Source organism: Stenotrophomonas sp. SMYL86, assembly GCF_036320025.1.
Taxonomy (GTDB): Bacteria; Pseudomonadota; Gammaproteobacteria; order Xanthomonadales; family Xanthomonadaceae; genus Stenotrophomonas; species Stenotrophomonas maltophilia_A.
Genome location: NZ_JAWIRU010000017.1, coordinates 54,018 through 107,462, shown reverse-complemented (window position 1 = coordinate 107,462; position 53,445 = coordinate 54,018). Strand labels below are relative to the sequence as shown.

Genomic DNA, 53,445 nt, shown 5'->3' with positions numbered 1-53,445 from the left:
CGGGCGGGTGGGCTGCGCAGGGGCGTGAGCCGCATGGATGCGGCGACCGAGCTTACACGGACGTACTTGCAGCGCCCCCTGCGCAGCTCACCCGCCCGGCCCACCTCGCCGACCCGCAGTCGAGCAAACTCGACTCTACGCAGTATGCCCAGCCACGAGGGGCTGCGCCGTTGGCCGGAAACTCAGTACCGCTTGATCCCCGGCACCGTGCAACCTTCAATCTGCGCATGCGCGGACACCGCGTTCTCCTTCTCGTCGCGCGCCAGACGCGACTGCTCGATCGTCGCCCAGTGCCGGCGGCACAGCGGCCCGGTCTTCGAGCCCAGATCCACCGCCTTGCGCGCGAACGTCTCAGCCTGTGCCCATTGGCCCTGCAACAGCGCCAGCTCGGCACGCTCCTGCAACACCGCCGGGTCACCGGCCACGATTTCCAGCGCGTGGTCCAGGCTGCTGGCGGCGCCGGCCAGGTCGTTGGCCTGACGCTGCGTCTGTGCAGTCACCCGCAGGTCTTCCACCTGCGAATCACGCAGAGGCTGCACCGACAGCTCCTTGTCGTCCGGACCTGCGGCCGCATCCACCGCAGCCAGGCGCTGTGCCGGCGTGGTGGTATCAACCGGCGGCTTGGCCACCGGCGGTGCGCTGCTGACGCAGGCGGCCAGGGCCAGGCTGAGGCCGGTCAGGGCCAGGGGCTGCAGCAGGGATCGCATGTTCATCGGCATCATCGGCTCGGGGGAGGAGTGGCGGCGGCGGGCGCCGCGGCAGGTTCAGCAGGCGGCTCAGGCTTGCGGTCCAGGCCGAACCAGCTACGCCAGCCACCGCCCTCGCCTTCGGCACCCTGCCCGTCCGGCGACACCGCCGGCGCACACGGTGCATAGGCCGGCGCGTAGCCCACCACGAACGGGAAACGACGCGCGCCCGGACAGCCTTCATCCGTGCTGTTGAGTCCGGTCGGCGCCACCGACTGCCAGTCCAGGCCCTTGTTGCTGACCCGCAGCGGCGCACTCGGCAGGCGCTGGAAGATGCCCGACCAGACCCGCATCGCGCCGGTGGCACCGTACAGGCCGGCCTGCTCGTTCTGGTCGTTGCCGATCCAGATCACCGCCAGATGATCGCCGGTGTAACCGGCGTACCAGCTGTCGCGGCCATCGTTGGTGGTACCGGTCTTGCCGGCCGGCTGCAGGCGGCCGAGGCCATCGGCGTTGAGCCGCTGCGCGGTGCCGCTGGCAACCACCTGCTGCAGGCCGACACTGATCAGGTTGGCGGCAATCGAGTCGCCTTCCTGGGCCGGTGCCGGGGTCTTGTCGTAACGCTTGAGCAGCTTGCCCTGCGGATCGAGCACGCCACGCACCGCATGCAGCGGCTGGATTTCGCCACCGGACGCGAGGAACTGGTACAGCTGGGCCATCGCGTACGGGCTCTGGTCGGTCGAACCGAGAATCACCGCCGGATTCGCCTCGGCCTTGATGCCGGCCAGCACGTGGATCAGCTGGGTCACGCGCTCGGGGCCGACCTGCATGCCCACGCGCACCGTGGCCTGGTTGTAGGAATGCGCCAGCGCGTCGATCAGGCGCACGGTGCCGTGGCTGCGGTTGTCGGCATTGCCGGGATTCCAGTTGCGGCCGCGGCCGAGCTGCACGGTCACCGGTGAATCGTCGACCCAGCTGGCCAGCGAGTAGCGGTCCGGCTGCGCCAACGCGAGCAGGTACACGAACGGCTTCAGCAACGAGCCGACCGGGCGCTGTGCTTCGATCGCACGGTTGAAGCCGACCTCGGACACTTCACGGCTGCCGATCACCGCCAGCACGTCACCGTTGTGCACGTCGGTCAGCACCATGCCGGCCTGCAGTTCGGGGCGACGCTTGCTCTCCAGCGACTTGATGGTGCGGGTCACCGCGCCTTCGGCATAGGCCTGCGCGGACGGCGACATACCGGTCATCACGCTCAGGCCGGCGCCCTGCAGGGCAGATTCCGGATAGTCGTGACCCAGTTGGCGGCGGACCAGATCGACATAGGCGGGGAAGCGGTTGGCGGCAACCAGGCCCGGCGTCTTGGGCACGCCCAGCGGGGCCTTCAACGCACGCTGGTACTCGGCGTCATCGATCAGCGTGGCTTCGTGCAGTTTGCCCAGCACGAAGTTGCGGCGATCCAGCGCGCGTTCCGGATTGCGCCGCGGGTCGTAGAAGGACGGGCCCTTGACCAGGCCGATCAGCAGCGCGATCTGCTCGGTCTCCAGCGACTGCAGGTCGCGACCGAACCAGAACTCGGCGCCAGAGGACATGCCATGGATGGCCTGGCTGCCACGCTGGCCCAGGTACACCTGGTTGAGGTAGGCCTCGAAGATGGTGCGCTTGTCGTAGCGCGCTTCCATGATCAGCGCGTAGAGCACTTCGTTGAATTTGCGGGTAACCGTCTGCTCCTTGCCGATGCCGAGCAGGCCGCTGCGGGCCAGCTGCTGGGTCAGCGTAGAGGCGCCCTGGCGGCTCTGGCCACCGGAGCGGATGGTTACCCACACCGCGCGCGCGATGCCGGACAGGTCGATGCCGTGGTGGCGGTTGAAGTCCTTGTCCTCCACCGCCTGCAGGCCGGTCACCAGCAGGTCCGGCGCCTCGTCCATGCGGATCAGGCGGCGTTCTTCCTGCTTCTGGCCGTACAGGGTGGCGATGCGGGCCGGGTCCAACCGCGCGGCCTTCAAGGCCTTGCGGTTGTCGGCGTCGCGCAGCGAGGCGACCGCACCATCGGCCAGTGACAACTCGAGCCGGCGCGGGGCAACCCGGCCATCGACGTCGTTGTAGCCGCGGCTGGAGATGACGAAGCGCCCGCCGTTCACCGCATAGGTGGCCGGCTCCTTGCCCTGGCCGTCATCGCGGTAGGCGGAGGCGGCCAGCTCGGTCTTCAGCGTGGACGCATCCATCGCCTTGCCGGGGGTGAGCACCAGCGGGCGCGCGTAGACGCGCGTCGGGATCTGCCAGCGCAGCTCGCCGAAACGCTGGGTCACCTGCTGGTTCAGGTACAGCGTATAGGGAATGAGGAAACCCAATCCCAACGCGACCGCAGCCATGCTCCAGGTGATCAGCCGGCGCCGCCACAGCGGGCCGTTGTCCTGCTGGTCGTCGTCGTCGAAATCGTCGATGTCGTCGGAATCGTAGCGTCGGGGCACGGGAATGCGAGAATGTAGGGTCTGGCGAGTCTACCCCAGCCGCTGCGGCTGGCGAATTCTCCCGGGTTCCCCTGCTTAAGCTGGAGTTGCAACCGGATGGCGATGTCCCTGGCCGAGATCCGATACCTGATCAACCGCCTCACGGGCCTGGCCCGCCGGAGCCTGGCCAGCCTGCGTACCCGTGGGTGGCGGGCGACCTGGCAGCGCATCCGCGTGCATACCCAGCGCGCCGTTCCCGCGCCGCGAACGCCGCTGTTCCTGCCGCCGGCACAGGATTTCGCCCCCTTCACGGTGCCGTTCAGCGAAACGCCGGAAGTGAGTATCGTCATCCCGGTCTACAACCACGTCGGCCATACCCTGGCCTGCCTGCGCGCCCTGGCGGCACATCCGCCGCTGGCGGCGTGCGAGATCCTGGTCGTGGATGACGGCAGCAGCGACGCCACCGTGCAGTGGATGCCGCAGGTCGCCGGACTGCGCTATGAGGTGCGCGAGCACAACGGCGGCTTCATCGAGGCCTGCAACGATGGCGTGTCGCGCGCACGCGGCCGCTATGTGGTGCTGCTCAACAACGATACGGTGCCACAGCCGGGCTGGCTGGATGCCCTGCTGGACACGTTCGCCAGCACACCCGACGCCGGCCTGGTCGGCAGCCAGCTGCTGTACCCGGATGGCCGCCTGCAGGAATCAGGGGGTGTGATCTTCGCCAACGGCAGCGGCTGGAGCTACGGCCGTTTCGAGGCGGCGGACGACCCACGCTTTGCCAGCCTGCGCGACGTCGACTACTGCTCCGGCGCGGCGCTGATGCTGCCGCGCGCCCTCTGGCAGCAGCTGGGCGGCTTCGATACCCGTTACAAGCCGGCGTACTACGAGGACACCGACCTGGCCTTCCGCGTTCGCGCCCAGGGCCTGCGTGTGCTGGTGCAACCAGCCAGCCGGGTGATCCACGATGAAGGCACCAGCAACGGCACCGATACCGGCAGCGGTGTGAAGGCCTACCAGGTGCGCAACCAGGCCATCTTCGCCGCCCGCTGGGCCACCGAGCTGGCCCGCCATCCGGCGGTGGGCGAAGTGCCGTCACCCGCGCTGCTGCTGCGTGGCCGACGCCAGGTGTTGATCCTGGACGAGGAAGTACCCCAACCGGATCGCGATTCGGCGTCACTGCGCCAGGTGAACCTGATCCGCCTGCTGCTGCAGGGCGGCGCTCATGTGGTGTTTGTTCCCACCCGCCGCGAACATGGCGGTGCCGCCACCGAAGCACTGCAGCGGATGGGCGTGGAAGTCTGGTATGCGCCGTTCCTCGATGGCGTCGCCAGCTGGCTGCGAACGCACGGTGCGCGTTTCCACGTGGCGCTGCTGGTCCGCCACCATGTCGCCCACGAGTGCCTGCCGCTGCTGAAGCGCTATGCGCCGCAGGCCCGCACCGTGTTCGACACCGTGGACCTGCACTACCTGCGCGAACGTCGTGGTGCCGAAGTCGCCGGTGATGCCGGGTTGCTGCGCGCCGCCGAGCGCACCCGCGCCAGCGAGCTGGCGGTGATGGAGCAGTGCGACGTCACCGTGCTGGTCAGTGCCGCCGAGCGCGAGCAGCTGCAGGCCGACGCCCCTTCCGTGCAGGTGGAGCTGATCTCCAACCTGCACGACGTCGCCGGCGCCGGCAAACCGTTCGAACAGCGCCATGATCTGGTGTTTGTCGGCGGCTTCCGCCATCCGCCGAACCTGGATGCCATGGAGTGGTTCATCGGCGAAGTCTTTGCCGGCATCCGCGCCCGCCTGCCCGAGGTACACCTGCACTGCATCGGTGCCGCCACACCGGAATCGCTGCTGGCATTGGCCGCACGCCAGCCCGGCGTGCAGATGCACGGTTTCGTCGAGGACATCACGCCCTACATGGACGGCGCACGCATTTCCATCGCGCCGCTGCGCTTCGGCGCCGGCGTGAAAGGCAAGATCAACCTGAGCATGGCCCATGGCCAGCCGGTGGTGGGTACCACCTGCGCCGTGGAAGGAATGCACCTGCACCCGGGCCAGGACGTGCTGGTGGCAGATGATGCGGCGGGCTTCGCCGATGCGGTGGTCCGCCTGTACCAGGATCCGCAGCTGTGGCAGCAGTTGTCCGACGCCGGCCTGGCCAACATCGCAGAGCACTTCTCCCTCGACGCTGCCCGCGCGACCGTGCAGCGGGTGTTCTTCACCTAATCCGGGCGACCGCCGGCGCGGCGCAGGCGGTCTTCGAACGCCGGCAGCTCGGCCAGGTCCGGTTGCAGCAACCGGGCCTGTTCGGCGGCGTGTGCGGCAAACGCCAGGTCTCCATTGCCGAGCCGTTCGCTGCCGATCGCCAGCCAGCGCTGGGCCAGGCGCAGGCGTGCCGAGGGAAGTCCAACCGCGGTCGGCGACAGGGTCTGCCACGCCTGCAGGCAGGCACCTGCGGCCTGCACGCGGTTCTGCCGCAGGTTGTCGTCGAAGCAGCGGCGACTGGCAGGCAGCAGCCGCGCTGCGGCAGCCTTCACCCGTGCATCGCGTGGCGCCAGTGACTGCGCTTCGCGCAACGCGTCGAACGCACTGTGCCCGGGGGGGCTGATCCATTGCCCGGCACGTTCGGCGCGCTCGATCCTGCGCAGGTGGTCGCGCAGTTGGCGCTCGCGCTGCGTGTTGCTGACCGCCGGCTGCTGCAGCGCCTTCTGCGCCTGTTGGGCGCGTTGCAGGCGTTGCGCGAGCTGCTGTTGCGCCGCCGGCGAAGCACCCAGTTCCGCTGCCAGTGCGGCATCGGCCTGCGCCGCTTCGAACTGGAAATCGTCGGCCTGCTTCTGGCTGCGTGCCAGCACCGCCTGCAAGGTCTGTTCGCGGCCGCGCTGGGCACTGGAATCATCAACCGCCACTGCCAGCACGGCGAGGAATCCCTTCGCTGCGGATTCCAGCTGCCGACGCTGCAAGGCGCGCTGGGCCTGGCGCAGGCGCTGGTCGACGGCCTGTGCCAATGCTTCCTGGCTGGCGGGCAGATCGGCGTGGCCGGCATCGAACTGGCGCGCACGCTGCAGTATCGCGGCTGCCTCGGCCAGCTCGCCGCGCCCGGCCAGGATGCGGGCCTGCTGCAGCAGATCGCTCAGTGCGTCCTCGCGACCTTCCAGCGCCGGCAGATTGTCCGGCTGCAGTACCAGGATGCGCTGGAACAGGGGCAGCGCGCTGCTGTCACCGTCGTCCAGCCGGCCCGCTGCAAAGGCGTTGCGCGCCTGCGCCAGCAGTGCACCGATGCCGGCGCCTGCGCTGCGCCGGGCCTGCAGCTGGCGTGCCACGGCATCCGCATCGCCCTGCGGCACCTGCAGTTCCCGGGCCAGTGCCAGCGCCTGCGCGCTGCCTTCGAGGTCGTTGGCCTGTAGTTTTTCGCTGGCCTGCTGCAGGGCCGCGGCGCCGGTACGGGCCAGCCCCTCACGGGCCTGCGGACGATCACCATCCAGCGCCAGCACGGCCTGGTAGCGCTCACGCGCACCACTGCCATCGGCGGCACTCAGTCGCCCGGCCGCCAGTGCGCGATCGCCTTCGGCCAGCAACTGTTCAATCTGAGGCTCATCCCAGAACCAGTCGGCCAGCGGCTTGCGCAGCAGCACCAGCAGCACGAACACCGCCAGCGCCGCGATCAGCGCCCAGCGCCACACCCGGCGCGCGTGACGTGCCTGCAGCCACCACCAACGGCCTTCGCGGCGGACGCGGTCCAGCGCAGGATGTTCAGCGCCATGCGGGCGATGCGGAGGCTCGCGTTCCATGCGTGCAGGGTAGCCGGGGCAGCGTGAAGCTCAGCCGAGGCGACGCGCCTCGCTCACGCCGGGCAGCGCATCCAGCTTTCCCAGCAGGGTCGACAGCTGGCCGTAGTCGCTCACCTTCAGGCGCAGGCGCAGGTGGGCACGGCCACTGTTGCGCACGTTGTCACTGTGGATGTCGAGCACGTAGGCGTCTTCCTGGGCGATCAGGTTGGTGATGTCCTTCAGCAGCCAGCGGCGGTCGACCGCAGTGACCACCACGTCCACTTCGTAGCCGCCACCGGCCTGGCCCCACTCCACCGGCAGGATGCGCTGCGGGCTGGTGGCTGCCAGCCGGGCCAGCGCGGCACAGTCTGCACGATGCACGGTGACACCCCGGCTACGGGTCAGGTAGCCGACGATCGGCTCGCCCGCCACCGGCTGGCAGCAACGCGCCAGCTGCACCAGCAGGTTGCCCACGCCCTGCACGGTGAACTTGGACTTGCCCAGGTTCTCGCGGCGCGCGGTCGGCCGCGGCAGGGCTGGCGCGGGCGCCGGCTGGCTCGCTGCACGTTCGGCTTCCAGCAGGGTACGACTGACCTGGTTCGGGCCGGTGTCACCCAGCGCCACCTGGATGTAGAGGTCGTCAACGCTGTCGGCATGGAACTTCTTCGCCGCCACCGCCAGATCAGAATGCTGCAGGCCCAGACGCTTCAGCTCGCGCTCGAGCAGTTCGCGCCCGGCCTGCACGTTGCGCGCGCGGTCCAGCTTGTGGAACCAGCTGCGTACTTTTTCGCGCGAGCGGTTGCTGGCCAGGAAGCCGTTGGCCGGCATCAGCCAGTCGCGGCGCGGATCGGCCTCCTTGCCGGTCAGGATCTCGACGCGGTCGCCGCTGCGCAGGCGGTAGGTCAGCGGCACGATACGGCCATTGACCTTCGCACCACGGCAGCGGTGACCCACCATCGTGTGCACCTGGTAGGCGAAATCGAGCGGCGTGGCCCCCTGCGGCAGGTCCAGCACCTCGTCCTTCGGGCTCAGTGCATAGACCCGGTCCTCGGTCAGCTCGGCATCGAGCGCCCCGGCCAGTTCATTGCCCTGCCCATCCTGCGCCTGCTCCAGCAGCTGGCGCATCCAGGTGATCTTGCGGTCGAAGGACTTCTCCGCGCCCTTGCCGCCTTCCTTGTACTTCCAGTGCGCGGCCACGCCCAGCTCGGCCTGCGAATGCATCTCGTGGGTACGGATCTGCACTTCGATGGTGCGCCCTTCCGGGCCGACCACGGCGGTATGCAGCGAGCGATAGTCGTTGGCCTTGGGCCGGGCGATGTAGTCGTCGAACTCGCTGGGCACCGGCGCCCACAGTGCATGCACCACGCCCAGCGCGGCGTAGCAGGCGGCGACATCGTCGACCATGACGCGCACCGCACGGATGTCGTACAGCTGGTCGAACGCCAGCCGCTTCTTCTGCATCTTCCGCCAGATGCTGTAGATGTGCTTCGGGCGGCCACTGACCTCGGCCTTGATGCCCTGCGCGACCAGTTCGCGCGACAGCACCTTCTTGACGTTCTCGACGTAACGCTCGCGGGCGATGCGGGTTTCGTCCACCTCCCGCGCAATGCGCCGGTAGGTCTCCGGTTCCAGGTGGCGGAACGCCAGGTCCTCCAGCTCCCACTTCAGCTGCCAGATGCCCAGACGGTTGGCCAACGGCGCATGGATGTCGCGGGTCAGCTGCGCCAGCGCGCGGCGCTGCTCGTCGTCCAGCTTGTCGGCCGCGCGCATGCGCGCCAGCTGCCGCGCCAGCAGGATGGGCACCACGCGCAGGTCGCGGATGATCGCCAGCAGCAGGCGGCGCAGGCCTTCGCTGTTGCGCCCGGCCTCGCGGCCGGCGTGCAGCGCCCACACCGGATCGGCCGCATCCTGGCCATCCAGCAGGCCGATCACCGCGGCCTTGTGGTTGCCCAGCGGCAGTTGCTCCAGGCTGGCGCGCAGGCCGGGCAGATCGAACAGCAGGGCCGCGACCACCGCGCCTTCGTCGGCTGAGAGCATCGCCAGTGCGTCGAGGGTGTCGCCCAGCACCGACCAGCTGGCGCGCATCTGATGGTCGCAGTCCGGCGCTTCCCAGTGCCCGCGCAGGGCCTGGCGCAGCGGAGCAGGCAGCACGGCTGCCGAGGGGCGGTTCAACAAGGCATCCAGGCCGGGGACGGAAGCGCGGTTCACAGCATCGAGCAGGCAAGACAGAGGCCCCTACACTAGCGCCGGCGCCGTTCAGGGACAATCACCGCGGCCACCATCACCCGGCATGAAGACATGCCGCTACACTCGCGGGCAAACCCAGGAGAGTCCCGACATGTCCTCGATCGTCCCGCGTTTCCGCCTACGGCTGCTGGCCTGTGCCGCACTGTTGCTGTCCCTGTCGGCGCCTGCGCTGGCCCAGCGCGTGGTGGAGGGTGACCTGCAGCAGCAGATGTCACCGGCTGAGTTCAAGGCGGCCGGCCTGGACAAGCTCAACGCGCAGGAACTGGCCACGCTGAACCGCTGGCTGCAGGGCAAGGTCGAAGCGGCCACCACCCAGGCGGTTGCGGCCGTACGGGAAACGGCGCGCGAGGAAGGCCGTCAGGAAGTGATCGTGAAGAATCGCGGCTTCTTCGATTTCGGCAGCAGCGAGCCGATCACCGGCGTGCTGCAGGGCGAGTTCCGCGGCTTCGGCAAGGGCCGCGTCTACGTGCTGGACAACGGCCAGGAATGGGAGCAGACCGATGCAAGCACCCTGGCCGGTGTGCGCAAGCAGTCCCCCGCCGTCAGCATCAAGCCCGGTGTGATGGGCGTGTGGTACCTGAAGGTCGACGGCGTGAACACCCAGCCGAAGGTGCGCCGAACCAAGTAACGCCGTGACGTTGCTGCAGAGCCGAGCGTGGGCTCGGCTCTGCAGCAACGACGTCACGCCTGGCGCAATGCGGTCACCCGCTGCGCCAGCTTCTTCGCCGAGATGCCGGTGCGCGCACCCAGCTCCTGCGCGAACAGTGACACCCGCAGCTCTTCCAGATCCCAGCGCAGCGCCTGCCATTGCGGGCGCTCGCGCAGTCCCTGCTGCTCCCCCGCTTCCAGCGCTTCCAGGAACGGATGCAGTTCCAGCATGCGTGCCTGGTCACGTGGCGGATCACGCTTGGCACGCTCGGTGCGCAGGATCATCGCCTTCAGATAGCGCGGGTACTGCGCCAGCGCGTCGGCCGGCGTGTCGCGCAGGAAGCCGGGATGGATCAGCCCGACCAGCTGCGCTTCCATGTCGTCCAGATTGCCGCGCGCCCAACCCATCAACGGTGCTTCCAGCATCGGCTTCAGTTCCGCCACCAGCGCCAGGATGGTTTCGGCCAGCTTCAGCCGCGACATGGCCTCGCCGAACAGCGCCTTGGCCGCATGCTCACGACGCTGCTCGAAGGCTGCCGCATCGCGGATGTCTTCCAGCCCCTCGGCCAGCACCGCGTTCATCGCCGCATCGACCAGGTCACCACGCAGGCGCTCCTGCGACTCGATCGCCGCATACAACAGGCCGGTCTTGGCACCGACCGGCAGCTGCTTGCGTGCCTGCTTCACCTTCTCGGCCAGGGCAATCTCCAGCAGACGGCGCACGCCCAGCGGATGGGCCTCCAGCGCCTGCTGGCGATCGGCGAAGATGCGCAGCGCCACGCTGTCGCCCTCGTCCAGCAGCGCCGGATAAGCCGGCACGCCCGCTTCACCGGGTACCTGCAGCGGAATCGGCGTGGCCGGGAACGTGCGCAGGCCATCGGCGGCCATCTCGCGCCCAGCGCGTGCAGCGAACGCATCGCCGGCACGACCACCGAATTTCGCGCGCAGTGCGTCCAGATCGCGCGAGGTCGCCAGCACCTTGCCCTGCTCGTCGCGCAGCCGCAGGTTCATGTGCAGGTGCGGCTCGATCGAGCCGGGCTCGAAATCGAGCGCCGTCACCGTTGCGCCGGTCGCACGTGACAGGAAGCGCGCCAGCTCGCCGGTGATGGCATCGGCGCTGGGCTGCGGGAACGCCTCGTAGAACGCGCGACCGAAGTCCGGTGCCGGCACGTAGTTGCGGCGCATCGCCTTGGGCAGGCTGCGGATCAGTGCCGAGGCCTTGTCGGCGACGAAACCCGGCGCCAGCCAGCCCAGTTGCACCGGGTCCAGCGCGTTGAGCAGATGCAGCGGCACATCCAGGGTGACGCCGTCGTCGTCGGCTCCCGGCTCGAAGCGGTAATGCAGTGGCAGGCGCGCCTGGCCCAGCGGCAGGTACTTCGGATAGCGCTCCTGTTCGCTGCCCTCACCCGGCAACAGATCGACCAGGGACCAGTGCAGGGTCTTGCGCTGTTCCGGCGCCAGCCCCTTCCACCAGGTGTCCAGACCCGCCGCCGAATGGATCTGCGGCGGCACCCGGTCCAGATACCAGCGCGCCTGCCAGTCCTCGTCGGCGACGATGCCAGCACGGCGCAGCTTGGCTTCTTCCTCGCGGGCGATCTCCAGCACTTTCTGGTTGTCGGCCACGAAGCTGGCGCGGGTGTTGATCTCACCGGTCACCAGTGCCTGGCGCACGAAGATGTCGTGCGCTTCGCCCGGCGCGATGCGACCGTAGTGCACCGGCTTCTTCGGCGCCAGCACCAGGCCGAACAGGCTGATCTGCTCGGAGGCCAGCACCTGGCCCTGCGCGCGCGACCAGTGCGGATCGAAGTGCTTGCGCAGCAGCAGGTGCGGCAGTTCGGCGATGACCCAGTCCGGCTCGATCGCCGCCAGGGTCATGCCCCACACCTTCTGCGTATCCAGCAGGTTGGCCACCAGCAGCCACGGCGGCGGCCGCTTGGACAGCGCCGAACCCGGGAACGGCAGGAAGCGGCGCTGGCGTGGCGCCTGGAAATCTCCCTTCTCGGTGCGGTGGCCGATCTGCGTCGGCAGGCCCGCCACCAGCGCGCGATGCAGGGTCTGGTAGGCAGCGGCACGCACGCGTTCGCTGAAACCGCCGCCCACCGGTGCCTGTTCCTTCTGCGCACGCACGGGCACTGGCGCCGGGGCCGCCTCGGCCTTGCCTTCGCGGGCCAGGCGCGCGGCACGATGCAGCTGGCCACGGGTGGCCTTCACTGCAGCGGCGTCATCGCGCGCCGGAGCCGGTGCACTGCTGCCAGCCAGCAACGGCGCCATCGAGGCCTCGTTGGCCTCTTCCTTCCAGCCCAGTTCCTCGCACAGCAGGCGCAGCTGTCGATGCAGCTCGCGCCACTCGCGCATGCGCAGGAAGCCAAGGAAGTGGCGGCCGCACCAGTCACGCAGCTTCGATTGGGTCAGGTCTTCGTGGGCCTGCCGGTAGGCATCCCACAGGCGCAGTACACCGACGAACTCTGACCGCCCATCGGCGAACTGCGCATGCGCGCTGTCGGCCGCGCCACGCGCTTCGGGTGGGCGTTCGCGCGGGTCCTGGATGCCCAGGAACGAGGCGATCACCAGCATCGGCCGCAGGCAGCCGGCAGCCTGCGCGGCCACCAGCATGCGCGCCAGCTTCACGTCCACCGGCAGGCGTGCCATCTGCTTGCCGATGGTGGTCATGCGCCGCTCGGCGTCGATCGCGCCCAGTTCGGTCAGTTGCTGCCAGCCGTCGGCCACCGCGCGCTCATCCGGCGCTTCCAGGAACGGGAACTCCTCGATGCGGCCCAGGCCCAGCTGCAGCATGCGCAGGATCACCCCGGCCAGGCTGGAGCGGCGGATTTCCGGATCGGTGAACTCGGGCCGCGCCTGGAAATCGGCCTCGGCATACAGGCGGTAGCAGATGCCCTCGGCGATACGGCCGCAGCGGCCCTTGCGCTGGTTGGCGCTGGCCTGCGAGATCGGCTCGATGTGCAGGCGGTCCAGCTTGTTCCGCGGGCTGTAGCGCTTGACGCGGGCAAAGCCCGGATCGACCACGTAGCGGATGCGCGGCACCGTCAGCGAGGTTTCCGCCACGTTGGTGGCCAGCACGATGCGCCGGTTCGACCCGGGGTTGAACACCCGGTCCTGGTCCTGGTTGGACAGGCGCGCGTACAGCGGCAGCACCTCGGTATTGCGGTACTTGCGCCGTTCCAGCGACTGGTGCGCATCGCGGATCTCGCGCTCGCCCGGCAGGAAGATCAGCACGTCGCCGCGCGCATCCAGGCGGGTGATTTCGTCGATGGCCGACACGATGGCGTCATTGACGGTACGTTCGCCCTGGTCTTCGCCCTCGCCTTCCAGCGCGCGGTAGCGCACTTCCACCGGGTAGGTGCGGCCTTCAACGCTGATCACCGGCGCATTGTCGAAATGCTGGGCGAAGCGTTCGGTGTCGATGGTGGCCGAGGTGACGATCAGCTTCAGGTCCGGGCGCTTGCGCAGCAGCTGCTTCAGGTAGCCCAGCAGGAAGTCGATGTTGAGGCTGCGTTCGTGCGCCTCGTCGACGATGATCGTGTCGTAGTTCGACAACCAGCGGTCACTGGCAATTTCCGCCAGCAGGATGCCGTCGGTCATGAACTTGATGCGGCTGTCTTCGCTGACCTTGTCGTTGAAGCGCACCTGGTAGCCGACCAGCTGGCCCAGTTCGCTCTGCAGTTCCTGCGCCACGCGGCTGGCCACCGCACGTGCGGCAATCCGTCGCGGCTGGGTGCAGCCGATCATGCCGGCCTGGCCACGGCCTGCGGCCAGGCACAGTTTCGGCAGCTGGGTGGTCTTGCCCGAGCCGGTTTCACCAGCGATCACCACGACCTGGTGGTCGCGGATCAGCCCGATGATGGCGTCGGCTTCACGCGCAATCGGCAGCTGCGGGTCCAGAGTAATGGACGGCTGCTGCTGCGCCCGTGTCATCCGGCGCTGCACCGACGCCTGCAAGGCCTGCTCGAAGGTGGCGGCCAGTGCCGCATCCTGTGGCTTGGCCTGGCAACGCGAGAGCATCCCCAGCAAACGGCCCCGGTCGCGGCTCATGGCGCCGTCGATGGCGGCGCGCTGTTGGCGCAGGCGGGGCGATGGATTTTTATCGATAGAGTTCATCAATCGGTTCGTTCAAAACTTTGAAAGCGACCAGTCATCACGACCGGTTTATTGTGAAGGCCAACGATTCCACAAGGAGGAACCCCATGGCGAAGACCAAGAGCACGACCAAGGCCAAGACCGGCAAGCAGAAGCTTGCAGCGGCGGCACCGTCGGCGCCGAACATCGATATCGGGATCACCCAGGGCGACCGCAAGAAGATTGCCGACGGTCTGTCGCGCTTCCAGGCCGATGCGTTCACGCTCTACCTGAAGACGCACAACTTCCACTGGAATGTGACCGGGTCGATGTTCAACTCGCTGCACACCATGTTCGAGACGCAGTACACCGAGCAGTGGGCGGCACTGGACGACGTGGCCGAGCGCATCCGCGCGCTGGGCTTCAATGCCCCGGGCTCCTACCGGGAATTCGCTGCGCTGACCTCGATCGCCGAGGAACCGGGCCTGACCGACAGTGCGGACTGGCGTGAAATGGTACGCCAGTTGGTGGTCGCCAACGAAGCGGTCTGCCGTACGGCACGTGAAGTGCTGGACGTGGCGGCCAAGGGTGACGACGCCCCGACCGAGGATCTGATGACCCAGCGCCTGCAGACCCACGAGAAGTACGCCTGGATGCTGCGCTCGCTCCTCCAGTAAGAGTTTGGGGGCCCGGCAGGGCTGCGCCCTGCACCCGCAGAGGCCTTGAAGCCAGGGCCAGAGCCAGAGCAGACGCTGGCTGTCCGTGGGTTGGCGGGGTGGGGTCCGCTCTGGTAGGTGTCGACCTTGGTCGACGCGGATGAATTCATTCGATATCTGACAGATGTGTCGACCAAGGTCGACACCTACCAACAGCCGCGTGAACCTGTCGAAGGCGGGGCGGTGTCGGATTGCGGGGTGTCAGCCGCATGGATGCGGCTGCCAAGCCTACACGGACGTACTTGCGGCGTCCCCGCAATCCGACACCGCCCCGCCAACCCACGGATCACCCCAGAGACGGCTGTTGCCTTTGAGGTTGCTCTGGCTTGTAGCAGGTGCAGGGCGCAGCCCTGCCGAGACACCCCCGCCGGGGTAAACTAGCCTGATGGCTTCCCGTCCCGCGCACGACCTGCTTCAACGCGTCTTTGGTTACGACGATTTCCGTGGTCCCCAGCAGGACATCGTGGAGCATGTGGCTGCCGGTCATGATGCCTTGGTGCTGATGCCCACCGGCGGCGGCAAGTCGCTCTGCTACCAGGTGCCGGCCCTGCTGCGTGACGGTTGTGGCATCGTCATCTCGCCGCTGATCGCGCTGATGCAGGACCAGGTCGAAGCCCTGCGCCAGCTCGGCGTGCGTGCCGAGTACCTGAATTCCACCCTGGACGCCGAGACCGCCGGCCGCGTCGAGCGCGAACTGCTCGCGGGCGAGCTGGACATGCTCTATGTCGCCCCCGAGCGCCTGCTGACCGGCCGCTTCCTGTCGCTGCTGTCGCGCAGCCGCATCGCCCTGTTCGCCATCGACGAAGCACACTGCGTGTCGCAGTGGGGCCATGATTTCCGCCCCGAATACCGCCAGCTGACCGTGCTGCACGAGCGTTGGCCACAGATCCCGCGGATCGCGCTCACCGCCACCGCCGATCCGCCGACCCAGCGCGAGATCGCCGAGCGCCTCGATCTGCAGGAAGCACGCCACTTCGTCAGCTCCTTCGACCGCCCCAACATCCGCTATACCGTGGTGCAGAAGGACAACGCCCGCAAGCAGCTGACCGATTTCCTGCGCGGCCACCGCGGCGAGGCCGGCATCGTCTACTGCATGTCGCGGCGCAAGGTCGAAGAGACCGCCGAATTCCTCTGCGGCCAGGGCTTCAACGCCCTGCCCTACCATGCCGGCCTGCCACCGGAAGTACGCGCCAGCAACCAGCGCCGCTTCCTGCGCGAGGATGGCATCGTGATGTGCGCCACCATCGCCTTCGGAATGGGCATCGACAAGCCGGACGTGCGCTTCGTCGCGCATACCGACCTGCCCAAGTCGATGGAAGGCTACTACCAGGAAACCGGTCGCGCCGGCCGCGATGGCGAGGCCGCCGAGGCCTGGCTGTGCTACGGCCTGGGTGACGTGGTGCTGCTCAAGCAGATGATCGAGCAGTCCGAAGCCGGCGAAGAGCGCAAGCAGCTGGAGCGGTCCAAGCTGGACCACCTGTTGGGCTACTGCGAATCCATGCAGTGCCGCCGCCAGGTGCTGCTGGCCGGTTTCGGCGAGACCTATCCCCAGCCCTGCGGCAACTGCGACAACTGCCTGACGCCGCCGGCCTCGTGGGACGCGACCATTCCGGCGCAGAAGGCGCTGAGCTGTGTCTATCGCAGCGGCCAGCGCTTCGGCGTCGGTCACCTGATCGATGTCCTGCGCGGCAGCGAGAACGAAAAGGTCAAGCAGCAGGGCCACGACAAGCTCAGCACCTACGCGATCGGCCGCGACCTCGACGCGCGCACCTGGCGCAGCGTGTTCCGCCAGCTGGTCGCCGCCAGCCTGCTGGAAGTGGACAGCGAGGGCCACGGTGGCCTGCGCCTGACCGATGCAAGCCGCGACGTGCTGACCGGCCGCCGCCAGATCAGCATGCGCCGCGACCCGGCCAGCAGCACCAGCGGGCGCGAGCGCAGCGCGCAGCGCACCGGCCTGTCGGTGCTGCCGCAGGATCTGGCGCTGTTCAACGCGCTGCGCGGCCTGCGTGCCGAACTGGCCCGCGAACAGAACGTGCCGGCCTTCGTGATCTTCCACGACAGCACTCTGCGCAACATCGCCGAACAGCGCCCGACCAGCCTGGACGAACTGGCCCGGGTCGGCGGCATCGGCGGCACCAAGCTGAGCCGCTACGGCCCGCGCCTGGTCGAGATCGTGCGCGAAGAAGGGTAGCGGCTCTACATTGGTGCTGGTCCAACCTTGAACCGGCCATTCAGCCGGAAGTGCATCCGCAGCCAGTTGCAGCTAGATTAGCGCCATGTCCCTGGCCTCGACCCTGCTCCGTGTCGTGCTCATGCTCAGCCTGTTGCTCAACGGGCTGAACGCGGCCATGGCCAGCGGTCACGAGGAAATGGGCCGGATGGCCCACGCCGCAGCCGCTGCCGTTGATGGCGGCACCGCCGACTGCCACCACCACGCCGGCATGCAGGCCGACCCGGCCCCACAGGCCAAGGCCCCGCCCCACGACGCCCACTGCCAGATCAAGGACTGCGTGCGCAGCTGCGCCCAGCACCCGCTGCTGGTGGTGCAGCCGTTGCCGTTCATGGCCGGTCCGACGTTATCGCTGGCCCCGCAGCCGATGCCGGCCACTGGCCGTCCGGCGCCGCCGCTGCCGCCGATTTCGCGTCCTCCCATCGGCTGATTCCACACGCATCGTGCGCCCTGCGCACCGCAGCCGGCCGCCTGCCGGCGTCTTTACGTGTCTGGAGTCACCACCATGAATACCCGCATTCCCCCCGGCCCGGGCGCTGTGCCCATGCCGTCGCGCCGCCTGTTCGTACAGGGCCTCGCCGCAGGTGGCGTGGTTGCCGGCATCGCCGCTGTCGGCGTGCCGCAGCGCGCGCTTGCTGCTGCCAGCGCCGCCCCCCGCCTGGCCGGCGCCCCTGCCGTGCTCAGCGATACCCGCGTTGAACTGGCCATCGGCGAATCGCTCGCCAATTTCACCGGCCGCACCCGCCCGGCGATCACCGTCAACGGCTCGCTGCCGGCACCGATCCTGCGCTGGCGCGAAGGCCAGACCGTCGACCTGTTCGTGCGCAACACGCTGGAACGCCACCCGACCTCGATCCACTGGCACGGCATCCTGCTGCCCGCCAACATGGACGGCGTGCCCGGCCTGAGCTTCAACGGCATCGGCCCTGGTGAGACCTACCACTACCACTTCGAGCTGAAGCAGTCGGGCACCTACTGGTACCACAGCCACTCCATGTTCCAGGAGCAGGCTGGTCTGTACGGCGCGCTGATCATCGACCCGGCCGAACCGGCGCCGTACCACCACGACCGCGAGCACGTGATCATGCTGTCGGACTGGACCGACATGGACCCGGGCGCGCTGTTCCGCCGCATGAAGAAGCTGGCCGAGCACGACAACTACTACAAGCGCACCCTGCCCGACTTCCTGCGCGACGCGAAACGCGACGGCTGGTCGGCGGCGCTGTCCGACCGTGGCATGTGGGGCCGGATGCGGATGACGCCCACCGATATCTCCGACATCAACGCGCACACCTATACCTACCTGATGAACGGCACCGCCCCGGCCGGCAACTGGACCGGGCTGTTCCGCAGCGGCGAGAAGGTGCTGCTGCGCTTCATCAATGGCGGGTCGATGACCTACTTCGACGTACGCATTCCTGGCCTGAAGATGACCGTGGTCGCTGCCGACGGCCAGTACATCCACCCGGTGAGCATCGATGAGTTCCGCATCGCCCCGGCCGAAACCTACGATGTGATCGTCGAACCGAGCGGCCAGGACGCCTTCACCATCTTCTGCCAGGACATGGGCCGCACCGGCTACGCCGCCGGCACGCTGGCGGTTCGCCATGGCCTGCAGGCACCGATTCCCGCGCGCGACCCACGTCCGTTGCTGACGATGAGCGACATGGGTCACGACATGGGCAGTGGTGGCCACGGCGGTCACGACATGGCCGCGATGAAAAGCATGGAAGGTGGCTGCGGCGCCAGCATGGGCCACGGCGCGCACGGCGGCGGCGATGCCGCCAGCAAGGCACCGAAGCACCCCGCCAGCGAACGCAACAACCCGCTGGTGGACATGCAGAGCTCGGCCTCCGAACCGAAGCTGGACGACCCCGGCATCGGCCTGCGCGACAACGGCCGCCAAGTGCTGACCTACGGCGCGATGCGCAGCCTGTTCGAAGACCCGGATGGCCGCGAGCCGAACCGCGAGATCGAGCTGCACCTGACCGGACACATGGAGAAGTTCTCCTGGTCGTTCGATGGCATCCCATTCGCCAGCGCCGAACCACTGCGGCTGAACTACGGCGAGCGCATGCGCATCGTGCTGGTCAACGACACCATGATGCAGCACCCGATCCATCTGCACGGCGTGTGGAGCGATCTGGAAAACGCACAGGGCGAGTTCCAGCTGCGCAAGCACACCATCGACATGCCGCCGGGCACCCGCCGCAGCTATCGCGTGCGCGCCGATGCACTCGGCCGCTGGGCCTACCACTGCCATCTGCTGTACCACATGGAAGCGGGCATGATGCGCGAAGTGAGGATCGAAGAATGAGCCGCTCACTGCTTTCCCCCAGCCTGCTGGCCCTGGGCCTGGCCGCTGCATTGCCCGTGTTCGCGCAGTCGCACGCTGGTCACGACATGGCCGCGATGGATCCGCCCGCGAAGACCGTGAAGGCACCGGTCGAACCGGTCGATCATTCGAAGATGGATCATTCGAAGATGGATCATTCGAAGATGGATTCGGGTGCGATGGACCACTCAGCCATGGATCACTCGAAGATGGACCATGGCGCGAGGCAGCCGGCGACGATGGACCATTCCACGATGGACCACGCCGCGATGGACCACGGATCGCCTGCACCGACCGAGCCGCGCGAACCCATCCCGGTGCCGACCGATGCCGACCGCGCCGCGGCCTTCCCGCCCATCGCACACGGTGCGATGGAGCATGCGCCAGAGATCAACAGCCTGCTGCTGATCGACCGTCTGGAACATTGGGATGGAAAGAGCAGCAATGGCCAGGCCTGGGAGGCCACTGGCTGGATCGGCGGCAACATCAACCGCCTGTGGTTGCGCACCGATGGCGAACGCAGCCGTGGCCGCACCGAATCGTCGTCACTGGAAGCACTGTATGGCCGCAGCGTGTCGCCGTGGTGGGACGTGCTGGTCGGCGTGCGCCAGGACTTCCGCCCGGCTGACTCGCGCACGTGGGCGGCGGTCGGCATCCAGGGCCTGGCGCCGTACAAGTTCGAGAGCTCGGCCACGCTGTACATGGGCTCCGGCGGCCAGGTGCTGGCCAAGGCCGAAGTCGAGTACGACGTGCTGCTGACCAACCGCCTGATCCTGCAGCCGCTGCTGGAAGCCACCGTCGCGGCCAAGGACGAAAAGGAGTACGGCATCGGCCGTGGCCTGAACAAGGTCGAAGCCGGGCTGCGACTGCGCTATGAGTTCAGCCGCCGCTTCGCGCCCTACATCGGCATCAGCCACGAACGCACGTTTGGTGACACCGCCGACTACGCCGGTGACCACGCACGCGACACACGCTGGGTGGCCGGCGTGCGCATGTGGTTCTGAGCAGCAGTTCGTGAGCAATGGCCAGCCCCGGCAGCCGCCGGGGCCGGCTACACTGCGCCACGTTCCAATGCAGGCACCGCCATGTCGTTGCAGATCCGCCGCGCCACCCTTGCCGACGTCGACGCGCTGTCGGCCATCGCGATTGCCACCTACAACGAAACCTGGGGCGATTCCTATCCGCCGCAGGAGCTGCACGATTTCCTGCAGGCGCACTACAGCAGCGAGCCGCAGCGCATCGAACTGTCTGACCCACGCAGTGCCATCTGGCTGTTGATGGACGGTGACGCCGTGGTCGGCTATCTGGCCGCCGGTGCCAACACCCTGCCGCACACGGATGCACGCGACGGCGACATCGAACTGAAGCGGTTCTACATCCTGGCCGCACACCAGAACGGCGGCCATGGTGCACGCATGATGGACGCGTTCATGGCCTGGCTGGACCAGCCGCAGCGCCGCACCCTGTGGGTGGGCGTGTGGGAAGAGAATTTCGGCGCACAGCGCTTCTATGCGCGTTACGGCTGCAGCAAGGTTGGCGAGTACGACTTCATCGTCGGCGACACCCACGACCGCGAGTTCATCCTGCGGCGGCCGTGATCACGCGCTCCATGTAGAGTCGAGCCATGCTCGACTGCACCTAACCTGTAGAGTCGAGCCATGTTCGACTCTTGGCGGCAACAGCCAGTCGAGCATGGCTCGACTCTACAAAGCGCGAAGCGCCTAGAAGTCGAACAGCTCCGACAGGAAGCTGTCCTTCTTCTTTTTCTTGTATCCGTGGCCCCGATTGTCCTCGTAACGCTGGCCCAAGTGGCGGGTATCACGGTGCATCACCGGCGGCGGAGAGGATGCCGGATGCTGCTGCACAGGCGCGGGCGGCGGCACGGCCGCACCGGCACCGGCACCGGCACGCTCGATGATCTTGTCCAGTTCACCACGATCCAGCCACACGCCCCGGCAGCCGGGGCAATAGTCGATCTCGATGCCATGGCGTTCGGCCATCTGCAGGGTCTGGGTCTTGCACACGGGGCACAGCATCGGCATTGCTCCTGTCGGTCCTGCATCGACTGTACCTGTGCGGTGATGACTGTGCGGCAACGCATGACCGATGGCACAGGGACTTCCGACGCGTGCCGATGCGGCGGCAGTCGCACACACTGGGCCCCTGTTCCGCAGGGAGTGCGTACATGACCGCGTTGTCCCGCCTGCCCACCGCCGCGCGCCTGCTGCTGGTCCTGCTGGGCGTTGGCCTGGGCCTGAATCTGCGCGATATCGCTGCGGCCGCAGGGACTCCGATTCCCGCCCTGCCCATACCCTACGGCGGCAGCCTGCTGGACAACGCGCTGGCGGTGCTGGTGGCACTACTGCTGGCCACGCTGCTGCGGCCCCGTGGCATGGGCCTGCTGGGCAACCTCGGGCTGCGCGGGAATGGTTGGGGCGGCCCGATGTGGGTGTTGCTGGCCAGCCTGCCGTGCTGGCTGGGCCTGGCGATGCTCGGCACCTCGAACACCGCGCTGACCGCGCTGGACGCCACGATGCTGGCCGTGCTGTTCCCACTGGCCGAGGAAGTGCTGTTCCGCGGCCTGGGCTTCGTGCTGCTGGTGAAGATCGTGCGTGGTCCGTGGCCGCTGCTCGCGCTGCCGCAGGCGCTGCTGTTCGGCATGGTGCACTGGCTGGGCTTCGGTGGGTTCGACGGTGGCGGCATCGCGCTGTTCGTCGGCGCGGTGATCGCCCTCGGCGGCTTCATCTTCGCCTGGCTCGACCACCTCGACGGTGACACCCTGTGGTGCGGCCTGGTCCTGCACGTTTCGATGAACCTGGCCTGGAATGTGTTCAGCCTTGATGACGCCGTCGCGCTCGGCTGGCAGGCCACCAGCCTGCGCATCGGCACCGCCCTGCTCGCGGTCGCAATCCTGGCCTGGTACGTGCACCGCCAACGGCGCGGACAGCTGTAACGCCCACTTAGCTTGCCGTGCACGCCGGGCTCACTACCGGCTTGCGCATACTTGCGCGCCTTTCGCTCCCCCTGTTGTCCGGAGTTGCCGCGTCATGTTGCTGTCCAAGCGCTTTGTGGAACCGCGCGTCCTGCTGATCGAGGACGCCGAGGAAACCCAGGAACTCAGTCGTCTCGCCCTGGAAAGCCAGGCCTGCCAGGTCACCGCTGTCAGCAGCGCCGAGGCCGCGCTGGGCCTGCTCAACGCCGGTGAACCGTTCGACCTGCTGTTCACCGACGTCTGCCTGGGCGGCATCAGCGGCATCGAAACCGCCAACCGCGTGCGTGAGCACCTGCCGCAGCTGCCGATCCTGGTCACCTCCGGCATGGACCAGCACCGCGTGCTGCCGCAGCTGCGCGCCGGCATCCACTTCCTGCCCAAGCCGTACAGCATGAGCGAGCTGCTCGATGCCATCCGCCTGTGTTTCCGCCATGCAGCAGATGCCACCTTGATACCGCCGCCGCACGCCAGCGCGGCCTGAGGCAATCATCCACGCCTGGCGTGGATCTACTGATTCCGTTTCTCTTCGGCATGGATCCACGTCAACACCACCCGTAGATCCACGCCATGCGTGGATGCAGCCCTCCATCAACCGCCGGTGTACGGCCCTTCACCCGGCATCACCTCCAGCAGTGCGCGAGTGATCACCCGCGGGTAAACCGTGAGATGGTCCTCGCCGTCAATCACCACGTTGTCCACCTTCAACTTGCGACCCGTGCGCTTCAGCTGGGCAGTGAAGTCCGCGGTCTGCCTCAGCATGTCGTTGCCGGTTGAATAACGCGGCCCTGGCTTGTCCGTCTCGTAACTGCCCACCGACAGCAGCACGCGCGTAGGTTGCGCAGGGATGACTGCGGCATCCTGCATGCGCGGCAGCAGAAGCTGGTCGAACCACAACGAAGGACTGGACAGGATGTAGGTACTGAACATGTCCGGTTGTGTGGTCAGCACATAGGCACCGAACAGCGCGCCATAGGAATGACCAGCGAACATGCGCCGGGCGGGATCGGTGCGATAACGCGCATCGACCATCGGCAGCACCTGTGCGGCCAGGAAATCGCGGTAATGTGCCGCACCGCCGTAGGTGACGTCATCACTGTAATAGCCATCGACCGTGCGCGCCGGATTGCTGGGCGTGTAGTCGCGCGAGCGGCTCTGCTTTGAAGTCAGGCCTTCCTGCGGCGGCAGACCGACCAGGATGAAATTCTCGATGTTGACGCCCTGCTGCCCCACCAGATTGCGCACGCTGCGCACCAGCGGGAAGCTGTACAGAGCATCGGTCACGTACAGCACCGGATAGTGCTTTTCCGGATGCGCCGCATAGTCGGCCGGCAGCGCCACCCAGATCGGGTAATCGCGCCCCACGGGGTCATGTACGCGCAGCGCTTCGGTATCCGGCAGCACCACGCCCGGCACCGCCGTTGCCGCGCTTTCCTTCGCGTCACTCTGCGTTGCCGGTGGTGCCACCGACATCGCACAGCCACTCACGGCCAGGCAGGCCGCCACACTCCATCCACGCACACGCTGCATCCACGCTCTCCCGTTGCGGGCGGCGCCCCCAAGTGGCGCCGCTACCGCATCCTCACACGTCGTGCGGTGCAGTGCCACGCCGGATCAGGGCGAGGCCGGCGGCGGTGCCGGGAACAGCGTGCGCAGCGCCTGCAAGGCGGCTGGGTGATAGATCGTAGCGTGGGTTTCCTCCGGCAGCGGCAGGTACTTCACCAGCGGCGACGGCGACGCCTGCTGCAGCAGCGTGGCCAACTGCGCGGCGGACGCAGCCAGCTCCGGCTGCCCACTGCTGGCCAGGAATACGCGCGGCTGCGCACGCGTCACCGCCGGCAACTGCTTGGCCGCAGCGGCCAACATCGTGCCCCGATTCCACCACAGGCTGGGGTCCAGCGCGATGTAGCTGTTGAAGAGTGTCGGCTCCTGCAGCAACGTCTCGACCACGAACAAGCCGGCCAGCGATTCACCGATCAGCGCGCGCTCGTCGGTGGTCGGGTAGCGTTGGCGCACCTGCGGCATCAGTTCATCGCGCAGGAAGCTGCGGTAGGCCGCTGAACCGCCGATGCGGGGCGCGATCTTCTGGTCTTGCGGGTCGCTGCTGGGGCCCGTCATGTCGCGGCGGCGCTCGGTGTTCTCGATGCCTACCAGCAGGAACGGACGCATGCTGCCGTTGCCGCTCAGCACCTGCACCAGCCCGGCCACATGCAGGAAGTCCTCGCCGATGCCGCCATCGGCCATGTACAGCACCGGCAACGCCGCCTTCGGGTCCAGGCCCCACGGCTGCGGGCGGTAGACATTGATGCGGCGGGTTTCGCCCAGCGCCTTCGATTCAATGGTGAAGGTCTCGCCGATGACCAGCGGGGTTGCGGCGGCGGCCTGTGCGGACGGTGCCGGCTCGGCGGCCATCAACGGCGCGGCGGAGACAGCGGACAACAACAGCGACAGCACGATCAAGCGCATGGAGCGGCCCATCCTGGGAAAGTGCCGAGCATAACGCCAAGGCCAAGGCGTCGGCCGATTCGGCAAGCCTGCACGTATGCTACGGCGCTGCGCGATGCTTGAACTGTATCGGGAAATGACTGCAATCGCGTTTGCTAGCATTCGTCGTTTCCTACAAGGAGTTGGGACATGGGGGGCTTCAGCATTTGGCACTGGATCATTCTTCTGGCGGTCGTCCTGATCCCGGTCGGCATCGCAGCCGTCATCGCAGCGATTGTCCTCAGGCGAAAGTAGATCCACGCCATGCGTGGATGCGCATTCTGGGGATGCGTCAAGCGCATCCGCGATGGCACGCGCGAAGCGTGCCGCCGTTGGCATGCTGACCGTGGCGGAAATGCTGCACGCCGCTGAGCGCTGCCGGTCGCTGGTCACGCCCGACCGCCATCTGAATGAAAGGGGGGCGATGGGTTGTTCTTCGCCTGCCGCAGGCTGGCGGAACGGGTGTGCCGGGATATCCGGCCGGCGTACCCCCGCTTTACCCAGAACCGGTCCATACTTGGGACGGGCTGGTCGCCAGTCCCTTCGAAACCTACAAGGAGGTTTGCATGTTGAGTGCCGTTCTCATCGCCGCGCTGGCCGCCAGCCCGGCCGCGCCCGTACCGTATGCCGATTGTCTGCTCGGCAACATCCAGCCCGGGCTGTCTGATCGTGCCGTGCAACTGGTGCAGGAGGCCTGTGCTGCAAAGCATCCGGAGAGCTTCGCCGCAGCGATGGAACTGGAACGCAGAACCAACCTGCAGCGGCTCACCTATTTCGAGGCCGCAAAAGCGGAGGCGGCACGCTCTGCGAATGCGGCAGCAACGGCCGCACAGGAGGCTGCCGACGCGGCGGCGGCTAAAGCGAAGAATGCGCGGACGAAGTAGTTGCCTTGGACGAGCGCCACAAAAAAGGCACCGCATTGCGGTGCCTTTCTGAATGACCTGGGTCATTGGATGCAATGGTGGGCCGTGAAGGATTCGAACCTTCGACCAAAAGATTAAAAGTCCGCCTTATGCTGCAACAAATTCAATGACTTAATTCGAATTTATTTCTGGAACTTGACCGCCGCAGCCCCTGCCGCACAAGAGGAACTGGTGGAGTTTTCTGGAAGCCGGGGCATCAAACCCGAGGATGCTGCCGCCCGCTCACACTCAGTCGCCGCTTCCTCTGATCCTTCGCCCTGGGCTTGGTCTCCTCCGGCGGCCGGACCGGCTCGAGGGCCTCCCTGATCCGCGCAGCTGCCGTGGCGGCAGCCTCGTCCAGGCGCTGGGCCTGCAGCTGCTGTTCGCGCGTCGGGGGTAGGCCGGGCAGCGGTCGCGCCGGCTTGATGGGGGTGCTGTCAGTCAGGCGGATGACCGCCTCTCGCAGCGGCTGGTCCGGAAACAGCCTGGCGGCGCACCAGCGCTCGGCGAAACGCTTTCCCTGTCGAATACTGGCGACCGCGACGTTCTTGGTCTGCCACATCTTCAGGGCGTCCATGTGGAGACGGTAGCCACCCTCACGGGTCGAGGTAACGCTGGCCACCTCGCGCCCGTTCCACCATAGAGCCCAGCGCTCGCCCATCTGGACCCAGCCGGACGGGATAGGGGCAGTGCGGAAGCCTTGGTAGCCGTGCGAAGGAAGCATGGCCGGAAGGATACGACTAGTCGTCGCATATCCTGCGAACAGGCCGGAAACGTCCCTGCTTTGGATCCCTCCCCGATCAAGGCCAGGGGTCCAAGGCGGGTGCGGCAGTAGATCGCCGCCACCATCCCCGCCCACAAACCTGTCACAGCATCATCCTGCTCCCGACACGCTTTTGCTTAGACATATCCCGAGGCAAGCAGAAAGCCTCCCCTCTCGAACAGGAGGCAGGACGGCACTCCTACGGATGATTGCAAAAAAAAATGCCCCGCCGAAGCGGGGCATTCTTACTGGTCACTCAGACGCTCTTACGCAGTCACGAGCTTCTGACAACGCGCAATAGCAGCGTCGTAGCATGCATCAATGATATCGAGCTCGGCAATGATCTCGAGGGCCAGAGCAGCCAGGTCGTTCCTGTTCTTCGGCTGCGCGAGAGCATACAGATCAAAGTTCAGGGCGGTGACGTTCATCATCTTTCTCCGTTGGGGTATTTTTCAAGGTTCTACGTAACTTGCGGGACAGATGGATCTATCAGAACTTCGATTGTGCCTTCAGCTCAGCGATGATGCGTTCGAATTCGGTTTCATCACCGGCATTGAGGGCAGCGTTCAAACTCTTCATCTGCAGAATACAGTGCCTTGAGTTGATCGCGTTGCGACGTTCGTCAAAACCTAGCATGCCACTGCTTACAAATTCACTAAGGGCGACATCGATGACTTGCAACCCGCTAAGCACCTGCGGAAGCGTTGGGTTCAGCCCAACGTTAAATTGCACGAAGCCAAAGTCACGGTGGGCCTCAATCAGCTTGTTGACCTGTCCTACCACCCGACCCCAAATGAATTCGAGAAGTTCCGCGAGACGTGCAGCAGGGTCATTACTTGGGGGGTGGGATCCGTCGCTCATTGCGTTTCAGCTTCCTTAGCGTCTAGTACATGCCGTAACGGCTACGTCTACGATTCCTTTAGACGGCGTTACGTTCCTGTGTCACTACAGGACGCGGATGGTTCCACATGGGCCACACGTTTACTAGGGGGTAACGCGTCATTGCGCTTACCACCTCCAACCTCCGGGTTCAATGGCTAACATTTTCACGATAAATCAATGCTTTACGTGACTAGCGTCAGGTCTGGCTCCGTTCAGACTTCCCACACCCCTCCTCAAAATCCCGTTAACAAAGCTGAATTTGCGCAAGATGTACGGAAAGAAATTCGAGTAGCCCCAACCTCTCTGCGCCCCGAACATTGCCAAGCGATCTGATTCGCACCGGCCCTCCAGCCAGGACCCACTAAGCCGGCCACACAATTTCAGACCGCAATCTGCTACTGCAGTTCCAATCACCAGCTTGCCCAAATGGACTTCATTCAGACTCAGACGGACGGCATGCAAGGAACTGCCCCATCCCAACTTGGGTCGGGAGCGACCAAGCACAGCGATCAACACCCCTCGCAAAAACGCCGAAGGGCTGTTGGAACCTGTTGCCTGAGCCCTAGAGCAGCGCCGCCTGGCGATCATCCCAGCTCTTGATGATCAGCTCCCCGAACTTGCGCCCAAGGCCGGCCTGTGGGAAGACAGCAGCCCGCTGTTGCCCGATGGCAACCTGGGCACCTTCACGATCATCACCGACGACAGCAGCGGCGTCTCGGCGGATATCCACGACCGCATGCCGGTCTCGTTGCAGGCCAGCCAGATCGACGACTGGATGGCCGCCGACGCCGACGATGCCATGGCAATGCTCCTGGCCAGCGAGCCGCCGGCCTTGGAGGCCTACCGAGTGACGCGAGCAGTCAACGCGCCTCGCAACAACAATGAGTCGTTGCTCGCACCATTCGGCTAGGCTAGGAGCCGCCCCTCGTTGAATCGCCGCAAGCACGAACCTGGGCGTGGAATTTCTTCCATCCGAGACCGGTGATGTTATTCATCTGACGGTACTCAACAGCGGATCCGTTCGAAACTTCACTGACGCTGATCGTTACCGCAGTACCTTCTGCGCCTGGCATCTTCCCAATCAGGACCGTTGTACTTCCCTGCGGCAACACCGTGGTCACGTACCTATCCAACATTGCTGTCGATAAGCACTGAACGACTGCATCTGCCGGGGTTGCACTCACATACTCAAGCAGCGGGGCGCGCGATTGGACTTCAGAATAGGTCGCACAGCCACCAACCAGTCCAATAGCCAGAAAAGCTGTCCACCGCAACATTCGCACCCCCAATGAAATTGATGCCAAATCCTAACACTCCTGGAAGAAGCCCTCGGGCGCGGCAGGACACTCCTTCCCGATGGCTTCCCCAAAGACGCATCGCCTAACAGCAGCGAAAGCAGCAGCGGCGTGTCGGCGGACATCCACGACCGCGTACCGGTCTGGCTGCTGCCCGGCCAGATCGATGACCGGATGGCAGCAGTCCAAGACGACGCGCTGGCCATGCCGCTGGCTAGCGGCCCTCCGTCCATGGAGGCGTGCAGGGTCAGCAGGGCCGAGAACACGCCTCGTAACAACCGCCAGTTGTTGATCGAGGACGAAGAAAAGAGCCTCTCTTGGGATTGCCCGACCGAAACCCCATAGGGTTACCTTCACACGGGAGAATCACATGTCACTGCAGCGGCTGGAGAAAGACCTTGATACCTACACCGAACGCCGGGATCAGGTTGCAGCGTTCCGGGCAGGGCTGAGCCCCGCCCAGCTTGTTGAGCACGACAACCGCTCTGATCAGGAACTCGGCGAGGTCAAACAGGAGCTGGAAGAGAACGGCAAAAACATGGATGTCATTGACCGCAACCAGCTCGAACAGCGCCAAATCGACCTGATCGATTTTGGTCGTGGCGGCTTGAGCCGCCTCGAGGGCGAGATTCTTGACATCAACACCGAAATCCTTCGCGCGAAGAATCGCCGCTAACAAATGCCGGGGGGCACGATTGCCCCCCGGAGTTCATGGACGTTACCGCTGGATATCCCAAAGCCGTCCGTTCACGATCCTTGCCAGAAGTGGGGCTCCCACTGCCGCCGAGGGATGGAAAAAAGCCCCGTCGTTGTCTAGGAACTGCGCAACGTTCGCGTGGCTCCATCCGCACTCCCGCGACCACTCAATGACCGGCAGGCCATAGTGCTCGGCAACACGCCTCGTGGCTTCAGCGTAGGCTCGAACCGTCAGCCCTATCGCGTTCGTCCAGCCATTTGGCCAGTTGCTGGGAACGGTGATTCTTTCGCCGTATGGCGAGGTGATGCAGAAGATTCTGGCCTGCGGAAATCGCGTCAGCAGCTTCCCGATGGTTGAATGCAGTGCGCCATAGAACTCGGTGTTGAGCTCGGAATTGAAACTCCCCAGGGGAACGGACTGCGCCCAGTCGTTGGTCCCTCCTTCAAACAGTATGAGCGCGGTGTCTGCAGGAATAGCTGCGATGCGGGTGTCATCGCACATGGAGATGACCGAGGCAGATGCATCAGGCTTTGCGATCTTGCTACCGCCAACACCGCAGTTTGCGTCGACAATGCCGTGCACCTTGGCAACCAACGGCTGCCAGCGATTCTGCTGCACCAGGCTGTCGCCGAACGATGCACTCTTCTGTCCTGCCCAACTACTTGAGGAGGCTGATTCAACCTTGTTGAGCCTCTCCGCTACGTTCGCGGCGACGCGCCTCAGCTTGGCATCAATGCTGTTCCCATCTCGTGCCGTGATCGAAACCTTGCGCGCTGTAGTCGGAACTGGAATCTCCTGGTCTGTGTACTGAGTAGACGGATTTCCATAGACACCAATCAGCGAGCCTGCCGCGTTGTAGAACGCCACAGCCGTGGTTGCTGTGCCAGTGACCAGGGTGGTGAAGCGAATCGCTCCCTCAGTCCCCAGAAGATCGAGGGATTTGTAATTGTAGGCCGATGATGCAACTGGATTTCCGCTGGTCTTGTCGATATAGAAACCGGGAAATGAACTCATGGGCCTAGATTCCCATGAGGACAGAGCATCATTTGCCGCAGCAGAAGTCTCGATAGCTTGTGAAACACCAACCTCTGCACTTGCCAGGCGTTTGGCTACGTCGCCTTGAACCGTCGCAACACTGATTGCAATGTTGTCGCGACGGGATGACACGTGCACTGATCGAGCCTGCGCAGGCACGTGCTGCAGGACAAAATCGGTGTAAAGCGTTTCAGCAGTCGTTCCTGCAACTTCATAGCCGAGGTAGCGCCCTATCGAATCCTTGTAGACGGCCAGCGCCTGAACTGGCTGCGAGAGGCTGGCTGTAATGCGCACCCCCACTTCCGCCCCCGTCAACTCCGCGTAAGCGTAGAAGAAATTTGCGCTCGCAGACACCGCACCCGTGTCCTTGTTGATCACGTATCCCGGCTGCTTTGTGAGTGCATGCGCTGCCCACAGTGACAACGTCGAAAGGGCGCTGGGGAACGACTTAATTTCATCTTGGAGCGCTGCCAGGGAATCAGCTCGGAGGAAGACCCACGCGGCGCCGCTCCAGCGATACTGGCCAGCATCGGGTCCGTTAAGTACGAACCCGCCCTGCCCTTCAAAGGCCCCGACGATGGCCTGAAGGTTGGTCAAGGTGTCCGCATAGATCGCACTGGTGGACTGCCCTGCCTTCAGGGAATCAATCTCGGCCTGGGCCGTCCGTGGCGTTGGCAGATCGGTGAGCGGGAATGCAGCCAGCGCACCCGACGTCCGAACCACTCCTACCATAGCGTCAAGCACGCCAGCTGACCGCTGCGGAAGGTCTGCCGCCGGAATGATCTGCCGGCCATCAATCGTCGCCATCTTCTCTCCTACAGAACGGCCGAGGCGTCGACGGCCCCGGTATCAATGTTGGCCAGGGCAAGCGCCTGGCGGATGCTCACGTCCAGTAGCACCTGGTCCGACCAGGCAACCAGCTGCGGCTGCTCCCCGAGAAGTGCCAGCAGCACATCCCGGGCGACGTCGTCGGCCTTGGCCGGTCTGGGGTCGCTGTGCTGGAACTCACGCTCGATGGCCTTGCCATCACCGCCGATCAGCGGCACACCGGCATCGGTGATGGCGCGGGCCAAACCACGGAACAGGATCTGCCCGCCCTGCAGTGTTCGGGTGCAGACCACCGCAACCAGATCACCGGTATCCAGCTCGACCACGATCTGACCGGGATCGACGGGAACACCGTCCTTCTTCACATAGCTCATAGCGGTACTTCCTCAAATGCCGGGTTTCTGGATCCACCGCTGCCGCCGCCGCCACCGATGCTGCCGCCGCCACTGCCTGACCCACCCGCAGCGGGGAAAGTGATCTGCAGAGCGCTGATGGCCACATTGCCGTTGACGTTCGCCGTCTCAACGACGTTGGTGGTCACCCGCAGCTGCCGGCTGCCGCCCTGCAGCTGCGGATCGTTGTAGTAGAGGTAGACGGTGACCTTCTGCCCGGCCGTGCCGGTCAGGCTGGCGCTGCTGGCGGCGTAGGCAACCTGGACTGACCCGATGACCAGCGTTCCTGCGGTGACGCTTATGGTGGCCACGGAGGCACCTGCAGCGTCGCTCGCCGCGGCGAACGTCACCGATGTGGCCATATCCCACATGGACTGCTGGTTACCGATGTTCGGTAGCGCCGCCGCGCCCACGCGGTTGGTGTCAGGTACGTTCACCGCCACGTCGACCCATTCCGAGGATCGACCGTTGACGCCGATGGACCGCATCTGCAGATCGTAGGGGGTGCCGCGCTGCAGCTCACGAACGACAAACACCTGCCCGGCCACCTGGCTGCGGTATTGCCACGCCGTATCCGGCGCGCCGACTTCACGGAATCGCAGCTCATACGAAGCGATCGCAACCGTCACTGGAGCATCTCCACTGTGTTGTAGCCGTGGCGCGGGGCGGTGCCGATCCGCACCACAGCGGTGGGAATGCCCGCATCGTCCACCTCATCGTTCACCGGGTCAGATACCGCCACGGTGACCTTGGGCGCTGCCGGGATGCCGTAGTCGCGGCCGCTGATCTCGCTCACGATGCCTTCGGGTGGATTCTTCCAGTAGGCGTCCACGCGCTCGTCGTATGCCACAGCGGTAAACGAGGACGACAGGTCTTCGGAGTAGCGCACGCCAGTGATGATCAGCGTGGTCATCTCCAGGCCCCGCTCACCCACCACCACGCGATCACCGACCACGGCCCCGGCTGGCCGGCTGTCCGTGTAGAACGTATCGCTGAACGCGCTGTGCGGCCGGCAGTTCACCTTCCGCTTTGCACCGGCCGCCGTTCGGGTCTGTATGCCGTAGAGCTTCAACGGGTCCGTGTAGATCTCGGTGTCCAGCCTCACGGTGGCACCATCAGTTCCTTCCGGGGTGCCGTTGGCCACGCTCACAATGCGGCCCCAGCCGGTGCCCCACTCGGCCACGTCGTGCGCAACGTCCACGACATCGCCACGGACAATGCCCAGGCCAGAGATGTCGGTGGTGAAGCTGTAGACGGTACTGCGGTAGAGGCCCTGCGCCATGTGATATCGAGCAATGCGCCATGCCTGCTTCGCCAGCATGGCCCACTCCAGCCGCAGCGTTTCGAACAGGGTAGCCGCCGGTTCGGTGGAGGGATTTCCCCGCGCGTCCATGCCGCGGTAGCTGTAGCCGTCCTGGACCACGATGATTTCGTCGTCCTGCCAGTCCGCGTCTGGGTTCTTGAACTGCACGCGCAGCGCGTGCGGCAGCTTGATGAACTGCCGGCTGCCGCTGAATTCCTTGATGTCCAGAGGCGACAGTTCTGCGGTGGCCGAGGAACTGTTCCGGTCGAAGACCACGCAGTAGCGCCCGTCCCTGTTGCCGATGTCACCCAGACCGCACGCCAGCACCTTGCTGAGCAGGTCACGAGCGGTCATCTGGGCATCGACCACCATCCGGCAGTCCAGACCGTTTGCCGAGCAGTGCGCGGCGAAGTCAGCGAACGAGTTCAGATCGATGCGAGACGCAGGCACGTGCTCGGCCAAGGCCTGGCACCGCGTCATCAGCCAGTAGGCGATCCATGCCGGATTCCGCGTGTACTGGTCGCTCCAAGTGTTGGTGCTGCGGTTGTAGACCGGCACCATCGACCGGGCCAGCACGCTGAAGGTCTGCAGGGTGCCGGACAGCTGGTCGGTGCCCTTGACGCGCACGTTGAGCTTGGACGTTCCCGTCGTACTCGGTGAGGTGTAGCGGATGCTCCGGAAGGAGGTCCAGATGGCGCCATCGGCCCAGGTCCGATTGGTCTGGTTCTTGCGTTCCACGCGCGTGACGCGCACCTCGTACTGGCCCGTGTCGACGTCCCACGCGATGCCCGAGGCGAATGGATCACGGGTCTGGTCCCTGCTCAGGTACAGGCCCGGCGCCGGCGGCGTGGTCGGGTACTCGCTCGCCCCAGCAATCCAAGTTCCAAGCAGCTTCGACAGCCGAGGCGATGGAGGCGTCAGCCAGGCGGTGGTGCCAACGCGGCGATACTCCACGCGCCATAGAACCCACATGGGCCAGCCCTTGTTGAGGGAGTCGCCGAACACCTTGAGGCCGTTGGAGAACAGCAGGTCGAGGCTGATCGCGTCCACGCCCTGTGCTGTCGTGCGCAGGACCTGGTCCCCCTCCGAATTCATGGTCGCGTTGACCGCCTGCTCGTCCACATCGTTGGTGTACAGCTTCGGTGCCGAACCACCGGGCCATGACAGCTCCCACTGGAAGTCCTGATAGCTCTGCACCGAGGTATCGCCAATCCGGAGATCGGAGATATTCAGCGCCCCGAAGCCGAGGTCGAACATGCAGCACTGGTAGGCGTCGTAGCCCACAACATCGGTGTAAGGAATGGCAGCGTGCGTCGGGAAGAACCGGTGTTCGCCCAAAATCAACGGGATGGCGCCATAGGGGTTGATCTGGTTGGAGCTGCCCGTCAGGGCATTCCATGACCGCTGGACCTCAGACCCACCCTCGGTCGACATTGGCACGGCAACCAGAGCATTCACAGCCAGCGACGCGGCGAGCGTGATGCCCGACGCGATCGCATTGCCCGCGGCGGCGCTCCAACCCGCGCCCTTGGCCAGCGAGGCGCCCCAGCCCGGGGCGTAGTAGGCCACCACGATCATCGCCACCGCGGCCAGGATCTGCCGCGCACCGCCCTTGGCCAGTCCCTGCCGGAGCACGTCCACACGGACACCGGCCTTGGGCTTCAGCCGTGCCCAGGCCTCGCGCGGCACCTGGTAGCCACCAACCCGAACCACAACATCGGCAGAGATCTCTGCGCCGCCGGCGGCGTCCTTGAGCATCTGCAGCAGCGTCTGCCCGGGCTGGGCGTAAACCACGCCTGGTGCATCGAACTCGTGCCCCCGCAGGTGAAGCGGAACCTCATTCATCATTCTTCCCCATGTAGCGATAGAAGCCAGCGATGCGCGCCTCCCATATGGGGGAGCCCAGCCGCTCGATGCGGCTGGTGCGGCCCAGCTCCACGTGCAGGAACTCGCCGCTGCCCATGCACACACCGACGTGCCAGGGCCTGCCTGCACTGTTGAATACGACCACGTCGAAGCGCTCCGGCATCTCGATCTCGGCCCAGCCGGTGGCATCGGCAGGCACCGCCACGTCGGGCATGGGAATGCCCTGCTCCGCCAGGACCATGCGGGCGAACTCGCGGCAGAACTTGTCGCCCTCGTATGGGATGCCGATCCACTTCCTCATACGAACAGCCCGGGCGAATTGGACGGCGTGTAGGTCTGTGCGGGCACGCCCTGGTTGAGGAAGTCCTCCTGGTAGCCGAGCTGCACACCTAACTCCATGATGTCGAAATCCACCTGCAGCACGGAGAAGTTGAACGGCCCCATCTCCACCACGGTGGGCTGGCTCGCCAGCACGGCCTCCAGACGCACCTGCGGGCGCGGTCCCTGCAGCGCCTTGATCTGCCGGGTGATGTCACGGTCGACATTGTCGATGCGCAGCGATACGTTCGGGGTGGCATCGTCCGTGTCGTCGGGGAACGATGCCTCGAACGGGTACGGCTGCCAGACGGTACTTCCCCGTGCCACGGGCTCGGTGTTGTTGACGATCCGGATCGTCTGCAGATCCGGGTGGGTGATGGTCAGCAGGCACAGCCAGGTTTCGGCCGTGTCTTCTGCCAGGATTGATCTGGCGGCAGCAGCTGAAAGGACTCGGGGCATCAGGTCGTCGGCCAGTTGTTGGAATCGTAGAAGTCGAGCAGGAACTGCCCTTCATAGCTGGCAACAATCAGGAAATTGACCTCCACTCTCCACATGTCCTCCCACTTGGCGTAGCTCGGGCGAGCCATGAACTTGTAGGTGGCGTAGTGCTGACCATCACCAGGCCACCGCCAGTCCCACCAGTAGAAGGGAAGCACCCGCCGGGCGCTGATGTTGTAGAAATCCATCAGCGTCTTGAGCTGCGCCGGTTCGAGATACAGCTGGCAGCGGAAGGTTTCGAGGGAATTGGTTCGGGCCGGGCGCGTCTTTGTCCCTGCCCCCATCGTGGAACGCAGCACGTCCTCGCCGTAGGGCGCGAATTCCAGGCTGTCGTTGGACGGATCAGGGATGCTCGACGGCATGTAGAGATCAACCACCTCTGTTCCCCCGGTAGTTGAGCCCGTATCGGCTGCGGAAATCGTTGTCGAACGATCCGCTGCGGATTTCGCCACGCATCAGCTCGCGCAGAGATACCTTGATGTCCACGCCGCCGGAGCCATCGAACTCCGCCTGGACAGCACCGGAGTCGTTCTTGACTCCATCAATGTAGACGCTCACGTCCCCGCGGCCCGCATTCCCGGCGCCGCCGCGCATCGAGGCGTCATAGGCAGCGGTCTGGCGCCGCGAGAGAACCCGCTCACCGGTCTGCAGAACTGTCAGCCGCTCATCGGCCCGCAAACCATGCTGGCCGCCGGTATGGAAGCGCGGGGCGGCGCCCAATGCGATCGGGCTGATCGGCAAGCTGACGCGCGGGCCACCGGTACCCACTCGACCGCCAGTGTGTCTTTTGCCGGCAACCACGGTGGACGTTCCTTGTGCGCTGCCGGACGCACCCTGCCCCCACGATCCGAACAAGGCGGAAATGCCCCGCAACGCCGCCTCCTGCGCCACCATCCGGGCGACGCCAGCCACGAAGCTCTTGACCATGTCGCTGAACGACTCATTGAAAGACTTCGTACCGGTGGTCAGGTCCGCCAGGAAGTCCCCAAACGCGCTGCCTGCGGTGTCCTCGATCTTCTGGCGCCAAACCTGCTGGGACGCGGCAATGGTGCCGATCTGCGTATCGATCTCTTGCAGCCCGGCCAGAGCTGCGGTGTGCTCCGGCGAGCCTTGCGCGTAGCCGGCCATGGCATCGACGGCAGCAACCCGAAGCGCCTGGAGATCTGCCAGGGCCTTGGAGCGGGCCTGGGCGAGCTGTTCCTCTCCCTCGCCATAGCCCAGCATCCGGCCGCCCACCTGAGCTCCAATGGCCGTCTCACGCCCCTGCAGCTGGGACGTAATGCGCCCCATGGCCTCGCGCAGCTCATCGGTCTTGGACTTTGCCACCAGGCGATCGATGAGGCTGGTCACCAGCGCCTGTCCAGTCTTGTCACCCTCAGCCCGAAGCCGATCCATCAGGCCCTTGTACTGCGCTTCCAGCTGCCGCCTCTCGGCCGCGCCCGTCTCACCGTCCAGCTCGAGCAGCCGGCCCTTCACCTCGCCCAGCGATTTCGCAAGGCCGTCCTCGGCCTTCTGCTGCTCCTGCGCGGTCTGGACAGCAAGCTCGGCGCGGTCGCGCTGCAGCTTGACGATCTGTTCCTCGCTCCGCCGCCGTGCGGCTGCATCTGTTGCAAGAGCTTGTTCACTCCTTGCTTGCTCGAGCTCCAGATCGATAGCCCGCTGCTGCAGGGCAAGGCGCTTGGAGAAGTAGTCCGCTATGGACAGGCCATTCGCCTCGTAGAGGCGATCAAGCTCCGCCAGGGAACGGCGTACCTCATCAAGCATGGTTGCGTTGGACTTGGCGATCGCAGTGGCACCGCCCTCGACCCCCTCCACCACCGGCTTGAGGATCTGATCAATGCCGGTAGTCATGATGTCGAACAGTGCCGCATCGATCTCATCGAGGCTCTTCTGCGCCACATCGGCCATGGCCTTCGCACGCGTGACCCGGGGGTCGTTCTCACCGAGCGAAACCCGCGCTCCACCGAGCGGTCCGCCACCACCCGCAGCGAACCCGGTGGCTTGGGATTCGTAACGCGCAGCCTCCAGGTGGGCCTTCGCAGCGCGCAGCGTCTCAATGGCCTCGTTCCGCTTTGCTGCAGCGAGCTCGAAAGCTGCGTCACGCGACTGCTTGCTCAGTTCCTTGACCTGCTTAAGAACGCGTGCGTGCTCCTCCGCCGCCCGCTTCGCGTCCTGCGTGCGCTGGTACAGGTAGTAGAGCGCTGTCGTCAGCACAGTGATCGCAATCGTGACCGGCCCGCCCACAGTCGCCATCGCAGCTTCCAACCCCTTCGCAGCTGCTGCAGAGGTAAGCAGGCCAGCGCGCAAACTAACCAGCCAGCCAATTGCGATTCGTACCCCCGCGATGAGCGCAGGAACAGCACGACCAGCTAGCGTGGTGCCGACCGCCACAGCGAGTAGATCGGCGTGCCTCACCACCTCAATAATCGCGTTGATGATCCGACTCAGGTAGCCAACACCATCCTGCGCCATGAATTTTGCGAAGGCTGCGACCGCGCCAAGTACGCCCGTCGCGATCTGCGAAAACGCCGCCTTGATCTCCGGCCCTGCCAGCGCCCGGGCAAGCTCGTTGAGCGCTTGGGTTACCCCACTGAGGTTGGCGCTTCCAGAACCGTCCAGGAGGTCACGCAGCGAGTTTCCAACAGCGGTCAGGGCGCCACCAAAGGTGTTCCTGGCTGCAGCAGCGGCACCGGCGTAGCTCTCGGCCATTGCGTCCAGGACGATCTGCTGAGCCTCCGCAGTCCGACCGGTGGCCTCCATGACCTTCATCTGCTGCTTCTGCTGCTCGGTGAACTTGAAGCCCTGTTTCGTCAGCGCTGTGACGCCCTGCGACGGTTTGTCCAACGCCTTACCGATCGTCTCAGCGGACTGCTCGATGTTTTCGCCCAGGCGAGCAGATTGATCGATGGCCATCTGCAGAGCTTGGGGAAACTGCTTGCCAACAATTCCGGTGTAGGAGAGCAGCCGGGTCTGGGCCTTGACGATCTCACCAGCCGAGTGCGTGGTCGCATCGGCCATGCCGTTGGCCATCTTCAGCAGCTGCTGCTCGGTGAAACCTGCCTGTTGCCCTGTCGACGCCAGAACCGCCCTCAGCTGGGCGACTTCGTTCGAGGCGTCACGGGTCTCCGTTATCAGAGCACTGAAGACACTGCCGACCGTCACACCAGCAAAGAGCCCACCGACCAGGTTGCGCAGCTGCCCAAAGCCATCCGTGATGCCCTTGAGGTCGATAGACTTAGCCGCCTCTTTCTTGAAGGCAGCCACCTCCGAACGCACCAACGCCAAGCCCTGCTTGATGTCGTTGATGTCGGCAGAAATGCGTACGCGGAGATTCGGGGCAGTCGTTGACATTTCAGTCCGTCAGCTTGTTCAGGTATGCCGTGTATTCGGTTGCATCGAATTGCGCGGCCCGGAGATTCATCAGCTCTTCGGCCAGCCAGCGGCGCCTTGCTTGGGCAGCCGCCTCGGTGAACGCCCTGAACTGCGCCAAGGTGTAACCCTTGATGCAGCCCAGAGCGTGACCGCTTTGGATCAGGAGCTGAATGGCGTCGGCCCAGCCCCACGAATCCGCGTGCCCAGGCCGGCCAGGAGCGGGCTGATCTGCCGAGTAAAAAAATCTCGGTTCACCTCAACCACTTTCAGCACCAGCTCGATGAACTCGGCCGGATCGCCCTTTTCGATGAACTTCACATCCCGACCCGCGCAGATTGCAGTCGCCGCGAAGAGCGGCCCGGCGTGGTCAGCGATGAGATCCATCACCAGCTCGGGGGAGATTTCGATCTCCAAGGCGAGATCTGCCGACCCCGCTGAGCGAAGTGCCGCCACCACCGGACGCAGCTCGCGGACCACTGAAGGGATGAGACCAACGGCAAGCGGGGAAATCACCAGCACTTCGCCCTGGTACTGCACCGAGGTGCTGGCGGCTGCCAGCACCTCCATCTCGTCGGCGCGGCCGTCGCTCACGCGATCACCTCCTGCACCACTTCGAAGTACCGCGACAGGCCGGCGCCCTTTGCCGAGTCAGTCATCAGGGCACCGGTCACCTCGCCAGCGCCATGCTCATCGCCGATGGCCGAGAACTGCGCCATCACACCACCCGACACGCGGTGCGCCAGGATGCGAACAGCTTTACCGCTCTGCGCCTCGTTGAGGCCCAGGAAGAGCAGCTGGTACTGCTTCGCCGCAGTGACGATAGGCTGGAGGACCGACTGCGCGCCGAACGCGTAAGTGACCTTCAGGTTCGCAACGCCACCAACCGGATCCACGATGGCGCTGTCCGCGGGAATGAACAGCGCGCCGTCCTGCAACACGTAATCGGTGCCGGCCGTGTAGTTCGTGCTGCCAGTTGCCGGCTTGACCGAAGTGATCTCCTTCGCGATCCGCAGCAGCGGCACCAAGCCGCCCTTGTAGCCGACCACGGCCTCATCCACGGCATTGCCAGCGATCACGTTGGTGACGGTACCGCGCAGTGCACGCGCCAGGTTCTCGGGCGCGAAGTCGTGGAACGTATAGGACATCTCGACGCCGGTCAGCCTGTCAACGCGGTTGCGTTCACCGCCCCCCGGCTGGGTGTGATCCGCCAAGGTGATGGCATTGGTCTGGGGGCTGAAGTTCAGTGCCGAGCAGTTCCCGACATCAATGAACGGGCCCGGCACGCCGTACTCGCGTGCCAGTACCTTGCCGCTGCCCAGGTAGCTCTGGTCTTTCATGGTCATGGGTATTTCTCCGGGTAATGCCGCGGGGCGGCCGTCAACGAATAGGGATGGTCGAGGTGTAGCGGAGCAGCGCGCCGACCCAGTCGGCGCCGGCCGGCGCCCTCATGGGCTCCATCGACTGGTATTGCGGGGCGGTGAAGCCAGCGGGCCAGGTGGTGGGCCGGCTATCGAGGCTCCGTTCGATGTCATCGACCACCTCATCCAACCGGGCCTCAGCGGCGCTATGGGCGACCCGCTTCACCAGGACACCGATGGTGGTCAGTCGGTGCGTTCGGGCCGTTGCCGGCTCCGGCGAACGCTCCTGACGCTCGATGTAGACGGCCAAGCCATCGTCCACATCCTCCGGATCAAGCTGACCTGGTTCGAGCGTCACGACCAAGCCGACATCGGTCCAGTAGTCGGCGGTCTTCAATGCCTGTTGCAGGTTCCCGGCGAACGCTTCGAGAAGTCGGCTGCGCGGCGTCGGGCTAGGCATTGGACACCGCCCAGCGGACCCGCGATCCGTCATCAGAGAGCTTGTCCTTCAGCCTGTAGCGATCACCATCCACCTCGACCACGCCATCGCGCTCACCAACCACTTCCGCACGGAACAGGCTGATCACAACGTCACTGGCTGCCACCGGCATCAGGTCATCGCCGAAGGCCTGCGTGCCACGGTCGACCATCACGGAACAAGGGACGCCAGCGCCGCCCCCACGGGGCATGTAGACAGCATCAACGTCGGCGATCCCAGCGGCAGCGAACGCTGCCACTGCCTGCCGATCAAAGTCAGCCAGGAATGCTTTCTGGCTCATGAGCGCCCCCTGTACTTCGAGGTTTCCAGAGCCTTGGACAGTTCGCGGTTGAAGTGGAACGGCATCAGCTTGTCCCACGCCCGCTGCGCCAGGCCGAAGATGTTGTAACGGGGCGTGTAGTTGGCAGCTCGCGTGAAGATGAACACGCTGCGGACCGCTGAGCCCCACGCGGTCGCAATGCGCTCGTAGATGCCGGGCCGGAGCTTCCCACGCTGCACCTGCAGCGCGAAGTACTCGCCGCCGCGCCTGCGCTTGGATCGCCGCCGGGCCTTGCTGGTGTCTGTCTGATTCTGCAGCGCGTCCTGGCGAGCGCCCAGCTGGGAGAGGATCTGGCTCACCTGGCGTGGGCGCACGTTGCCAAACTGGTCAAGATCCGCGCCATCACCGGCCACCGCAAACATGCCCGGGGGCATGGCGCCGCGCTGCTGCAGCAGAACCTCGAATCCCTTCTTTCGGCGCGTACCGCCATCCACCTGCGGCAGCAGGTACTTGGCAGGTGGCGTTCCGTTGCTGGCCTCATCTCGCAGATAGACCTCAGCGAAGAGCTTGGACTTCGTGGCCTTGCGGTACTGCGCGGCGCGTTGCGTCATGCGCGTAGGCTGGTCGAACACCCGTCCAGCCGTTGCCTCCCACTGCTGCCGGATGTCGAATGCCGTAGCGTTGCAGGCTTGCATCACAGCGAACGCCAGATTCTGCCGCTCAAGCTCGCTGAACTGGCGCCCCAGCATGTTGTCAGCGTCAACGGCAATCCTGATCTGGCTCATCATTCGACCCCCGCGCTACACAGTCGCGCATAGGCCTGCAGCCCCCTCACCTGGGCGTCGCACTGGGCGGCGGCGCCAACAGCTCGGCCGACACTTTCAATTCGGTCGTCGGCTCGACCATCAGGCTGGCTGGTGGCAGCGGCGGCCGCGGACAGCTCTGCGGTGGCGACGGACGCTTGCCAACGCTGGTGCAGGCGCTGGTTGCCATTGAGAAGATCAGCGACAAGGCGATCAGATGCCGTCTGTGCATCGTTCTTTTCCTTTTCGTACTGGGAGGCCAGGGCATTCGCGGCGGCGGCACTGCTGCGCTCTGCCTTCAGGGTTTTGGCTGCGGCATTGGCTTCGGCGCGAGCAGAGTCACGCTCGGCTTCCATAGCGTCACGGCTCGACGCGGCCTGGTCGGCAGCGCGGTGCGCGATGGATACCGATCCACGCTGCCAGACGATGACGCCAAGCAGCAGAAGGATCACGACGACCAGGGCGCGGATCATGCGGACACCACCGGGTCTTCGGGCGGGATGACTGCGCCAAGGCCCCTTAGCGTGGATTCAAGCTGGCGGACGCGAATACGCAGCGCGCTCGCGTCCTCCTGTGCCTTGAGGCGCATCTGCATCTCGGCCTGCAGTCGCTCATCCTGAGCAGTGACACGCTGCTCCAAGAACCCGATGCGCTCGGAAAGGCCCTTGATGAGATCCACGTTGGCGTCGGTCTCGGTACGCTCCTTCCTACGCGAGAGGAATGCGGTCCACGCCTCACGCAGCATCCAGAGCGCAACTACGCTGCCCGTTGCCCACCAAGGCACCTGCGCACTGATCTCCCCGCCGACCATCAGCGCAGCGCCTCTGCAACGCCGGCGTCGATCACTTCCTGGCGCCAGTACATGCCGCCGTTCTCATGCTTGGCGATGGCCGTGGCCAGGCGGCTCAAGGTGACCGCGTTGTCCAGGCGGATGACTTCCGACGGCGCAACGCCCACCGCCGCGGCAACCTGCTGCACATAAGCACCGGTGTTGTTCTCCACCGGGGGAGCCCAGCGCCCGATGATCTCCTTCACCGTGCGCAGGCCATGCTTGCGCTGGTAGGTGAGCAGGGTCTTTGCCAGGGCGCGGAATCCGGCCTGCGGGGTCAGGAACACGCAGAAGCGCTGCTCGCGCGCGATCGCCGCGGCGGACCGATCCTCACCCTGCCACGGCGTGCCGGTGCGGTCGATGTTGCCAGGATTGTTGTTGCGTACGCCGCGCGGCGTGCTGGTGGTGCCCATGCGATCCCCCATTGTCGCTGTGGAAGAACCGGCACCGCTCACGCCACCCAGGCGTATGTGAGCGGTGCCGGCCTGTTTGGTTACGCCTTGGAGGCGTTGCCCGGCGAGAGACGCACCTCAGCGGTGGCCTGCCCGGCAGTCCCTGCAGCCCAGGCGAACGCCGCGCCAGTGACATCGCCGGCCGCAGCGGCCGCGGCACTCCCGTCGAAGGCGTTGGCGCTGGCGTCCCACAGCAGCTTTTCGCCCTGCTCAAAGGTCGCAGCCGGCACCTTGGGTACGGTAAAGACGCCACCCAGCGCCACGCTGCCAGTCGCATCAGCGGCAATCGCCACCAGAGCGACACCCAGCTGGTGGCCGATGACCACCACCTGGCCGGAAGCCACGGCCTGCCCGCTGTTGTTGGTCCAGGGGATCACGTCCCCATCGGAAACGAAGTTCTTTGCCATGTCGTTGTGCTCCAGAAGGGTTAGCCGCAGCGCTGCGCGCCGCGGTAGTCGAGGGCGGCCAGGCCGAAGTCCAGGCGAGCCTTCCAGCGCACGCCGTCCACGGTGAAGCCTTCTTCGTAGTCGAGGAACGGCTCAGTGACACCGTCCAGGAAGGCCACCTCGATCACCGGGCACTCGGCGGGATCGGCGAACAGGTACCACTTGTCATCCTTGATGCGCGCGGTGTCCACGATGTCGCGGAACAGGCCCTGCACTGCGTTCGGGCGCTGCAGCTTCCCTGCCGTGTCCGGGTCGTACTCGGCTTTGTTGGTCACCCGCGCGGCGCTGCCGTACTTGGTCGGGCCGAGCCACAGGGCCGGCGTCAGATCCAGCACCTCATTGCCGCCCACATCCTTCTGGCCCGCCAGCTTCACGCGCAGCGCATCCACCGATTCCACGCCCGGCAGAGCCGCAGCCAGAAGGTTGCCGTGATCGGCATGGAACAGAGCCTTGCCCGATTCCAGAACGGGGTTGCTGGCCAGGAAAGCGTAGGCGTCCGCTTCGATGGTGCGCTTGGCCGCACGGCCGAATGCCGTTGCCAGACCGATGAACGCACCCAGGTCATCATTGATGATGGCCTGGCGGGTCAGGTTGATGATGTTGCCCTTGGTGCCGGCAGTAACCGTGGCCTTCTCACCATCCGGAATCGTCTTGTTCTTGAACTCACCGGCCTCGGTCAGGGCATCCAGGTTGCCGAGGCTACCGACGCGATAGCGAGAATGCTGGCGGAAGTCGCTGACGGTTCCGGTGGCGCACCAGCGCGACCAGGTGTCCGGGGCCACAGCGTAGGCCGACTGGAGCGCCTTGTGCATGGTCGCTTCCAGCAGGATCGGGAAATCGCTGCCGGTCTGGGTGAAGGCGCGCCCCACCAGCTCCAGCTTCGACATGCCATCGGTACGCACACCACTGCGCTCCAGACTGCGTCGCGCGAGGTCCATCAGCGTCAGTCCGCGAACTGGGTTGTCGCCGGTCAGAACGAACGCACGCTTGGTGGTCGGATCGATGACCTGCGCGCGCGACAGCAGAGCGTCAGTGACCGCAGCGCGCTGCAGCTCGCTTTCATCCTGGGTGACGCTGATGCGGTTGATGTTGCCGCCGGCAGCGTTGTCCGCACGCACCAAACTGTCCAGGATGATGCCGCGGACATGATCGAGGCTGTGACCAGCCCTGATCCAGTCTGCGGCGTGCTCACTCTGGCCGTGGCGCTGGGCGAGCTCGACGATGTCCGCCGCGCGGGTATCGGCCTGGGGTGCCTGAGCAGGCGCCACAGGCGCTGCGGCGGGCGGGGTGGAGGTGCTGGGGGTGAGCTCCTGCTGCACCACCTGGTCGGCGGCACGGGCGGTGGGCTGGGGCATAACGGTCTCCTGCGACGATGCGCTGCGAGTGAACACGCAGGGGGTTCCCTGCGCGGGTTGGTTGCTGCGGGTGGTTGCGCCCTGGTCGGCGGGCACAGTAACGAAGCTGATTTCGGTCGGCGTCCACTCAACTGCGCGGTACACGGGAAGGTCGCCGGGATTAACCGCGCGCTCGACTTCATAGCGCTGGACGCTGTAGCCGACCGAAATATTGCGGATGATCCCGGCCTTGATGTCGGCGACGACCCCCGCCAACTCTTCGCGCTCGGAGAGGCGGATGACGGCGTGGCCCTTGCCATCGGCGAGCCAGGCGCGCTCGACAACGCCCATCTGTGACTTCAGGGTCCAAGTGCCGTGGCTATCCAGGACAGGCGCCGCGCCTGACTCCAGCCGCGACATGTTCACGGACGCATCGTCAACGACCAGTTCTTCCCAATAGGCCGTGTCGTTCCACCAGTCGTAGCGACGGACGCGTGCGCCCTCGGTCCACACCAACTCGACTGTGCGCGCCTCTTTGTTGAAACTGGTGGGCAGCAGTCGCGCTTCGCGGAGCTGTTGCGGCATCAGCCGGGTTCCCTCGATGGCCGAAGGCTGGGTTGCCTGGGGCATGGCTATTCCTCGTTGGGTGAAGGGGCTGCGGCCGGCATTGACCTGGCAGCACTGGATTGCAGGAAACTCATGAGCTTGAGCGCTCCGGTCTGCTCCATGCGGGCGTAGTCCTTGCCCATCTCGGCAAAGACCGCATCGGCGTCGTAGCCACGTCGCCGCAGGGATTCGCTCGGCGACAGCAGCCCGGCGCTCATGCCTGCAATCTCCGAGTCAATGTCCTGCTTGGGGTTGACGTAGTCCCAGCGCGGAGTGCTCCAGTCAGCAGAGCTCCCGGGGTTGCGCACTTCGCCACCCAACGCCGCAGCCTCATCGAACCAACGCCAGATGGGCTTGCACATCTGCGGGATCAGTACCAGCCACTGAACCTGCTCAGTGTCTCGACGGAACTCCATCTGGCGTATGCGTGCGCTGGAGAAGTTGACCTCGCGCATGTCGCCCGTTGCAGACTCGTAAGGAACCCCAATGCCCGCAGTGATGATGTGCGCGTTGTACTTGCAGTACTCCACATAGCCGCCAGCGGGCTTCGGCTCAATGGTCTGGAAGCCGGTAGCACCGGACACATGCGTGATACCACCACTGGGCAGCGGCCCGAGGTCAGTCATCGACTCCCGGTCCCCACTCAGCTGGGAAGGACCGTCGTCATCGCTGTTCGACATGGCCTCTGGATCGCCACTGACAATGACGCCCAGGCGGGCCTCAAGATTCTTGCGCGCCAGTTCGGCGTCCTCGTACAGCATCAGGTCGCGCACACGCGCAATGACCGGCGCGAACCGGCTGATGCCACGCCCCTGGCCAGGGCGAACGGGATTGAACAGATGGATGATGTCGGCTGCGGGAACTGCCGCGCTGGTCAGACGAACGGAGCCACGTACCGCCTCACCCGGGTGAGCAGCAAACAGCCAATACGCCTTGACACGGCCGAGCACGTCATACTCGATGCCGTTGATGATCTGGCCACCGCCACGCAGCGAGCCATTCTTGCTGCCGTCAAGCCAGTCGATCTCCAGAACCTGCAGCTGCAGCGGAACCGCAAGGCCATCCGACATGCGACGCGTGCGACGACGAATAAGGACTTCACCGTCCTGCTCCATCGCCCGATATGCCGTTGCCATCAGCCCGTAGATATCTGACTTGCCGTCAGCATCAGCAACATCCGCCCAGCGCGACCACAGCTTGTCCAAGCGCGCAGCGTCTGGACCCTCAGCCTTCGGAGTGATGCCCGTGCCAATGGTCGCGCTCACCAGCACCTGCAGCGACCGTGCACAGTAAGGGACGTTCTGCACCAGCGAACGAGCGCGATTGCGCAGCTCGCGCGCATCGGCCATGTGATCCGTGTTGGCACTGGCACCGGCACGGCGGACCCTCCAGCCGTCACCACGTGAAGCACCTTCGTAGGCTCTGGCCGCATCCAGCATCACGCGCGCCCGATGCCGGTGCAGCGCATACCCGGGGGCGACCGCAGCGATGGCACGATCTAGCAAGGAAGTCCCCACGTCAGAAGCCCCTCAACGTGGTGAACCGATAGCGGCGCGTGGCCGGCTTCCGCGCAGGTGCAGCAGCGGCAAGCTCAGACTCCATACGATCCAGCGCCGTCAGCATTGCCTCGACGGATTGGTACGTGACCTGCCTGTCCCCGTGGCGCACCGAAAGCTGTCCGCTGGCGATGGCCGCCTTGAGGCGCTTCACATCGTCCTGTGTCCAGCTCATTGAAGGGGCATCCGCGTTTCCATGGATGCCAGTTTCCGTACCAAGTGCGGGTGAGTCTCGGGGAACTCACCCGCACCCTTCACCCGTTCGCCGAGGGCTCATCCAGCAATCGGTACAGCGTCCGCCGATCAATTCGGAACCGCTTGCAGAGGGAGCGCACCGATTCCTGCTGTTCCAACCCCTTCCTGATTTCGCCCACAGGGTATGTGGGTGCCTGCAGGCTCGCCGGGATGTACAAGTCCTGGGCCGGATACTCCTCGACCAGGTAGGCAACGACTGCCGCCACCACCTCGCGGATATCGTCGCTGTCGCAGCGAAGGCGCAGCGCCGCCCCAATGGTCAGCTCATCAGTCAGCTCGTTGATACGGATGCGCTGGCGAATAGTGTTCCGGCTCACCACTGCCTCCGGAACTGTTGCGCCGACGTGGAGCGGGCCTTCCTCGGCGGAAGGGATGTTTCACGGGAATCGGCATCCTCACCCGGCGAGACCGGCTCCGCATTCGTTTCGCGTGGAACATCGGCCACCTGAGTGGCCGACGACAGCAAGCGCTGTTCAACCAGATCCCAATCCGCACGGGTGAAGCGATTCAAGCGGACCTCGGGATGATGTGCCGCCGCATACGCATACACCCAGGTATCCAAAGGCTCGTTACGGGTCACCCTCTTCTCGAACCGATTCTTCACCGGGTTATAGACCTCCGAAACCAAGCCTGGAAAGAACTCTTCTGGCAACTGGTCGCTGAAGTGAACCATGCGCGTTGCCACCTCACGCTCCGCATCGGCCGAAAGCCTGCTGTAGAGGTAGTGCTTTGCGTTAACCGTGCCCACGTGGTGGATCATGATGCCGCGCTTGTCGGTCTTGCCCTTCCACGTCACGTCGACCAGCTTCCCCTTCGACAGCACCGGGGCGTTGTTGGGAACAGCGCCGAAAATACACATGGGTCGGGTGACACGCCGCTGACGCACGTAGTTCTTGACCGCCTCCGTGCGGTGGCCGCCCGCGTCTATCGCGACCGCCATCGGTCGTAGCAAAGCACCGTCCACCCGCTCAATGGCGCGATTGAGAAGATCCGTCAGCGCAACCCACACTGCGTCCTCGGCCGGATCTCCCTGCAGCTCCACGTAATCCAGCGTCCATGCGGTCATGCCACGTCCCCAGCCAACGATGTGGACCGCCAGGCGGCCATCTTGGGTATCGACACCCACTGTGATCGCCAGCACCCCTAGCGGCGCCAGGCGCAGGGCGTACGGCTCGGCACGATCCTTGATCACGTTGTGCTTGACCGCGCGCATCGACGGGTCTTCCCACGTCTCGGCCAGCCGGTCATTCACGAAGGTTTTGAGGGAGGCAGGATCACCCTGCGCCTCCAGCCACTCCTTCACCAGGTCCAACCAGCGCGGCCCCAGACCAAACTGGTAGTACAGGCAATTGATGGTATAGCCGCGAATCGGCGAATCCGGGTTGGCCGCCACCCAGCGACCGTTAGCAATCATGTCGGTCTTGAAGTGTTCCTCGATGGCGACACCGCACTCGCAGCACGCGTACCACGCGTGGCTCTTGTCGGGCGACCACACCAGACCGCTCCACTGCAGCGCCTGGTAATGGCCGCAGTGGGGGCACGGTACGTGATACCGGCGCTGGTCGCTCTTGTCGTACAGCTTCGCGATCCGGCTGAGTCCGGCGATGCCAGGCGTGCTGATGTATTGGCGTTTGTAGGTGGTCGGGAAGGACGAAGTGCGGCCGTCCAGCATCTTCACCGGGTCGTCGCCGGTGGAGAGCTGCTGCGGCGCCTCATCGATCTCATCCACCTGCAGGTACTTCACCGTCGAGGACTTCAGGCGCTGCGGGCTGCCCATGTGCTCCACGAACAGCTGGCCTCCGGCGAAGTCCTTGAACGTGCGCTGGTTCGCGCTGTCGCGGCTGGCGGTGCTGGTCAGCGCCTTCTTGACCGCTGCGCACACCTCGATCATCGGGTTGAGCTTCTGGGCGATCCACTTGTTCATGGACACCTCACCCGGCAGCGCATACATCATCGGGCCCGGCGCATAGTCCATCCAGTAGGCCATGGCATTGGTCGCCAGCTGGCTCTTGCCGAACTGGATCGGGAACATGCAGACCTGGTCATGCACCGGGCTACGGGCGGACATGTTGTCCATCGGCTCACGCAGTGGCGGGTTGCGGTCCGTCACCCAGCGCCCGGGCTTACTGCCGCTCTTGGTGGACAGACGCATGTGTTCGTCGCACCACTGCGAAACGCTCATGGGCCGCCGCGGCTGCAGCGAGCGCGCCAGAACCGACGCCAGGCAGCTCTGTGCCTCCATCATTCCGCAGCCTCCGCTGCCTTGGCCGCCAACGTGCGGAAGCCTTGGCTGAGTTCTTCCAGGGCGTGGCTCACCTCATCCCAGACCAGCCGCCGGCAGCCGGCCTCGTCCAGCGTTGCGGCGAGCTGCGGCGCCAGCGTGTCGGCGAGGCGCTCCATCGCACCCCGGAACGTCGTTGCATGCTCAGCGAGGAATGCCTCCACGTCCGCTCGCGGCAGCAGCAGCCCCAGCTCCTTCTGCAGCGCGATGTGCGCCATGTGCGCGTCGGTCTCGGCCTTGTCGGCCAGCGCCTTGGCCTTGCGCGCGGAATCCGGCGTCTGGGGGCGGCCCGGCCGTACAGGCCTGGCATCGTCGTCGTCGCCGTCCTCCTCCTCATCATCGATGTCGGCTTCGACGGTACCAGTACCCTCCCCGCTCCCCACCAGCGAGCTGCCACGTTCATCCGCATGGCGCTGGGCGACACCGGCATAGACCGGGTCTGCGGTGCGAGCGTAGAGCTCCAGGGAGGCGGCCTTCAGGAATCCCTTGCCGCCCTCACCCACCACCACCCTGCCCTTCTTCCTCAGCTCTACCACGTAGGACGGCTTGCAGCCGATCAGCGAGGCCAGCTCTTTGCCAGTGATCGTCACGTCTTCCTCAGCCATTGATTCCCCCTACTCCATTTCCTTCGAAGATCGTTAAAGCGGAAAAACGCGCGCGCGCGAGCATGTGCGGGCTGTGCGGCTGCATGTGCGGGACGCGATAGCCGCTGAATCGATGCGGCACAAGGCGTGTGCGGCGTGTGCGGGATGTGCGGTCACCCATATACGCACGAGAGGCAAATTGCGGCGTTGCATAGCGATACCCGTTCGCGCCCGCGCCCGCCCATGTAGGCCGATGCCCGCACGTCCCGCACACGCCTACTGCCGCAAGCGGTTCGCGGCAATTCAAAGCCCGCACATCTGCCCGCACATCCCGCACACGCCGCACATTGATGGGCATAGTGATCACGCACGCCCCTTGTAGTCGGAGTACATGCGGCGGAATGACACGACCTGGTCGCCCAGCCATGCGGCCTCTGTCTTGCCGTCAGGAACCGTGCAATCGCCAAGCATCAGGAACCCATGAGGCCCGTTGACGGTCTGCTCGATCTGGTAGCGCTTCCGCGCCCGATCGGGGTGGAGGATCTGGCGCTTGCGCACCAGCGCGTTGATGAACTTTGGTGACGGCGCCGGGCGTGGCATGCCCTCGCGTGCGCACCAGGCCTTGTAGACCTCGTACCACTCCTTCGACAGCGCCGGCATGGGTTTCAGCCCGGGAATGTCATCGCCGTAGAGCTCGTCCAGGAACCGCTGCGGGCTGTCCTGGCTCAGGCCGATCAGTTCTTCCTTGGCCTGCGTCATCGGCGGGTTGGTGCCGTTGGTGAAGCCGGTAAGGTCAACCTGCAGCAGGTAGTGGTGCAGCGCCGCCGTCGCGCCGTTGCGAATATCTGCCAGCACCTCGGTGTAGAACTCCAGGCTCAGCTTGTCCGGGGTCCAGATCACCGCATGGCGGCGGTCATCCTCTTCCAGCACGACCGGCATCGCCTCGTTTGAGAGGAACACCAGGTTGGCGTGGTTGTCTTCCTCGTACGCCTGGATGTTCTTTGGGTTGATGCGGATGCGGTCACCCGTGATCAAAGCTTTGAGCTTGTTCTTGAGGTGGTAGACCTCGGTGCGCGCGACCACTTCGTCGGCCAGCAGAAACAGCTTGCGGCTTGCCCAGTCGTTGAACTTGTCTTCAAGGGCGGCCTGGTCAAGCACGCGCCCATACTCACCGTAGAGCTTCATGTATTCATCGAAGAACATGTTCTTGCCGGTGCCCTGCGGACCATGGATGACGATGGTCGATTTCATCTTGGCGCCGGGATGCTGCAGCGGGTAGGCAAGCCACTTGACCACCCAGTCGTACAGCGCCTTCTGGTTGGCCTCGTTCCCGCACATGTGCCAGAGCAGCTGCAGCAGCCGGTCGCAGTTCCCCTCCTGCGGCACGGTCGGCCAGCCTGCAAACAGATTGCATATAACGCCCGGCTTCTCGCCCGAGGGGTCGAAGTCGACCTCGCGGACACGCACGATGGACCGATCCGAGTGCTCCATCCATGCACGGTGCAGTTCCTTGCGCACGCAGGCATCCCGCATGTCGCCCAGCGCAACCAGCATGTGTTCCTTGTGGTCGAACACCGTGCCGCCCTGCCCGTAGACCAGTGCGAAGCGCTCCAGCAGCTCGGTCAACGAATGGATGGGGGACAGTCGATCATTCCCCTCGCCCCCGTCGTTGGTGATGGAAGGCGCGCGTTTTTCTGCAGGCACCCGCCATGAGAGCTCCGTGAGACGGGCTTCGACCTGCGCCCGCACGACATGCAGGCCCTCTTGTGCATGCAGATCGTTGAAGTCGCTGACCTTACGGCCGTTGTCGATGAAGCGCTCGCGCCTGGACGGCTCATCGGCGAAGACCGGGTGCAGAACCGCGCCACCCACGTCTAGCGCTGCGGCCTCTGCACCGAGCAGGCCGGCATTCGACGCGCCATGCGGCTGCGCGCACGATGGGCAGAACTGCGGATGGTCGGCCAGCACCAGGCGGCTCTTGCAGTGCCGGCACTTCTGCAACACGTCGTCGTCGGCGCACAGCAGCATCTTGATGCCGCGATAGCGCTTCGCCAGGGCCGAGGCGACGGCCAGCATGTTGCCAGCATCGAACGCCACGGCCACCGGGTAGCCCGTCGCCATGTGCAGTGTGGCCGCCGTGGCATAGCCCTCGGCCACCAGTAGGATCCACTGCGGGCTTCCGCCGATCAGGTGGAAGTGGCCCTTCTTGACCATACCGGCCGGCCAGTACTCCTTCGCGGGCTTGCGCCCTGCGGCAGCCAGCTTTGCGCTACGCAAGACCTGCAGGCCGTGCACCTGGCCGTTGACGTCAAGGAGCGGGACGAGAGCGGCGCCCGTGGTGCCATAGCGCAGGCCGAAACCCTGCACGCCCTTGCTGACCAGGTAGTCGGCCTCGCCAACTGCATTTGCTTTGGCCCAGGCAGACGACGCCCGCTCTGCCGCTCGCTTCGCTTGGGTCTGGCGCGCGGATTCCGCACGGCGGCGATCCTCGGCCAGCCGATTGCGCAGCGCTTCGCGCTGCTCATCGCTGAAGGTCTTATCGCGCTTGCGCAGATCGACCTTCGTTGCGCCGTTTTCGTTGCCGTGCCAAACGCCGTAGGTTCCGACAACCAGCACTTCGCCGCCCGAGGTGTTCAGTTCGTGAAGCGCGTACCAGCCGCGGCGCTCGCGCGAGCCCTCGACCCGGCAACGGATCATGCGTCCGGTGGTGTCCAGTTCGGTGACCAGCAGGCCGGCTGACTGCAGCTGCTGCAGCACATCCCCATAATTCTCAGACATTCAGTAGTTTCCAGCCCTGCTATCTACCCAAAGAACGGGGTCCGAATTACCCGCGACGGGGATGCCCAGGGAGGACCCATCACTGGAATCGAGAATCGCTCTCAATGCCAAGGCCGATTCAGTAGCGCGGACGAGACGCGGTCTTTCACGAGCCACCCGGGGGGATGGGGCTGAATCAATGCTTGCGTGGTACATCAGGGTTCCCCAAAGGCAGGCTGCGCTGCCGGTTGTCTTGCTGCTCTTGCCGCTGGCGGATGCGCTCGCGCTCTGCCAATGCTTCTTCACCAATCAACCCGGGCACCGCATCAGTCAGCGCCAGGGCCGCCAGTTCCATCGCCTGCCGTGCAGACGCGGTGGCTATGCCACGCCGTCGATACCGGGATCGATGGGCGTGGTGGGTGGTCACGTCAGTCCTCCATCCCATGCTGACCAGCAGCGCGGCAGGCATTGCGCTCGAGGCGATAGCAGAGCGTGCGCACCTCGCGCGACAGGTCTTGGATTCGATCCGCCTCGGGGACGGTGAGGCGCTTGTCTGCCAGCGCGTCGATACCTGCACCGGCCAGGGCGCCTGTCAGCTTGTGCAGCTCCAGCAGCTTGGCTTGGATCGCGGCCAGCTCATCGGGCCAGCCACCCTCGG

51 protein-coding genes and 1 pseudogene (1 of these 52 cut by a window edge) are annotated in these 53,445 nt (G+C 65.4%); 14 read left to right on the top strand and 38 right to left on the bottom strand.

Going from position 1 to position 53,445, the window contains the following annotated elements; translation table 11 throughout:
• Window positions 1-182: 182 nt before the first annotated feature.
• Both V3B64_RS17120 and mrcB read right to left on the bottom strand, forming a co-directional pair.
• Window positions 183-722, bottom strand: a complete 540-nt coding sequence (locus tag V3B64_RS17120) for a hypothetical protein (RefSeq protein WP_329914572.1) — start codon at window positions 720-722, stop codon at window positions 183-185.
• Window positions 719-3,157: a penicillin-binding protein 1B gene (gene mrcB, locus V3B64_RS17115; RefSeq protein WP_032130201.1), complete on the bottom strand. Its 2,439-nt coding sequence runs from the start codon at window positions 3,155-3,157 to the stop codon at window positions 719-721. Before mrcB ends, V3B64_RS17120 begins: the two co-directional genes overlap by 4 nt.
• Window positions 3,158-3,253: 96 nt before the next feature.
• Here mrcB and V3B64_RS17110 point away from each other — a divergent pair, with 96 nt between their 5' ends.
• Entirely contained in the window at window positions 3,254-5,353 is a 2,100-nt protein-coding gene (locus V3B64_RS17110; RefSeq protein WP_032130200.1) for a glycosyltransferase, read from the top strand.
• On the opposite strand, the gene V3B64_RS17105 is transcribed toward V3B64_RS17110, so the two are convergent.
• The gene (locus V3B64_RS17105; protein ID WP_329914571.1) at window positions 5,350-6,915 is read right to left on the bottom strand and encodes a hypothetical protein; all 1,566 of its coding nucleotides are present in this window, start codon (window positions 6,913-6,915) and stop codon (window positions 5,350-5,352) included. The two genes, V3B64_RS17110 and V3B64_RS17105, sit on opposite strands and share 4 nt — an antisense overlap.
• Before the next feature lie 30 nt (window positions 6,916-6,945).
• The gene (locus tag V3B64_RS17100) at window positions 6,946-9,102 is read right to left on the bottom strand and encodes a bifunctional (p)ppGpp synthetase/guanosine-3',5'-bis(diphosphate) 3'-pyrophosphohydrolase (protein WP_032130198.1); all 2,157 of its coding nucleotides are present in this window, start codon (window positions 9,100-9,102) and stop codon (window positions 6,946-6,948) included.
• Between the two features lie 130 nt (window positions 9,103-9,232).
• Here V3B64_RS17100 and V3B64_RS17095 point away from each other — a divergent pair, with 130 nt between their 5' ends.
• Window positions 9,233-9,769 carry a hypothetical protein gene (locus V3B64_RS17095; RefSeq protein ID WP_032130197.1) on the top strand — a complete coding sequence of 179 codons (537 nt, stop codon included), beginning with the start codon at window positions 9,233-9,235 and terminating at the stop codon, window positions 9,767-9,769.
• A gap of 53 nt (window positions 9,770-9,822) precedes the next feature.
• Here the strand turns inward: V3B64_RS17095 and hrpA are convergent, their stop codons facing one another.
• The gene (gene hrpA / locus V3B64_RS17090) at window positions 9,823-13,905 is read right to left on the bottom strand and encodes an ATP-dependent RNA helicase HrpA (protein ID WP_329914570.1); all 4,083 of its coding nucleotides are present in this window, start codon (window positions 13,903-13,905) and stop codon (window positions 9,823-9,825) included.
• An 86-nt stretch (window positions 13,906-13,991) separates the two neighbouring features.
• On the opposite strand from hrpA, the gene V3B64_RS17085 reads away from it, so the two are divergent.
• The 6 genes from V3B64_RS17085 (at window position 13,992) to V3B64_RS17060 (ending at window position 20,742) form a co-directional block, all read left to right on the top strand.
• Complete coding sequence (locus V3B64_RS17085) at window positions 13,992-14,540, top strand: Dps family protein (RefSeq protein WP_006439098.1); 549 nt, start codon at window positions 13,992-13,994, stop codon at window positions 14,538-14,540.
• A 424-nt stretch (window positions 14,541-14,964) separates the two neighbouring features.
• Window positions 14,965-16,770: a DNA helicase RecQ gene (gene recQ, locus V3B64_RS17080; protein ID WP_132810652.1), complete on the top strand. Its 1,806-nt coding sequence runs from the start codon at window positions 14,965-14,967 to the stop codon at window positions 16,768-16,770.
• 85 nt (window positions 16,771-16,855) lie between these two features.
• On the top strand, window positions 16,856-17,239 hold the full coding sequence (locus V3B64_RS17075; RefSeq protein WP_329914569.1) for a CopL family metal-binding regulatory protein: 384 nt from the start codon (window positions 16,856-16,858) through the stop codon (window positions 17,237-17,239).
• Window positions 17,240-17,314: 75 nt separating this feature from the next.
• Window positions 17,315-19,126 carry a copper resistance system multicopper oxidase gene (locus V3B64_RS17070; protein WP_329914568.1) on the top strand — a complete coding sequence of 604 codons (1,812 nt, stop codon included), beginning with the start codon at window positions 17,315-17,317 and terminating at the stop codon, window positions 19,124-19,126.
• Entirely contained in the window at window positions 19,123-20,148 is a 1,026-nt protein-coding gene (locus V3B64_RS17065) for a copper resistance protein B (protein WP_134951605.1), read from the top strand. The genes V3B64_RS17070 and V3B64_RS17065 overlap by 4 nt, the downstream gene beginning before the upstream one ends.
• 81 nt (window positions 20,149-20,229) lie before the next feature.
• Window positions 20,230-20,742, top strand: coding sequence for a GNAT family N-acetyltransferase (locus V3B64_RS17060; RefSeq protein ID WP_032128517.1), 513 nt, complete (start codon window positions 20,230-20,232; stop codon window positions 20,740-20,742).
• A 123-nt stretch (window positions 20,743-20,865) separates the two neighbouring features.
• On the opposite strand, the gene V3B64_RS17055 is transcribed toward V3B64_RS17060, so the two are convergent.
• Window positions 20,866-21,180, bottom strand: coding sequence for a zf-TFIIB domain-containing protein (locus V3B64_RS17055; protein WP_032128518.1), 315 nt, complete (start codon window positions 21,178-21,180; stop codon window positions 20,866-20,868).
• 149 nt (window positions 21,181-21,329) lie between these two features.
• On the opposite strand from V3B64_RS17055, the gene V3B64_RS17050 reads away from it, so the two are divergent.
• Window positions 21,330-22,097 (top strand): CPBP family glutamic-type intramembrane protease, encoded by a 768-nt coding sequence (locus V3B64_RS17050; protein ID WP_121504677.1) that lies wholly within the window; start codon window positions 21,330-21,332, stop codon window positions 22,095-22,097.
• Between the two features lie 94 nt (window positions 22,098-22,191).
• A complete protein-coding gene (locus tag V3B64_RS17045; protein WP_032128520.1) occupies window positions 22,192-22,617 on the top strand; it encodes a response regulator in 426 nt (141 codons plus the stop codon).
• A gap of 107 nt (window positions 22,618-22,724) precedes the next feature.
• Here the strand turns inward: V3B64_RS17045 and V3B64_RS17040 are convergent, their stop codons facing one another.
• Both V3B64_RS17040 and V3B64_RS17035 read right to left on the bottom strand, forming a co-directional pair.
• On the bottom strand, window positions 22,725-23,663 hold the full coding sequence (locus tag V3B64_RS17040) for an alpha/beta hydrolase-fold protein (RefSeq protein ID WP_285302275.1): 939 nt from the start codon (window positions 23,661-23,663) through the stop codon (window positions 22,725-22,727).
• 84 nt (window positions 23,664-23,747) lie between these two features.
• Window positions 23,748-24,599 (bottom strand): alpha/beta hydrolase-fold protein, encoded by an 852-nt coding sequence (locus tag V3B64_RS17035; protein ID WP_049422915.1) that lies wholly within the window; start codon window positions 24,597-24,599, stop codon window positions 23,748-23,750.
• A gap of 584 nt (window positions 24,600-25,183) precedes the next feature.
• Here V3B64_RS17035 and V3B64_RS17030 point away from each other — a divergent pair.
• Window positions 25,184-25,501 carry a hypothetical protein gene (locus tag V3B64_RS17030; RefSeq protein ID WP_032128523.1) on the top strand — a complete coding sequence of 106 codons (318 nt, stop codon included), beginning with the start codon at window positions 25,184-25,186 and terminating at the stop codon, window positions 25,499-25,501.
• Between the two features lie 235 nt (window positions 25,502-25,736).
• Here the strand turns inward: V3B64_RS17030 and V3B64_RS17025 are convergent, their stop codons facing one another.
• The 3 genes from V3B64_RS17025 to V3B64_RS17015 form a co-directional block, all read right to left on the bottom strand.
• On the bottom strand, window positions 25,737-26,243 hold the full coding sequence (locus V3B64_RS17025) for a hypothetical protein (RefSeq protein ID WP_329914567.1): 507 nt from the start codon (window positions 26,241-26,243) through the stop codon (window positions 25,737-25,739).
• A gap of 305 nt (window positions 26,244-26,548) precedes the next feature.
• Window positions 26,549-26,710, bottom strand: coding sequence for a hypothetical protein (locus tag V3B64_RS17020; RefSeq protein WP_329914566.1), 162 nt, complete (start codon window positions 26,708-26,710; stop codon window positions 26,549-26,551).
• Window positions 26,711-26,771: 61 nt separating this feature from the next.
• Complete coding sequence (locus V3B64_RS17015; RefSeq protein ID WP_329914565.1) at window positions 26,772-27,143, bottom strand: hypothetical protein; 372 nt, start codon at window positions 27,141-27,143, stop codon at window positions 26,772-26,774.
• Between the two features lie 631 nt (window positions 27,144-27,774).
• On the opposite strand from V3B64_RS17015, the pseudogene V3B64_RS17010 reads away from it, so the two are divergent.
• From V3B64_RS17010 to V3B64_RS17000, 3 genes and pseudogenes are all read left to right on the top strand, one after another.
• A pseudogene (locus tag V3B64_RS17010) lies at window positions 27,775-28,074 on the top strand (SOS response-associated peptidase family protein); the annotation flags it as partial.
• Between the two features lie 496 nt (window positions 28,075-28,570).
• A complete protein-coding gene (locus V3B64_RS17005) occupies window positions 28,571-28,804 on the top strand; it encodes a hypothetical protein (protein ID WP_329914564.1) in 234 nt (77 codons plus the stop codon).
• 25 nt (window positions 28,805-28,829) lie between these two features.
• On the top strand, window positions 28,830-29,135 hold the full coding sequence (locus V3B64_RS17000; RefSeq protein ID WP_329914563.1) for a hypothetical protein: 306 nt from the start codon (window positions 28,830-28,832) through the stop codon (window positions 29,133-29,135).
• Between the two features lie 42 nt (window positions 29,136-29,177).
• Here V3B64_RS17000 and V3B64_RS16995 read toward each other — a convergent pair whose 3' ends face one another.
• The 27 genes from V3B64_RS16995 to V3B64_RS16865 form a co-directional block, all read right to left on the bottom strand.
• Entirely contained in the window at window positions 29,178-30,998 is a 1,821-nt protein-coding gene (locus tag V3B64_RS16995) for an SGNH/GDSL hydrolase family protein (protein WP_329914562.1), read from the bottom strand.
• A gap of 8 nt (window positions 30,999-31,006) precedes the next feature.
• The gene (locus V3B64_RS16990) at window positions 31,007-31,393 is read right to left on the bottom strand and encodes a hypothetical protein (protein ID WP_329914561.1); all 387 of its coding nucleotides are present in this window, start codon (window positions 31,391-31,393) and stop codon (window positions 31,007-31,009) included.
• Window positions 31,390-32,040, bottom strand: coding sequence for a hypothetical protein (locus tag V3B64_RS16985; protein ID WP_164084033.1), 651 nt, complete (start codon window positions 32,038-32,040; stop codon window positions 31,390-31,392). The genes V3B64_RS16990 and V3B64_RS16985 overlap by 4 nt, the downstream gene beginning before the upstream one ends.
• Entirely contained in the window at window positions 32,037-34,559 is a 2,523-nt protein-coding gene (locus tag V3B64_RS16980) for a phage tail protein (RefSeq protein WP_329914560.1), read from the bottom strand. Before V3B64_RS16980 ends, V3B64_RS16985 begins: the two co-directional genes overlap by 4 nt.
• The gene (locus V3B64_RS16975) at window positions 34,552-34,881 is read right to left on the bottom strand and encodes an NlpC/P60 family protein (RefSeq protein ID WP_329914559.1); all 330 of its coding nucleotides are present in this window, start codon (window positions 34,879-34,881) and stop codon (window positions 34,552-34,554) included. Before V3B64_RS16975 ends, V3B64_RS16980 begins: the two co-directional genes overlap by 8 nt.
• Entirely contained in the window at window positions 34,878-35,357 is a 480-nt protein-coding gene (locus V3B64_RS16970) for a DUF1833 family protein (protein WP_329914558.1), read from the bottom strand. Before V3B64_RS16970 ends, V3B64_RS16975 begins: the two co-directional genes overlap by 4 nt.
• Window positions 35,357-35,758 (bottom strand): hypothetical protein, encoded by a 402-nt coding sequence (locus tag V3B64_RS16965; protein WP_329914557.1) that lies wholly within the window; start codon window positions 35,756-35,758, stop codon window positions 35,357-35,359. Before V3B64_RS16965 ends, V3B64_RS16970 begins: the two co-directional genes overlap by 1 nt.
• Before the next feature lie 7 nt (window positions 35,759-35,765).
• Window positions 35,766-38,747, bottom strand: coding sequence for a phage tail length tape measure family protein (locus tag V3B64_RS16960; RefSeq protein WP_329914556.1), 2,982 nt, complete (start codon window positions 38,745-38,747; stop codon window positions 35,766-35,768).
• A 1-nt stretch (window position 38,748) separates the two neighbouring features.
• The gene (locus tag V3B64_RS16955; protein ID WP_329914555.1) at window positions 38,749-38,886 is read right to left on the bottom strand and encodes a hypothetical protein; all 138 of its coding nucleotides are present in this window, start codon (window positions 38,884-38,886) and stop codon (window positions 38,749-38,751) included.
• Window positions 38,887-38,927: 41 nt separating this feature from the next.
• The gene (locus V3B64_RS16950) at window positions 38,928-39,359 is read right to left on the bottom strand and encodes a hypothetical protein (RefSeq protein WP_329914554.1); all 432 of its coding nucleotides are present in this window, start codon (window positions 39,357-39,359) and stop codon (window positions 38,928-38,930) included.
• Entirely contained in the window at window positions 39,356-40,111 is a 756-nt protein-coding gene (locus V3B64_RS16945) for a hypothetical protein (RefSeq protein ID WP_329914553.1), read from the bottom strand. The genes V3B64_RS16950 and V3B64_RS16945 overlap by 4 nt, the downstream gene beginning before the upstream one ends.
• A gap of 34 nt (window positions 40,112-40,145) precedes the next feature.
• Window positions 40,146-40,523 carry a hypothetical protein gene (locus V3B64_RS16940; protein WP_329914552.1) on the bottom strand — a complete coding sequence of 126 codons (378 nt, stop codon included), beginning with the start codon at window positions 40,521-40,523 and terminating at the stop codon, window positions 40,146-40,148.
• Between the two features lie 55 nt (window positions 40,524-40,578).
• The gene (locus V3B64_RS16935; protein WP_329914551.1) at window positions 40,579-40,905 is read right to left on the bottom strand and encodes a hypothetical protein; all 327 of its coding nucleotides are present in this window, start codon (window positions 40,903-40,905) and stop codon (window positions 40,579-40,581) included.
• Entirely contained in the window at window positions 40,902-41,669 is a 768-nt protein-coding gene (locus tag V3B64_RS16930) for a hypothetical protein (protein WP_329914550.1), read from the bottom strand. Before V3B64_RS16930 ends, V3B64_RS16935 begins: the two co-directional genes overlap by 4 nt.
• Window positions 41,669-42,160 (bottom strand): endopeptidase, encoded by a 492-nt coding sequence (locus V3B64_RS16925; RefSeq protein ID WP_329914549.1) that lies wholly within the window; start codon window positions 42,158-42,160, stop codon window positions 41,669-41,671. The genes V3B64_RS16930 and V3B64_RS16925 overlap by 1 nt, the downstream gene beginning before the upstream one ends.
• The gene (locus tag V3B64_RS16920; RefSeq protein WP_313203719.1) at window positions 42,157-42,366 is read right to left on the bottom strand and encodes a hypothetical protein; all 210 of its coding nucleotides are present in this window, start codon (window positions 42,364-42,366) and stop codon (window positions 42,157-42,159) included. The genes V3B64_RS16925 and V3B64_RS16920 overlap by 4 nt, the downstream gene beginning before the upstream one ends.
• A 131-nt stretch (window positions 42,367-42,497) precedes the next feature.
• Complete coding sequence (locus V3B64_RS16915; protein ID WP_329914548.1) at window positions 42,498-42,929, bottom strand: structural protein P5; 432 nt, start codon at window positions 42,927-42,929, stop codon at window positions 42,498-42,500.
• Window positions 42,930-43,009: 80 nt separating this feature from the next.
• The gene (locus V3B64_RS16910) at window positions 43,010-43,375 is read right to left on the bottom strand and encodes a DUF2190 family protein (protein WP_329914547.1); all 366 of its coding nucleotides are present in this window, start codon (window positions 43,373-43,375) and stop codon (window positions 43,010-43,012) included.
• 20 nt (window positions 43,376-43,395) lie between these two features.
• On the bottom strand, window positions 43,396-45,378 hold the full coding sequence (locus V3B64_RS16905) for a prohead protease/major capsid protein fusion protein (protein WP_329914546.1): 1,983 nt from the start codon (window positions 45,376-45,378) through the stop codon (window positions 43,396-43,398).
• Window positions 45,379-45,380: 2 nt separating this feature from the next.
• Window positions 45,381-46,871: a phage portal protein gene (locus V3B64_RS16900; protein WP_108766044.1), complete on the bottom strand. Its 1,491-nt coding sequence runs from the start codon at window positions 46,869-46,871 to the stop codon at window positions 45,381-45,383.
• Between the two features lies 1 nt (window position 46,872).
• Window positions 46,873-47,085, bottom strand: coding sequence for a hypothetical protein (locus tag V3B64_RS16895; protein WP_200751253.1), 213 nt, complete (start codon window positions 47,083-47,085; stop codon window positions 46,873-46,875).
• A gap of 79 nt (window positions 47,086-47,164) precedes the next feature.
• Window positions 47,165-47,482 (bottom strand): hypothetical protein, encoded by a 318-nt coding sequence (locus V3B64_RS16890; RefSeq protein ID WP_200751252.1) that lies wholly within the window; start codon window positions 47,480-47,482, stop codon window positions 47,165-47,167.
• Window positions 47,479-49,410 carry a phage terminase large subunit family protein gene (locus tag V3B64_RS16885; protein ID WP_329914545.1) on the bottom strand — a complete coding sequence of 644 codons (1,932 nt, stop codon included), beginning with the start codon at window positions 49,408-49,410 and terminating at the stop codon, window positions 47,479-47,481. Before V3B64_RS16885 ends, V3B64_RS16890 begins: the two co-directional genes overlap by 4 nt.
• The gene (locus V3B64_RS16880) at window positions 49,407-50,051 is read right to left on the bottom strand and encodes a hypothetical protein (protein ID WP_329914544.1); all 645 of its coding nucleotides are present in this window, start codon (window positions 50,049-50,051) and stop codon (window positions 49,407-49,409) included. The genes V3B64_RS16885 and V3B64_RS16880 overlap by 4 nt, the downstream gene beginning before the upstream one ends.
• Window positions 50,052-50,393: 342 nt before the next feature.
• Window positions 50,394-52,808 carry a DUF5906 domain-containing protein gene (locus V3B64_RS16875; RefSeq protein WP_329914543.1) on the bottom strand — a complete coding sequence of 805 codons (2,415 nt, stop codon included), beginning with the start codon at window positions 52,806-52,808 and terminating at the stop codon, window positions 50,394-50,396.
• Between the two features lie 175 nt (window positions 52,809-52,983).
• Window positions 52,984-53,214, bottom strand: a complete 231-nt coding sequence (locus V3B64_RS16870) for a hypothetical protein (protein WP_329914542.1) — start codon at window positions 53,212-53,214, stop codon at window positions 52,984-52,986.
• A gap of 1 nt (window position 53,215) precedes the next feature.
• Window positions 53,216-53,445 carry the final stretch of a hypothetical protein gene (locus V3B64_RS16865; protein WP_329914541.1) on the bottom strand. 250 nt of this gene lie beyond the right edge of the window, so 230 of the gene's 480 nt are visible here — the last part of the coding sequence; its start codon lies off the right edge, out of view; the stop codon is at window positions 53,216-53,218.

Bases quoted from the DNA above. Each gene is read 5' to 3' on its own strand.
- V3B64_RS16945 (WP_329914553.1), bottom strand. From the start codon at position 40,111: ATGACCATGAAAGACCAGAGCTACCTGGGCAGCGGCAAGGTACTGGCA.
- V3B64_RS16975 (WP_329914559.1), bottom strand. From the start codon at position 34,881: ATGAGGAAGTGGATCGGCATCCCATACGAGGGCGACAAGTTCTGCCGC.
- V3B64_RS17020 (WP_329914566.1), bottom strand. From the start codon at position 26,710: ATGAACGTCACCGCCCTGAACTTTGATCTGTATGCTCTCGCGCAGCCG.
- V3B64_RS16885 (WP_329914545.1), bottom strand. From the start codon at position 49,410: ATGATGGAGGCACAGAGCTGCCTGGCGTCGGTTCTGGCGCGCTCGCTG.
- V3B64_RS16910 (WP_329914547.1), bottom strand. From the start codon at position 43,375: ATGGCAAAGAACTTCGTTTCCGATGGGGACGTGATCCCCTGGACCAAC.
- V3B64_RS16995 (WP_329914562.1), bottom strand. From the start codon at position 30,998: ATGGCGACGATTGATGGCCGGCAGATCATTCCGGCGGCAGACCTTCCG.
- V3B64_RS16880 (WP_329914544.1), bottom strand. From the start codon at position 50,051: ATGGCTGAGGAAGACGTGACGATCACTGGCAAAGAGCTGGCCTCGCTG.
- V3B64_RS16960 (WP_329914556.1), bottom strand. From the start codon at position 38,747: ATGTCAACGACTGCCCCGAATCTCCGCGTACGCATTTCTGCCGACATC.
- V3B64_RS17035 (WP_049422915.1), bottom strand. From the start codon at position 24,599: ATGCGCTTGATCGTGCTGTCGCTGTTGTTGTCCGCTGTCTCCGCCGCG.
- V3B64_RS17110 (WP_032130200.1), top strand. From the start codon at position 3,254: ATGGCGATGTCCCTGGCCGAGATCCGATACCTGATCAACCGCCTCACG.
- V3B64_RS17045 (WP_032128520.1), top strand. From the start codon at position 22,192: ATGTTGCTGTCCAAGCGCTTTGTGGAACCGCGCGTCCTGCTGATCGAG.
- V3B64_RS17065 (WP_134951605.1), top strand. From the start codon at position 19,123: ATGAGCCGCTCACTGCTTTCCCCCAGCCTGCTGGCCCTGGGCCTGGCC.
- V3B64_RS17050 (WP_121504677.1), top strand. From the start codon at position 21,330: ATGACCGCGTTGTCCCGCCTGCCCACCGCCGCGCGCCTGCTGCTGGTC.
- V3B64_RS16895 (WP_200751253.1), bottom strand. From the start codon at position 47,085: ATGAGCTGGACACAGGACGATGTGAAGCGCCTCAAGGCGGCCATCGCC.
- V3B64_RS16980 (WP_329914560.1), bottom strand. From the start codon at position 34,559: ATGAATGAGGTTCCGCTTCACCTGCGGGGGCACGAGTTCGATGCACCA.
- V3B64_RS16930 (WP_329914550.1), bottom strand. From the start codon at position 41,669: ATGAGCCAGATCAGGATTGCCGTTGACGCTGACAACATGCTGGGGCGC.
- V3B64_RS17040 (WP_285302275.1), bottom strand. From the start codon at position 23,663: ATGCAGCGTGTGCGTGGATGGAGTGTGGCGGCCTGCCTGGCCGTGAGT.
- recQ (WP_132810652.1), top strand. From the start codon at position 14,965: ATGGCTTCCCGTCCCGCGCACGACCTGCTTCAACGCGTCTTTGGTTAC.
- V3B64_RS16965 (WP_329914557.1), bottom strand. From the start codon at position 35,758: ATGCCGTCGAGCATCCCTGATCCGTCCAACGACAGCCTGGAATTCGCG.
- V3B64_RS16875 (WP_329914543.1), bottom strand. From the start codon at position 52,808: ATGTCTGAGAATTATGGGGATGTGCTGCAGCAGCTGCAGTCAGCCGGC.
- V3B64_RS17055 (WP_032128518.1), bottom strand. From the start codon at position 21,180: ATGCTGTGCCCCGTGTGCAAGACCCAGACCCTGCAGATGGCCGAACGC.
- V3B64_RS17000 (WP_329914563.1), top strand. From the start codon at position 28,830: ATGTCACTGCAGCGGCTGGAGAAAGACCTTGATACCTACACCGAACGC.
- V3B64_RS16905 (WP_329914546.1), bottom strand. From the start codon at position 45,378: ATGCCCCAGGCAACCCAGCCTTCGGCCATCGAGGGAACCCGGCTGATG.
- V3B64_RS17120 (WP_329914572.1), bottom strand. From the start codon at position 722: ATGATGCCGATGAACATGCGATCCCTGCTGCAGCCCCTGGCCCTGACC.
- V3B64_RS17105 (WP_329914571.1), bottom strand. From the start codon at position 6,915: ATGGAACGCGAGCCTCCGCATCGCCCGCATGGCGCTGAACATCCTGCG.
- V3B64_RS17070 (WP_329914568.1), top strand. From the start codon at position 17,315: ATGAATACCCGCATTCCCCCCGGCCCGGGCGCTGTGCCCATGCCGTCG.
- V3B64_RS16915 (WP_329914548.1), bottom strand. From the start codon at position 42,929: ATGGGCACCACCAGCACGCCGCGCGGCGTACGCAACAACAATCCTGGC.
- V3B64_RS17060 (WP_032128517.1), top strand. From the start codon at position 20,230: ATGTCGTTGCAGATCCGCCGCGCCACCCTTGCCGACGTCGACGCGCTG.
- V3B64_RS17095 (WP_032130197.1), top strand. From the start codon at position 9,233: ATGTCCTCGATCGTCCCGCGTTTCCGCCTACGGCTGCTGGCCTGTGCC.
- V3B64_RS17085 (WP_006439098.1), top strand. From the start codon at position 13,992: ATGGCGAAGACCAAGAGCACGACCAAGGCCAAGACCGGCAAGCAGAAG.
- V3B64_RS16990 (WP_329914561.1), bottom strand. From the start codon at position 31,393: ATGAGCTATGTGAAGAAGGACGGTGTTCCCGTCGATCCCGGTCAGATC.
- V3B64_RS17025 (WP_329914567.1), bottom strand. From the start codon at position 26,243: ATGCTTCCTTCGCACGGCTACCAAGGCTTCCGCACTGCCCCTATCCCG.
- V3B64_RS17075 (WP_329914569.1), top strand. From the start codon at position 16,856: ATGTCCCTGGCCTCGACCCTGCTCCGTGTCGTGCTCATGCTCAGCCTG.
- V3B64_RS16970 (WP_329914558.1), bottom strand. From the start codon at position 35,357: ATGCCCCGAGTCCTTTCAGCTGCTGCCGCCAGATCAATCCTGGCAGAA.
- V3B64_RS16925 (WP_329914549.1), bottom strand. From the start codon at position 42,160: ATGATCCGCGCCCTGGTCGTCGTGATCCTTCTGCTGCTTGGCGTCATC.
- V3B64_RS16935 (WP_329914551.1), bottom strand. From the start codon at position 40,905: ATGAGCCAGAAAGCATTCCTGGCTGACTTTGATCGGCAGGCAGTGGCA.
- hrpA (WP_329914570.1), bottom strand. From the start codon at position 13,905: ATGAACTCTATCGATAAAAATCCATCGCCCCGCCTGCGCCAACAGCGC.
- V3B64_RS17015 (WP_329914565.1), bottom strand. From the start codon at position 27,143: ATGAGCGACGGATCCCACCCCCCAAGTAATGACCCTGCTGCACGTCTC.
- V3B64_RS17030 (WP_032128523.1), top strand. From the start codon at position 25,184: ATGTTGAGTGCCGTTCTCATCGCCGCGCTGGCCGCCAGCCCGGCCGCG.